The organism is Pseudomonas sp. LAIL14HWK12:I1 (genome assembly GCF_003202095.1).
In the GTDB taxonomy this organism is placed as follows: domain Bacteria; phylum Pseudomonadota; class Gammaproteobacteria; order Pseudomonadales; family Pseudomonadaceae; genus Aquipseudomonas; species Aquipseudomonas monteilii.
On record NZ_QJKG01000006.1, the window covers coordinates 114,172 to 169,092 of the forward strand.

Here is a 54,921-nt window from a genome sequence, read left to right on the forward strand (position 1 = left end):
CCGGTCCAGCTGATCTGTGCGCTGGAACCTTTACCCAAACCGTCTCCGATGGCCGATCAAGGACTCACTGTCAGCGACGACCCGTGTCCTGGAAGTAATCGTCCCGGGTAACCAGGCCCACGTCATCACTCTCAGCAGAAGGCTCACCACTGAACAGGCGCTGAACACGTCGCTCTTGCTTCACGTACGCCAGGGTTTGAAAAAAGCAGTGCTCACAGAGGTGTACCTCAAAGCGCTGACCATCGTGGTCGCTGCCATACCCCCAGTGGGCTTGCAGGGTTCCGTACTGGTAACTGCCCGCAGCCATGCGCGTAGAACTACCGCAGACGTCACACGTGACATCAGTAATGGCCTCAATCTCGACCCGCCCGGTAATTTTCACTCTTGGCTCCTAGAAAAAGGCTTCGATCCCTGTGGACGCCAGGCTGGGAATCGGCAGGCGATCCGAGCTCAACCGCGGTCGCGCATGCCGATGCGTTTAACCGAATGCGCGCGCTCCTGATCATGCGCGTGATAATAGGTGTTCTGGGTCGTACTGAGGTTGCTGTGCCGCAGGTCTTCCTGCAGGTCTTTAGGATTGCGCAGCGGCGCGTCAAAGGTGGCAGAGGTGTGTCGCAGCCAGTGCGCAGACGCACAGCGCAGACTTTCCATCTCATGGTTCGCGCGGCCTTCGCTGCGCATCTTCTCTACGGCTTTATCAAAAACAGCCTGGAGGAGGGCGCGGATCTGTCGGTCAGACAAACCTGCGCGACCCTTGAGCGTTTTGATCAGCGGCGTACTTTCCCCGGGATGAGGTAATTCGGAAAGCCCCAGGAATCGGCGATAACGTTTCAAATAGCGCTCTACGTAAATATCCCGCACGGCAATCTTGGCCGCCTTGTTGCCTTTACCCACCGTGAAGTACCACCAGTTGCCTTCATCATCTAAGCGAAAGTCTCCCATGGTGGGCTTCCAATTCTTTCGACCGGCGAGATCTGAAACCCGCAGGTACATGGCGAACAGCGTGGCAACAATAAACAAGGTTCGCTCATGCCGCTCCGGCTCGGCGTTCGCCATCTCCTCAACGGTATCCAGGACGAAGTCCCACTGCAGCGGCGTGAGCGCCCGCGAAGAAGCAACTTCGAGTTCTTGCGTGGAGAATCGGTTGCCTTTTTTAAGGAGTCGAAAAGGATTCGCTTGGGTGAAGCCATCTTCAATGAGGAACTCATAGAACCGGCTGCAGACCGTGTACACCTGATTTAATGTGCCGTTCGCCGCTTGATAGTGCTGGGTGCCAGGAGATTCTGCAGCCATCGCCTTGCTGGACTTCATGTTGAAGGGATGCCATTTGGGATTAGGCATCCAGGCTTCGCGTGCATCCACCGCGACCGGGTTGTCCAGAAAACGACTGCGGGTCACCGGACCGACCCAGTCAGCTGGCGGGTTTCGGCAGAAATCCAGATAGTCTTGCGCATCCTGGCGCTTCAGGTGATTCAGCGGCTTGCCCTGGACCAGTAGTGCCCACAGCAACAAGCGCTCGGTATGACTGCGGTACGAATTGAACGTCTGCGCGTTGTCGGAAAACGCGCGCAAGAACGCACGCACCGCAGCGTAGCCCCGGTCAGGTTCCAACGTAGCTTCACACTCATTCAAGAAGGACGCGACGCAGGCCAACGGTGAGCCGTACATACTGAAGTCTTGCTCGATGAAGTTGTCGTAGGTTTCGAACAAGGGTTGGGGTGCGCGCGCCATGGAATACCAGCCAGATTTTGAAGACAATAGACTTCCAGTTATGACAGTAATCGGAAGTTCGATGACATTAGAGACGTAAGCGTCAGGCGATCGATAGTAGCGGTGCGTCACTTGGCACGCAATGGTGGCCGATGAAACCTTCTCCTAGGTCAATGTAAGTGGCTTCGCATGGGTGACATCCACTTTCCGGCTTACCACTAAGGCGGAAAAATCATGAAAATATGCCAGTGCAAGGACATGAATGCAGTCGATCAATCCTGATGGTTTTCACAAAAGCTCACATATCAAAATTCGTGGTCGAGTCAGCGGAGAATCGGTTGTGAAGGGCATTAAGCGTCTCGTAAGCCAATCTACCACGCGTCTGGCCAAACCCATAGGTATCAATAGATCTCATAATGCTAGCCGTACGAATACTATCCATGCGCGCCTCCGTAACTTGTTTGATTAATGTTTCATCACAGCCGTCTCTCGCCATCAGATCTGCCGCCACACACGAAACATCCCTCATAATATTACCAATCTGTCTGACGCTTAACCCTGGCCTTCCGTGCACCGTGGTGAAAAGCGCAACATCTGGCAATCGGCCTTGGATAAATGAGACGTCTCGCGCATTCAGATAGCGTTCTAAGTAGGGGGTAAATTCAGCAGGAGCGCTAATTTTAAAAGATCTAGCGGAGTCAAAAACTAAATAGTTCCAGGACGAATCCTTATGGAAGCTAGAACAAGTTGGCTGCCAAAACCTATTTCCTGACATGAACCTGACAGGAACAAGCAGATAAATTGTCATGGCCAAAATAAATAGGGATCGTTCATGCGCAGAGTCATGCTCGCACATGTACCTTGCCGCCCTTAAAAGGTATTCCAGATGTTCCGTTTCCAGTCTTCCTACTAGCGATACACCCTTGCCACCGATACTATTGACGAAAGAAGTTTCCACCTGCGAAGCTGGATTGACCTCTAGAATTGCTTTGGCCGCTAAGTAGTCGAAAATTTGGATGCATATCGATTTAATACCTGCGAGCGCTCTTGGTCCGGCCCCCTCGCTGGTTGATGCACTTGAAAAAGGGCGCCACCAATTATTCATTAACCGTTTTCCATCATCCCCGGAAATAAATCGGCGAAAAGGACTAGCTGCTATCCAGTTATCAGGCGGTGAAGCACAAAATCTGAGGAACTCCTTAAAATCATGCACGCGCAAACTTGAAAGCGGCTGTTGACGCTCGACCCAGGACCAGAGCAGTAACCGCTCAGTCACTCCACGGTAGTATGCATAGGTAGAGCTAATTTCGGCCGGTTGGTCATGTCGAATATAACCAGCAAGAAACAACCTGAGCGCATCAAAAAGAGCTACAGGGTTATCTTCATGGTTGAATTTCTCAATGTACCCACGGATTTCCGGATGCAGCTCAAAGTACTTTTCCAAGGGGAGCGTGATTGTGTCTTGATCAGAATAAATTGGGCGAGGTTCAATCATCACGGTCGTTCACATTGCAAGCCTGAACTGAAGTGTAGCTTAGACATCACCTGAGGATATTCGGAGCGGTGTTCGCATCTATGAGGTGCCGGAGCATTAAGGATTTATCATTTATGAATTTCACAATTGATCTCTAAGTTATTGAGTTTTCTAGATTAAGAGGTTTGGCTTCAGGCTGAATTATCATCTATGAGTAACGTGATTTTTGGGTCGTTCCTCGTCGATTTCGCGCATTTGAGGAGTACGTCAAGGCTGCCGCAGGCAAGCCAATACAGCTAAGTCACTGATTTTTCGAGCGCATCTATGGATTACAAAATTCGCATCTATGGATGCCGGTCACAAGTAAAGATTACCGACGACTACGCGTACGAACATCTCTGACAGAGCACATAATTTAACATAATATGCATTATGAGACACCATGGATGGAGCTACCAGGGCGAGAAGTGGACAGATTTGAAGCCAGGCTCACGAAGGTTCAGGCTCATTTCCCGCTTTGGACTGGAAATCGGCCGGCGTCATCCCATGGCACACGATGAACACATCGCGGCAGCCTTGCTCGCGGTACCACATCACAACGCGCTCAATCATCTGACCCAAAATGTAGATCAGCATGTCGTCATAACCGCCTGGCGAGCTTGCTTCGTACGGATAGCGAGCGTTTGTGAAGACGTTACGATAACGCTCGATCCATTCTTCCTCCTGGTCGAATAGAAGTCGCGACCGGACATCTGCAGGCACTGCGTAAAAAAGCGTGAGTAGATCGTGCTTATCTAGCTTCGGCGCAGCACGACCAGAACGCTTAAGTTCAAGGTGAGCTGCCTTGATCATGCTTGCGTCCAGATCGTAAGTCTCATGAATCTTGCCGTGGTTCCCGTTTGGACGGGCAACGAAGCTTTTAAGCAGGATTTCCATGCCAATTGCCGCATTTAGTTGGGCAATTGCCATCATGTCGTGACCAGTAAGTAGGTGCTTTGCAGCCTCGCAATAGCGGTACGCGCTCTCAACCATCCAGGGTGTCAGATGCGGTTGCATCGAGATTCTCCAAAGAGCAGCGGTCCAGGAATTGAGCTTTCCCTGGTTCAGCGGATGAGCTACCCTGCCCTTATAATATTCGACCAAGGAATAACTAAACTAAATATTCATTTAGTTTAGTTATATGCGTGGCTTGTCAAGAAAGTAACCTTCCCGGATATTGCAAGCCCCCTACGCCGGTAATGAAGCTACCTTCAACTCCTACCGCACGCATGTCGAGCGTTTGCTGCTTGGGTCGCTGCTGGTGGCTGAAAAACCACTGCTGGCCCTGCGGCGCAGCGATGCCGAAGCCGAAGCCTTTGGTGAAGTCACGATTCCTGCGAATCGACGGCCGGCTGAAAAGCCGCGACGACATTTACGAGGTCCATCCCGCCTGGCGCCCATTCAGCCAGACCGCGCCTAAGCGTGAGGCGAATCCATTCCGCGCAATCAAACAAAAAGGCGCCTATAAGCAGCCCAACACCCAAGAAGTGGCCGGCCGCGCCCTCGCCCACCTGCAATGGGACTATCTGATCGAGGCGACGGAAGCGTTGGCCGAGGAAGATCTGGTGCCCGGTCGTCGGATTGTCGACAGTGGCGAGGTTCAGACATGACGGTAAAGGGGCAAGCCCTTCGGTCAAACGTCAAGAGCACCGCTGTGCAAGGCATTCAGCATGCGCGGGGCGTCAGCGCCTCCCTCGTCCAGCAGGCATAGCGGAATTCCGTTCAAGGTGGGTTGCGAATCGGCCAGCCCCTCGCCTATCAAGGCCAGCGGGCACGCAATTTCCATCTGCAACGACCGCAAGCGCTTCGCCAAGGTTGGGCTCACCGGTGCGTTGACTTTTATCACCAGTGCCGCAGGCTGCATGGCCGCACACACGATGGGGAGCTCTTCAAGTGGCTGTCCGCAACCGAGCACGTCGATTCGCTGTTGCTCGCTGCTCAAGAGTAGCCCGGCGCACAACACACTGAGTTCGGCTTGCCCCTCGCTACCGGCTAGCAAAACCTGCGGCGCATCGACCTGGTTCACCTGCAGACGCAACAGCAAGCGGGCGCGCAGGAACGTGTCGAGAAACAACCACTGGCTACGCTGGCCTGGCGCTTTGCCTGAAGCCAGGTCATGCCAAACCGGCATCAGCACTTCACGCAGCACGGTGGCCTTCTGCAAGAGAGTGAACAACTGACCATGGATCCCCTCCAGTGCCGGCCCATCGAATGCCTTGGTTGCGCGCACCACGGCCGCGCGCCAGTCGTCAAAGGCCGAATGCTGCTGCGCAGACGCCTCAGGGTGCGCCGCGAGCAGATCGCCGACCTTGCTGACGGACAGGCCGTTTGCCGTCCAGCGCAAGATGTCGCGTATGCGCTGGACATCCCCCACCGTGTACAGGCGATGGCCGCCCTCGGTGCGCTGTGGACGTAGCAACCCATGGCGCCGCTCCCAGGCACGTAGGGTCACCGGGTTGATGCCGGTCATGCTGACGACATCGCGCATAGGTAGCAAATTGGGTGGGGTGGCGTCAGTCATAACGAGGGAATATCCGAGTGGTGAACCATTCTAAACCCATATGCACCTTCTGCGGCGAGCCTCCTTGGTTCATCATGCAACAAACGGCGCCGAAACCTTCTGCACAGAAGCTACGCTGCGCATATCGCATACGAACCGCTGTAGGTGGGCCCCTATGATCAACGCGAAACTCCTGCAACTGATGGTCGAGCATTCGAACGATGGTATCGTCGTCGCCGAGCAGGAAGGTAATGACAGTATCCTTATCTACGTCAACCCCGCCTTCGAGCGCCTGACCGGCTATTGCGCCGACGATATCCTCTATCAGGACTGCCGTTTTCTTCAGGGCGAGGCTCATGACCAGGAGGGCCTGGCAACCATCCGCGATGCGATCCGCAAAGGCCGCCCCTGCCGCCAGGTGCTGCGTAACTACCGCAAGGACGGGAGCCTGTTCTGGAATGAGTTGTCCATCACGCCTGTTAACAACGAAGCGGACCAGCTGACGTACTACATTGGTATTCAGCGGGACGTCACAGCGCAGATATGCGCCGAGGAGAAAGTACGCGAGCTTGAGGCTGAAGTGGCTGAATTGCGCTGGCAACTGGGACAGATCGAGCAATGACAAAAATCTATACAAAGTCGTCTTCCTGTATAGATTAATGCTTGGTTTTCAGCTATACCTGTACAACAAACAGATTTTGTACAGGATTGCCTGGAGCCCAGTATGTCAACGTACCTACAGCAATTCGTCGAGCGCTTCACCAGCCTCGATGGGGCTAACCTCGACACGCTGGAAAAACTGTACTGCGAAGATGTCACCTTTCGCGACCCTCTGCATCACATACAAGGGCTGCCTGCCCTGCGCGCCTATTTCGAGCAGTTGTACGCCAACGCCAGGGATATCCGCTATTCCATCACCAGCGCCGACGAGGTAAGGCCAGGTCAAGGCTACCTGCGCTGGACGCTGCAGTTTTGCCACCCACGCTTGGCCCGCGGTCAGCCGATCACGTTGCAAGGGTGTAGTTGCTTGCATTGGCGCGACCGCGTGCATTTTCATCAGGACTATTTCGACGCCGGTGCCCTGCTTTATGAACACCTCCCCCTCATGGGCGGTGCAATCCGCTGGCTCAAAGGCAGGCTGGCATGAGCCGCTGCTGGTTGACCGGCGCAAGCAGCGGTATCGGTGCCGCACTCGCACACATCCTCCTGGAGCAAGGCCACCAGGTTGCCTTGGGCGGGCGCCACGCCGATCGACTTGCTCCTCTGGCCCAAAAGTTTCCCGGGCAGGTAATACTGGTCATTGGCGATCTTGACAAGCCTGAGCAGGTCGCCGGGATCGCCGCACAGATCGAGAAGGCCTGGGGAGGACTGGACATGGCCATTCTCAATGCCGGCACCTGCGAATACCTGGAGCCTGGGCATTTCGATCCAGCGTTGGTCGAGCGTGTAATGCGCACAAACCTGCTGGGTGTCAGCTACTGCCTGGCGGCCGCACTGCCCTTGCTTCGCGCCGGCCAGCGCCCTCACCTGGTGGTGATGGGCAGCTCTGTGACCTGGCTGGCCCTGCCCCGCGCCGGCGCCTACGGCGCGTCCAAAGCCGCAGTGCGCTATCTGGTGGAGTCACAGCGAATAGACCTTGCTCACGAGGGCATCGCAGTCACCCTTGTCAGCCCTGGCTTCGTCGACACGCCACTGACCCGTCGCAACGATTTCCCCATGCCGCAGCTGTGGACGGCGCAGCGCGCAGCGCGGTATATCGCCACGCGCCTGCCCCGGCGCCCCCTGGAAATCAACTTTCCCGGCCTTTTCACCTTGGTGTTGCGCTTGTTAGGGGTGCTACCCGCGCGCCTACGTTTGGCACTTGGCCAACGACTCGCCCGTCATGAACAGGAATGATGATCCATGCGTATCGCAATCATCGGCAGTGGCATCGCGGGGCTGACCTGCGCCCATCTGCTGTCACGCAAGCATGAAGTAACGGTTTTCGAAGCCGAGCAATGGATCGGAGGGCACACGCACACCCTCGATGTGGTCTGGCAGGGCCAGCGCTATGCAATAGATACCGGCTTCATCGTTTTCAACGACTGGACCTACCCCAACTTCATACGCTTGCTCGACCAGCTCAAGGTCACCTCGCAGCCGACTGAAATGAGTTTTTCCGTGCATGATCCGGTCATTGGCTTGGAATACAACGGTCACGATCTGAACACACTGTTTGCCCAACGCCGTAACCTGGTGTCGCCAGGTTTCTGGGGCATGATCCGTGATATTCTGCGCTTCAACCGCCAGGCGCTGGCCGACCTGGACAATCGGCGAATCGATAAAGACACCACCCTGGGCGCCTACCTTCAGACACAGCGCTACGGGCAGCGTTTCATCGACCACTACATCGTGCCGATGGGGTCTGCGATCTGGTCGATGTCCCGCGCCGATATGCTCCATTTCCCCCTTGAGTTCTTCGTCCGTTTCTGTCGCAACCACGGCTTGCTGTCGGTCAACCAGCGTCCACAGTGGCGGGTGGTTCAAGGCGGTTCACGCAGCTATATCGCGCCGCTGTGCAGACCGTTTGCTGAACGCATACGCCTCAAATGCAAGGTATCCCGGGTCAGCCGCGATGACGGAGGCGTGAATCTGGTGAGCGCGGCCGGCCCCGAACGCTTCGACAATGTGGTGTTCGCTTGCCACAGCGACCAGGCTCTGGCGCTATTGGAAACCCCAACCATGCAGGAGCGCGCTGTACTCGGCGCCATCGGCTACGCCAGCAACGATGTGGTGCTGCACACCGATACCCGCCTGCTGCCACGCCGAAAGAGCGCCTGGGCCAGCTGGAACTACCGCCTGGGCGGCCCCTCGCAGGCTCCCGCCGCGCTGACCTACAACATGAACATCCTGCAAGGAATCCAGGCACCGACAACCTTCTGCGTGAGCCTCAACCAGACCGCACTGATAGACCCGGCGCAGGTGATCGCGCGCTTTCAGTATGCCCATCCGCAGTACAGCATCGCCGCGTCCGCCGCACAGGCGTGCCAGGCACAACTGCAGGGCCAGCTTCACAGCTACTTCTGTGGCGCCTACTGGGGCAACGGCTTTCACGAGGACGGGGTGGTCAGCGCCCTGAAGGTGGCTGCACATTTCGGAGAGCAATTGTGAACAGCAGCCTTTGCCTGGGCTGGATCAGCCACCGCAGGCTGAAACCGCACCTGCATGCTTTCCGCTACCGGATCGGCATGTTCTACATGGACTTGGACGAACAAGCCTGGTTAATGGGCCTGTCACGCTGGCTTGGGCGCTGGCGTATGGCGCCGCTGTGCTGGCGCGAGACCGACTACCTGCCAGCTCAGACCCGCCACGGCGTAACCCTGGCGCAGGCCGCACGCTTGCTGGTGTGTCAGGCCACTGGTCACATGCCCAATGGCCCGGTACGGCTGCTGACGCAACTGCGTTGCTGGGGGCTGTCGTTCAACCCGGTGAGCTTCTATTTCTGCCACGACCGCGACGACTATCTGACGGCAATCCTGATGGAGGTGCGCAACACCCCGTGGCGCGAGCGTTTTCATTACGTACTACCGGTGCAGGAAAACCTTGCCAAACCGTTCACCGTGGCCAAGGCCTTCCATGTTTCGCCGTTCATGCCACGGGACATGGACTATCACCTGCGCTTTTCCCTGAGCGCAGACCATGTACGCATACATATGCAGAACTGGCAGGACGGCCACAAGGTGTTCGAGGCCGACCTCGCCCTGCACCGTCAGCCACTGGATGCAACCGCGCTGCGCGGGTATGTCATGACCTTCCCATGGATGAGCCTGCGCACTGTCTCGGCCATCTACTGGCAAGCGCTACGCCTGTTACTCAAACTCACCCCCGTGCATGACCACACCACCAGCCAGAATGACCTGGCGCTGGGCCAACCTTGCGAGGACCCTGATGATGTCGAATCCCACACTGAGCGTTAGCAAGTTCGCAGGCCTTGCACCCTTGCTTGGCGGGCTGGCACGAGGCGCGGTGCTCGCCCAGCTGCGCAAGCTGCGCCACGGCCATCTGCGTCTGCTCAGCCACGGGCAGCAGTGGAGTTTCGGTGATGTCGACAGCCCGTTGCAGGCTGAGGTGGAGATCCTCGATGACGCCTCCTGGAGCCTGATCGTCGGCAATGGCTCGATCGGTGCTGGCGAGGCCTACATCCACGGATATTGGCGAAGCCCCGACCTGGCGCTGGTGACCCGCCTGTTCGTCGCCAACCTTGAAGTGCTCGACGCGCTGGAGGGGGGGCTGGCCCGTTTCGGTCGCCCTGCCCTGCGGCTTCTGCACCGGTTCAACCGCAATAACAAACGCGGTGCACGGCGCAATATTCTGGCGCATTACGATCTGGGGAATGCTCTGTTCGAGCGGCTGCTGGACCCCACCATGATGTATTCGGCGGCCCAATTCGAACATCCCGGGCAAACACTGGAGCAAGCCCAGTTGTACAAGCTGGAGCGCATCTGCCAGAAGCTTGAACTGCACCCTGACGATCACCTGCTGGAAATTGGCAGCGGCTGGGGCAGCCTGGCGATCCACGCAGCCACCCGATACGGCTGCAGGGTCACCACCACGACGATCTCCGAGGCGCAGTACAGCCATACCCTGGCGCGCGTTCAGGCCCTCGGGCTGGAGCAGCGCGTCCAGGTACTTCGCGAAGACTACCGGGACCTTCAAGGCACCTTCGACAAACTGGTTTCGATCGAAATGATCGAAGCAGTCGGCCATCGTTACCTGCCCGTGTATTTCCGCCAGTGTGCCTCGCTACTCAAGCCCGACGGCCTGATGCTGCTGCAGGCGATCACCATCCGCGACCAGCGCTACGCCCAGGCGCGGAGCTCGGTGGACTTCATCCAGCGCTACATTTTCCCCGGTGGCGCCCTGCCTTCGCTGAGCGTATTGCTCGACACCGCCAGCCGGCATACCGCACTCAACCTCGTGCACATGGAAGACTTCGGCCGGGACTATGCCCGCACCCTGCAGCACTGGCGGGAAAACCTGCGCCAGGCGCGCACAGCACTGACGGACCTGGGCTACGACGACATGTTCCAGCGCCTGTGGGAGTTTTACCTGTGTTACTGCCAGGGCGGTTTCGAGGAGCGCACCATCGGCGTTGCGCACCTGCTGTGGGCAGCGCCACTGGCACGGCGCGCCCCATTACCTTACGGTGCCTGATGCCCGGGCGGTGGCTGGTCGCCAATGCCGTCTGGTTACAGGCTGGCTGGTGGATCTGCGTGCTGGGCGCAGAGCGCCCTTGGCTACTGCTGCTGGTGATTGTAGGTGTGGTGGTGCACCTGCGCCTGTGTCCGGATGTTAACGCCGAGGTCAAGGCGCTGTTGCGCGTCACCTTGGCCGGGTGTGTGCTCGATAGTTCGCTGGGGGCACTGGGCATGTTCGGTTTCGACGCCTGGCCGCTGCCCCTGTGGCTGGCGCTGCTGTGGGTGGTGCTGGCCAGCGGCATGCGCCACAGCCTGGCATGGGCCGGCAGGCACTGGCAGCTCGGTGCGCTGCTTGGCGCAGTGGGTGGCCCCTTAGCCTATGTAGGCGGCGCAAGGTTTGCGGATGTCGCCCTGCCGCTTGGCGCGCTGCAAACCGGCCTGCTACTGATGCCGATTTGGGCCTTGGCCCTGCCACTGCTCGCGCGCCTCGCGGCGCGGCGCTGACCGGCGGCATCGCTCGGAGCAATAGCGCACCTGCTCCCAACAGCGGGCCCAGCGCTTCCGCCAGTTGAACGGCCGACCACACACCACGCAGACCTTGCTGGGCAAAAGGCTCTTTTTCATAACGCCTGCTGCGCATCAAGCTGCGCCAACAGTGCCTGGCCACGCTGCCACACGGCGTCGCGGCGGCTAGCCGTCATGCCATCAAGGCTGCGATAGACCAGAGCTAAACGCGGGTTCGTCGATAGCAGGGGGCGATGGCGGATGAGAAAATGCCAGTACAGGGCATTGAACGGGCAGCCATCGTCCTCGATCACATGATCGACCTTGTAACTGCAAGCCTTGCAATGATCGGACATGCGCTGGATGTAACGACCACTAGCGCAGTATGGCTTGGACCCCAGGTAGCCGCCGTCGGCGTGCATCACCATGCCAAGCGTGTTCGGCAGCTCGACCCAGTCGAAGGCATCCATATAGACCGCCAGGTACCATTCGCAAATCGCGGTGGGCACGATTCCGGCCAGCAGGGCGAAGTTGCCGGTCACCATCAGCCGCTGGATATGGTGCGCGTAGCCCAACCGCAGGGTCTGCCCGATGGCTTGCTCCATGCAGCGCATGCGGGTGCGCCCGGTCCAATAGAATTCAGGTAACGCTCGGTCGTTGCCTAGGTGATTGAGCCCGGCATACTCCGGCATGCGCAGCCAGTAGATGCCGCGCACATACTCTCGCCAGCCGATCAACTGGCGAATGAAGCCTTCAGCTGCATTAAGCGGTACCCGCCCCTCTCGCCAGGCCTTGTCGACCTCCTCACACAAACCTCTGACATCCAGAAGCCCGATATTGAGCGCCGCACTGATGCGCGCATGGAACAGGTACGGCTCGCCTTCGGCCATCGCGTCCTGGTAGTCGCCAAAAGCCGCCAGGCCAAAATCCAGAAAATGCTGCCACAGCTGCTGTGCCTCGGCATGGGTCACAGGGTAGTCGAAGCCGTCGATGTCCCCGTAGTGGTCGCTGAAGCGCCGACGTACCAGGGCGACCACCGCTGCCGTGATCCCGTCCTGCGCGAAATGCGCAGCGAACGGCCCACGCAAGTGGCGAGGTAATGACTTACGGTTATCACCATCAAAATTCCAGGCCCCGCCTGCCGGACTGCCGTCGGGCTCCAAAAGCAGGCCGGTTCGTTTGCGCATGCCACGGTAGAAGTGCTCCATACGCAGCTGGCTACGCTCATGGGCCCAGCGCGCGAAGGCTTCGCGAGAGCACAGAAAACGCGTGTCGCGATGCCACACGAGGGGCAATGCGGTATCCCGCAAAGCCTGCTCCAGGCGCCACTCTCCGCACTCGGTCAGGTGAATGTGCGTGGCGCCCAGGGCGTGTTGCCAGCGATGCACTTCGCCAACGATGCTGCCGCTGTTGCCGTCAGCATCGAGCTCGACATAATGCACCTGCCAACCCCGCTCACGCAGGGCCTGGGCAAAGTGCCGCATGGCGCTGAAGATGAGAACGATCTTGAGCGGATGATGCGGCACGTAGCGGGCCTCACCCTCCACTTCCGCCATCAGAACAGCATCGCGGGCGGGGTCAAGGGCAGCCAGGCTCGCCAGGTCGAACGACAGTTGGTCACCCAGTACAAGGCCAAGGCGCATCGTTCAGGCTACCACTGACTAGTGAGCGTTACAGGCACGCGCAGCGGCGCAACGGGGGCGTCACGTTGCCCGCACATCTCATCATGTACCACCTGCTGTACCAGCATGCAGGGCACGGGTGGCAGGTCGGCCAACAGCTGCCGCAGCTCGGTAGTGGAGCGCACGCGAACGGGCTGCCCATGGGCATCGCTCAATGTCACGGGGCCGGCGTCGGTCAAGGCGCGCAGGAGGTAGAAGCCGCCCTCCAGCGACAGCAGTTCAAGTTCCTTTGCTTCGCCGGTCGAGACCAGCTGGGTAAGCGCGATCAGGTTCATGGTGTGCCCTCTGGCAGGCGGCGGAAGAACAGGGTGATCTGGCCAATCTCAACGCCCAGCTTACTCATGCTCGAACGGTTGATCAGGGTGTCGTCATCCATGAGGTACATCCAGTCGTCCAGGTCTACCTGCCAGTGCCGCCCGTCAACCGGCAGGTCCAGCTGGTAACGCCATCGCAGCGCGTTACCCGCGACTTCGCCGCGCGCTTCGCCGATCACGTCCCCCGCGGTACCGCGCCAGCGGCCAGGGCCGTCCGGCACCAGTGTCCAGGTACGCTGCTGGCGAGTGCCATCGCTGTACAGAAAATGTTCGTCGAGGATCAACCGCTCACCTTCGCGGCGGCTGTCGATACGCACGTGGAAGCGCTTGACCACTTCCCCTGAACGCTTCTGGAACATCCCCCAAGCCTGCACCGGTCGCGAAAAAAATGCAGCCAGGTCCAATTTCGGCTGCTCCTGGGCATAGTGCTCGACACCGACATTGCCACAGCTGCCCAGAAGCAGGCAGGAAACCAGCAACAGTACTTTGTACATGTTCATGTTCCTCGATCGTTGCCAGCCAGCCCAAGCAGGCGCTGACGCAGCTGTGTATCCCTGGCTCGGGGGTCGAGCCAGATGGCAAAGAACGCCCTGGCAAAGGTTGGGTCGGCGATTTCGCGGCTGAGTTTACCGTCGACGTAAAAGCGGCAGCCCTGCCCCGGCAGGTACAAGCCAGTAATGCGCATGCCGGGGCGTACGTCCACGAATGCCTGTTCAATCGCATGGGCCCACGCCGTGTGTTGGTGCGGCGTTATACTGCGGGCGTTGAGACGGTGCATTTCCTTGAGGCTGGCCTGTACCAAGGTTTCCCTGGACAGCGATCGGTGGTAGAGGAGCTCAAGGGCGAAAGGCTGGTTCCAGTCATGAACTGGCCCTGTTGTCCATAATTGGGCTGTGTAAAGACGCAGGCCAAACCAAGTGAACTCACCGCCCCCCAGCCGTTGCGCCCCCGGCAGCTCCGCTCGCCAGCCCGCCACCGCCGAAAAGGCAGCCAGTAGCAGACAAAGCAAGGTCCAACGAGCACGGTGTGCCATACTGACCTCCAGCACGCCCAAATACTGTACAATAATAGCACTGTGTACAGATATTTAATTGCCTTGCATAGATTTTAATACGACAGGAACAGCAGGGCGTAGCGGCCATCCTGCTCGAAATGCGCGCGAAGCCCTTCGAGCTCGTCGCCTTGATGGCCCTGATGTTCTGGAAGTGGCCTGAAGGGTTGGCTGTCCTGAGCTGCGGCGTGCTCGGTTGGCTGCTGAGCAGCACCTTCTAGAGGGCTTTGAGGCAGTATCGGGCAGTTCACTGCAAGGGAAGCGACACGATGGCAGCAAGTCCACCATTGGCCCTGTTTTCCAAGCGCACCTGGCCCCCCAGCCGATCGACAATAGTGGCCACGATGGATAACCCCAGCCCTGCGCCATTGGGGCTATTGCGGCTATAGAAACGCTCGAATACCCGCACAAGATTCGCATCGTCTATACCTGGGCCTTCATCTTCGACAACCAGTTCGAAGCGATTGGCCAGGCGCCTCAGTGATACAGTGATGCGCCCGCCAGGCGGTGAATGCTCCACCGCATTGGAAACCAGGTTCTGCAAGGCGATGCCCAACGCTCCGGCATCGATCATCAGGCCATGGTCACCTTCGCTGAGATCCAGCGAGGGCTCAAGGCCGCGATCCAGTATCCAGGGGGTGAGATCCACCAGCACATCGGTGACCACTTCGCCCAGGTCGACACGGGTGGTGGCGCGCTGGCCAAGGCGCGGCTCGACCCGGGCGAGGGTCAGCAACTGGTTGACCACCCGGGTCAGCCGGTCCACGCCGCCAATCAGAAAACCCAGGGCTTTCTGGCGCTCGGCATCGGTACTGGCGGCCTGTGCGTTCTGCGCATGCAGACGCAGGATCGCCAGCGGTGTGCGCATCTCATGGGCGGCGTCGGCAATGAAGCGATGCTCACGCCGCAGCAGATCATCGATCTGCGCCAGCAGGCGGTTGATGGCGGCTTGCATAGGCTCAAGCTCGGTCGGCAACGGCACCAGTTGCAGGGGTTCGAGGGAGTCGGCATGGCGCCCACGAATCACATCGGCCATGTTCTGCAACGGGCGCAACCCCCAGCCGATGGCCGCCCAGACCAACAGCGCCAGGCCCAGGCTGCCGAGCAGGAACGGGAAAAGGGTATGGCGTACGATGCGGTCGATCAGGTCGTAACGCACATCGTCGCGCTCACCCACCCAGATTACCCACTGTTTTTCGGGCACCGGTAATACAAAGCCGCGCCACTGTTCGCCACCACTGTCAAAATCGTAGAAGCCCGCCGCCGCAGGCGGTGCGTCGAGCGTCGGTGCACTGGGGGTGTGCACCAGCAACCGTGCTCCCTCACCCCACACCTGGAATGCCAGCTTGCTCTCATAGGGGTGGCCCACACGGTGGCGCCCGGCCTTGCCCAGCGCCTCGTTAAATGCCTGATACAGCTTTTCGCGGTTGCCATCCTGCACCGGCAGGTTCATCACCCCCTGCAACAGCCGGGCATTCTGAGCCATGTGAGCATCGTAGACTTCATTGATCTCGCGTCGGCTGTCGTGATAGTTGTACAACGCCAACAAGCCGGTGCCGAGCAGCATCAGCGCCATCACCCGCCACAATGTGCGCTGGCGCAACGAACTCACAGCTTGGCCTCGACCAGATAACCGATACCGCGCACCGTGCGGATCAGGCCGTTGAACAGTTTCTTGCGCAAGTGATAGATGTTCACCTCCAGCGTGTTGCTCTCAGGCTCCTCGTCCCAGCCATACAGCAGCTGGGTCAACCGCTCACGGGTGAACACCTTGCCCGGTTGCGCCAGCAATTCGTGCAGCAGGCGATACTCCTTGGGCGTCAGTATCACAGGCACGCCGTTGTAGCACACCTGCTGGGTAGCAGGGTCCAGGCTTACACCGGCGTGCTCGATCACCACCTTGGCCCGCCCGGCGCTGCGCCTGAGCAAGGCGCGCAGGCGGGCCTTGAGCTCATTGAGGTCGAAAGGTTTGACCAGGTAGTCGTCGGCACCGGCATCCAGGCCAGAGATACGGTCCTCGGTCGCATCACGCGCGGTGAGGATCAGTACCGGCAAGCTGTTGCCCCCTGCCCTCACCCGTCGCAGCAGCTCGATGCCGTCCAACCGCGGCAGCCCGAGGTCGAGGATCACCAGGTCGAATACTTCGTGTTGCAGGGCATGCAGCCCGCTCAGGCCATCGCGCAGCCAGTCGAGGGTGTAGCCCTCTTGGCGCAACCCGTCGCAGATCCCCTCGCCCAAGGCGGTATCATCCTCAACCAGCAGCAGCCGCATGTTCAGTCCTGTTTGTCCTTGATGGCCTTGAGTAAAGCATCGATATCGCCACGCCGGCCCTGATCGGCCAGTTCGCGGCCTGGCCGTGGCGGCGCCTGGCGTGCTTTTTCCAGGGCAGCGGTGGCTTCAGCGTAGCGTTTCTGCCGGAAGAGATGATCGGCCCAGAAGTAATTGCTGTCGATACCATTGGGGTTTATTTGCAACGCCTTGCGCAACAAGGCGTCAGCTTTGTCGCTGTCCCCAAAACCGATGGGCCAGCCGGGTACCTGGTCGTACAAGGTCCCCAGGCTGGTGTAAGCGGACCCTTGCAAGGCGGTGGGGTCCATTTCCATCGCCTGTTCCAGGCTCGCCTTGGCCGACTTGACCTTACCCAGCGCCCCCAGGCCGCCTGTGGCACCCGCCCAACTGCTGTTGATGATGCCCTCCCAGATCAGGGGTTCGGCCGAGCCCGGGTGCTGATGGACCAGCGTAGAAGCATCAGCTGCGAGTTTCTCGAACGCATCGGCGCGTTTGTCTTTAGGCGTCTGGTACTGGATCTGCGCCCAGCGCTGCTGCAAGTTAGCCAATTGTTGGCTGCCGGCCTGGTCCAGCGCCCAGGTGAGCGGTGCGAACGCAAGCAGGCTAGCGATGAACAGACGTTTCATTTGATCGACTCCTTGGAATGGCTAGCGAGGTAACGACGGATCAACGGCAATTGCTTGCGCAGTGCACGGTCGACCACGCCGGGCAACATGCCGTTGATGCGCACGAAGAGCTTTTCTGGCCAGCCCAGGTAAAGCTCGCTGCGTTCTGACTGCACGGCCTTGAGCACAGCACGGGCCACGTCTGCCGGGTCGTCCATGCCAACCTTCAGCGCCTCGTTGAGCGCCGTGGCAGCGCTGCTGTTCATTGCGGTGCGGGTCGCCCGGGGTGCAGCGTACATGACATTAATCGAGGTATCGGCCAGCTCGCGGCGCAGCGCCTCCGAGAAGCCGCGCAGGGCAAACTTGCTGGCGCAGTAGGTGGCATAGCCGGGGTAGCCGATCGAGCCGTAGGTGGAGCCGACGTTGACCACCAGTGCTCTGGGTTGTGCGCGCAGCAGCGGCAGACACACACGCGTCAGTTGCAGGGCGGCTTTGAGGTTAATGTCCAGCAACTCGTTCAGCGCCAGCTCGTCGACCTGGTCGAACAGGGCAAAACGGTTCACGCCCGCGGCATTGATCAGGACGTTGACCCCGCCCATCTCCCGGGCACGGGCAAGCACCTGCTCACGCCCCTCATGGCTGCGCAGATCGGCCGACTGCCAGAGCAGCCTGTCGTGATAACGGTTCATCAAACCGGCGAGCTTGCCCATCTGCCGGCTCACCGCCAGTACCCGGGCACCGGCTGCACACAACTGTTCGGCCAGCTCCAGGCCGATGCCTCCGCTGGCGCCGGTGAGTATGACTACACACTCAGACAAGCGCATGACGCACCTCTTGCAGGCCCGCACGCGGCAGCCCCTGGAACATGTCGGTATACAGCCGGTAAACCACTTTGGCCGCATGGATCACAGCCCGCTGGTCGTCAGCATCATCAAGGCGGTCCATCAACTGCCGGTAGGTGACCATGTGGTCTTGGTCCAGCGCGCCATGGGAGCTGAGGTAGCTGAAGGCCCTGTCGGGCAACGCCAGCGTGCGCTGGATTGTGCCGGCGGCCTGGGTGGCCAGGGCAATGCTGGTGCCTTCGAGCACATTGACCATGCCAAACAGCCCGACCGGGTTGCCACGGGCAATCAAGTCGTAAAGGTAAGCGACCATCAGCTCGATCGGCAGCGCCGGGCGACCGTCACGCACCGCCTCCCAATCGGCACCACAGGCATTGATGTCATTGAGGATCCACTGCTCGTGGCCGTACTCCTCCTCGATGTATTCACACACGGCGCCGCGCAGCCATTCCAGGCGCGAAGGCAGGCGCGCCCCGCACGCCATCATCAGCGGCACGGTATGGCGTACATGGTGGTATGCCTGAGTCAGGAAGGCCACATAGCTGTCGATGCTGACGTGCCCCGCCAGCGCATCGCGTATAACCGGCACGGCAAATAGGGCCTGACGCTCCTGGGTGGTTTGCATTTGCAGGGTATCGAAAAAGGACATGGCAGACCTCACAAAGGGATGTCGGATAACAGGGAGTGGTAACGCCGCAGGATGGCCTCGCGGCGCGGGCGGCCATTGGCGGTCAGTGTGTCGTCGGTACTGGACAGGGGGCACGGCAGGCGACGCCAGGAATGGACCCTGGCGTAGTCCGGCAGCAAGGCATTGCACTGCTGCACAGCCTGGTCGATGAGGGTGTCGGGGGTAGCGGGGTCCAGCGGCCAGAGCAATGCCAGGTTCTTTGGCAGGGCCTCGCCATGTACGAACGCCTGGGCGATCACGCCGCTCTGGGTCAGTTCGGCCTCCACCCATTCCGGGTTGACGTTGCGCCCGAAGCTGGTGATGAACTGGTGTTTCTTGCGACCATCGAGGTACAGGTAGCCCTCCTCGTCGAAATGGCCTAGGTCGCCGGTGGCCCACCAGCTATCGCAGACGGGTGGTTCCTCCAGATAGCCGAGCAGCACCGAGCCCGCCACCAATACCTCCCCGTCCTCGGCGATCCGCACCTGCACATGGGGCAGCGGCTTGCCGACACTGCCTCGGCGGGTTGCGCCCGGCCGGTTCAAGGCCACCACCGAAGCACACTCTGACAAGCCATAGCCCTCGAACACCGGCAGGCCGATCGCTTCGGCGCGGGCCAGCAAGCTGGGTGCCACACGGGCACCGCCGACCGCAACGAACCGTAGCGCCCCCACCCGCATCAGCCCACGCTCGATAGCAGTGATCAGCCCCATCAACAGCTGCGGCACCAGAATCAGGCTCTGCGCGCCGCTCAGGGCGATGGCCCCCAGCAAGCGCTTGAAATCGACCTGGCTTGCACCGCCCATGCCCAGTTGCGCCTGGGGGTAAAGCAGCACACTCGCCCCGGCCATCAATGCGGCGTAGACACCAAGGTTTTCCAGCAGCACGCCCAGCGGCAGCACCGCCAAGTAACGCTGAGGTTCACTGGGCCGGCTGGCCACCTCCAGTTCCCGGGCGACACGCAACAGGGCCGCTGCAGAAAGGCACACGCCTTTGGGCTTGCCCGTGCTGCCGGAGGTGTAGGTGATCTTGGCGGTACCTTCAGGCAGCGCTGCAGCGGGCTCTGCCTCGCGAACCCAGAACACGTCCTGCTGAACGAACCCCAGTTCGGCGAGCGTACCGTGCCATTGCGGGTCGCACAGCACATGGCTGGCGCCACTCTGCTGGATGCAATGGCTGAACTGGGCAACACTGAAGAACGACGGCACGATTACACAAGGACGCTCGGCAAACAGCGCCGCCAAATCCCAGAACACCAACTGCGGGCTGCTATCCAGCGCCAGTACCAGAGGGCCTGGCGAACACGTACGCAAGCCGTGGGTGCGCAACCCCACCTCTGCCAGTAGCTGCCTGTAGGTGAAGCGCTCAGTCGCCCCTTGCACGGCAATGGCGTCACCGTGATCGCGGGAAAACGTGACCAGCAGTTGATGGAAGCGCGCCAGTTCATGCGGCATGACCAGTCTCCTGGAAGGCGGTTGGCAACCCTAGGCGCTGGAACACCCCAGCCTTGCTCAAGGCATCGAAGCCATGACCAATGCTGCCGGCAAAGACTTGCGGATGCTGAGCGTAGTAGGTACCCCATTGGTCCACCTGCCCATTCAGCCGAGCCGGGTCGGCCGCCGCCAGTACCGATGGCACCAACCCCAGGCGCTGGAAGCTGTTGATCAGTGTCGTCGCGCCGGTGAATGCCACCCACTTCAGGCCCCGTGTAGCCAATAGCCAGGTCACCGCTATGATCATGATTCGCGCGCTACCGGCACTGAGCGAGGCCAGGTTGCCGACTTCGACCATGCACTCACGCTCAATGGGGTAGCCCGCTACGCGTGAAACTGCAGCTTCCAGCGGCTCATCCAGGTAGTGTTCGAGAAACAGCGGCCCGCTGCTGGCCGGGCGCAAGCCTGCGGCAGCAATCAGCCGACCATGGCTGTCATGCAGCGCCAGCAGTTCTGGCAGGTAATGCTGCACATCAGCGTGGTGCACGCTGGCAAAACACTGATGAATGAAGTGCTCCAGCTCATCGCGGCCAGGGTCCTTGTGCAGATGCAGCGACAAGTGGGCCTGATGGTCGACGTGGCTGCCGATAGGCAATGGGAGCAGGCCGCTCCACTGAGACTGGGTCATGAAACTCCCCCCGTTGGCTTGATGGGGGGAGTATCAGTGGTCAATCTGAAGGGAATCTGAAGTCACCGATTCGACCTTGGTCGCAGGGCGCGTGCTGATCGTTGGAGACAGCAGTCAGCGCGATAAGAGCGGCCTTTCCTTGGTCACAATGGTGTCAGCATTGCTGCTTTATAATCAGTCGGAACGCTCCGAATTTTGAGGTCCAGACGTCGATAGCGCATAAACAGGCTTATACGCGAATGCGCCTGGGCAAGAATGCGTATTCGACGGGGAGCAAAATTCCCCTGCTTGGGAGCTATCGCCAAAGGCTGCTATCGACCCATAGCGGTCAGTGGTTGCAGACCTTTGGTCAGATCACTTTTACCGCGCGGCCAATGAACTTCACTGGGCCCGTAGGCAGCCCGGTAGGCGAACCGCCAGATTTCTCCAGTGTCAGTTCGAACAATTGGTTGGCCTCTAGCGGTGGCAGGCTCTGTAGCGGAACACGATAGGACTCCCCGGGTTTGACTAGGCCCAGTGAAACCGGTGCTTGCCATTGGTCGCCCTTGGTCCAGAACTGAAGGGCCATGCCTTCGGGGACAGCATCCTGGCCAAGCGGGATCAGCTCTATCATGCGGCTATCGCTGGTCTGCACCACCCAGCCGGCAGTTTGGCTGTTCGGCGCCACCAATACCACCACGAATTGGGTGGTCGGCGGGGGCGCAGTAAGCAATGTAAACGCCAGGACCGCGCTTGCAGCCAGCCCCGCAGCACTCAGCCCATGCCACAGGCCGAGGCGTCGCCACCATTTAACTTGCTGTTGTGTGGCAGGTGCGGCCATTTCATTCAGGCTGCGCTGGATGCGGCCCCACAGGCGTGCGCTTGGAGGTTGCGGCGCCGCCAGCGCGGTCAGCTCCAGCAAACGTGCTTCCCAGGCATTCACTGCGGCGCGCAAAGCCGTGTCGTTGACCAGACGCTCGGCCACTGTGGCGTGTTGCTGTGGCGACAGGGTTCCCAGCACGAACTCGCCGGCGAGGCTGTCCAGTTCCTCGGCAGTATCCGGCTTCATTCCAGGCATTCCCGCAATGCCTTGAGGCTGCGCTTGATCCAGGCTTTGACGGTGCCCAATGGCGCTCCCAGCAGCCCGGCGATTTCGGCGTGGCTGCAGCCGTCCACATAAGCGTGCAGGATGCAACGCTGTGGTGCAGGCTGCAGTTTTTCAAGGCAACGGTAGATCTTCGCCGACCCTGACCAGAGGTCAACGTCATCGAATCCCCCGTGCAATGTGGGCGTCGTATCCATATCGGCTTCGTCCAGCACGGTTTCACGGCGTGAATCGCGGATCGAATTCAGTGCCAGGTGTCGGGTGATGCTGTAGATCCAGCCGCGCGCAGAGCCGCGTGCGGGGTCGAAGCTGGCGGAGCGGGTCCAGATACGGATAAAGGCATCGTGGACGATGTCTTCTGCGCTGGCGTCGTCACGCGCGATGCGCCGGGCAACGCCCAGCAGGCGCGCGCCTTCGTGGTCGTAAAGCGCCTGCAGGGCACGCCGGTCACCCTGTGCGCAGGCCTCTAGGCAGCGGTGGAAGTCGAAGGGGGCGACAGGCGAGTTCAATGTGTGCAGCTTCCTTGTGTCATGCAAGGTACCCCGGCCATCCAGCCGGGGGCTTGCCAACGAGCATAGATGAACGATTGCAAGGCGTCTGCTCAAGTGCGTCTTAATTGGCTGTCCAGAACACATAGTCGGCCTGGTACATGACGACCTGCCTAGCACCTTTGTTCTGCGCCGTACAGTCACTTGCCGGCGCCACGCCGCCGCGGGTGGCCAGGCGCTGGATGTAGCTGACGCCCTGCATGGCGCCTTTGCCTTCGGCCAGGTTGGCCTTGACCAGTTGATAAGGTATAGCGCCCTTGTCTGCAGGTGCCACCGCCACCTGGGTGCCGGTGACTTTTGATCCGTCCTTGGCCTGCCAGGTGGCGGGTGGGCCGAAGTAGTCGCCCACCTGTCTGCCGGCACGGTCATTGAGCGCGGCCTTGGGGCCTACGAAGGTCCATTCGGTCTGGCCAGGGGTGTTGGCCTTGTCGCGGCACTCGTAGGTGATCTCGCCGACGCCGACGGTCTCGAGCAAGACGCGATGACCATCGGGGACCTTGACCGCATCTGGCAGCGCGGTTTGGGCGTGAGCGGGTTGCAGCGCCAGGGCGAGGCAGCAGGCGAGCAGGCAGACGGAGGGTTTGAGGCTCATGGGTAGTGCTCCTGACAGGTCATTTGGCTGGGCAGTCACAGGCCGCCCATAAGCAATACCCGCCAACGGCCGGACTGGATGCACTGAATGGGTAAAAAACGGGTTTCGCCCATCAGCACCGACAGCTAACGACCCCTCTGGATACAGATGAGTGATCTCATCTGTATTCATTTAGCGTAGTTATAGGACGGATAACTGCCCACTCTTTGCCCTTACGCCAATCCACCAAACCGCTTGTAGAAGCTCTCGTTAACATCGGGCAATGGACCGTCAGCCGTCTCCAGTGCTGCGTTCAGCCATTCCTCTGCCCTGGCAAACACCAACCGATAGAGGTTACGGCACAGCTGTCGTGCGGCCCTTCCCTCCCAGTCCCCTGGCAGTAACTCCTCTGGCAGTTGCGGGTCGCGTAACAGCAAGCGGCGGTACTCGTGAATCAGCAGCGTGCGTGCCAGGAAGCAATCTTGCGCATCAAGCACCGTCTGCTCTTTCAGCCCCTGCCACAGCGGTCTGAACAGCTGGATGAACTCGCTGTACTGCTGTCCCAGCTCGTCGATACGCCAGCTCTCCCGCACCTGGGCGCGCATGGCTTTTGACGCAAGTACTTCCTGTGTGTGGGTTTCAAAGACGATGCTGTCGTCGCTGGCTTCAAGTTCGCGCAACGTGGCAGCCAGGTCTGCACGGTCTGCCCGCGGGCAACCCAACAGGTTCGGCGCCATTACACCAAACCCCTGCCACTCCAGCTCTTCACGCAAGGCCTTGCGTTTCCCTGCCTCCAGTTGCGACAGCAGCACCAGCGTCCACGCCCCGTCCCAAGCGGGTTGGCTTGGGCTGTAGACGCGTTTGAAGGCTTTCTCGAAGCGCCTTCGACCCGTGCCCGTCAGGCTGTAGTAACTGCGCCTGCCAACCTTTTCAGCCGTGAGCCAGCCTTCTTTGGTCAGGCGAAAGATCGATGTGCGAATCAGCCGTTCATTGATGCCGATTGGCTCCAGCAGGTTGATCAGGCTACCTAGCCAAACGGTACCGCCGTGGGGCTCGATGGCATCGCCGTACAAGGTGATGATCAGGGAGCTGGCGCGGATCGGCGTCTGCTCCTGGAAGCGAGTGATCAAGTTGTTCAGTGGGGCAAGATTGCTCATGGGCGAACTGTGCGCGGATAAAGCACCGACTATACCTGTGCGGCGGGCCGCCTGGCCATTGCGTGACGCAAGCAGGCTCATGCTGTCGCCTGGCCTTTGGGCCTGATGCCTGTGTCTTCCATACGCAGCCGCCCCGCTTCAACCTCGGCCAGTGGCGAGCATTCGACCATGGTGTTCATGCAGCGCTGCGCCAACTGCTGGTATTGCGCAGTGCCGCGCTGCTTCCAGGCCAGCTCCTGCTCGCTCAGGCGCCGTTTCATCTGGGCTGGCGAGCCCATTACAAGGCTTTGAGCTTCGCACTCGAAGCCGGCTTTGACGAAGCTGGCAGCCGCTACGATGCAGCGTGGTGCGATATGGGCACCATCCATCACCACCGCATTCATCCCGATCAAGGCGTCCTCGCCCACTCGGCACCCGTGCAACACGGCGCCATGTCCGATATGCCCGTTGCGTTCTACCACGGTATCTCCGCCCGGAAAACCGTGCATTACGCAGGTGTCCTGCAGGTTGGCACCCTCCTCCAGCACGATACGGCCGAAATCACCCCGCAGCGATGCCAATGGGCCTATGTAGCAACCAGGGCCGACGATGACATCGCCGATCAGCACTGCACTGGGGTGTACGTAGGCTGATGGATGCACCACGGGCGTCACGCCGTCCAGTCGATAACAAGGCATGGCAAAACTCCTGAAATGATTTGAAATGCGGTTAGAGCTTGTATCATAAGTAGCTTGGCCGTCAATCGTGTATCGCTTCTGAGGTGAGTGGAAAATCGGGAAGGATCCAGGCAATACCACTGAATAATGGCTTGGTGAACCGTTTTATCGAAATGTCATCGATGCCTGTTTTTGAGGTTTATGAGCGAGTGAAGAGATACACGAAACATTTTATACGTTGCATATCAGTATCGCATGGTGCATATACTGGCTGCACTTGGTCGTGATCCTGCATCACGCCTTACAAAAAACAATTCCAAGAAATGCCGGCGCCACGATGTGCCGCGCGTGTAGCCAGAGGAACCCGAGATGCCGCGATATCTCGATGTGCAGGCGCCCGAACTTGGCGTTCAGCTCATCACCTTGCAACGGCCTGAGGCCCTGAATGCCTTGTGTACCGAGCTACTGGCAGAGCTGGCTGCGGCCTTGAAGCTTGCCGAGGGCGACGAGCAGATACGCGCCGTAGTGATTACCGGCAGCCCCAAGGCATTTGCCGCAGGTGCCGACATCCGTGAGATGGCCGAGCGCGATCTGGTCGGGATTCTCAGCGACCCTCGTGTAGCCCATTGGCAAGCGATCGCTGCATTCGCCAAGCCGCTGATTGCCGCCGTGAACGGCTACGCACTGGGTGGTGGTTGCGAGCTGGTGATGTGTGCCGACATCGTCATTGCCGGTACCGACGCCCGTTTCGGTCAGCCGGAAATCAACCTCGGCATCATCCCCGGCGCCGGCGGCACCCAGCGCCTGTTGCGCGCCGTCGGCAAGCCGTTGGCCATGCAGATGGTGTTGACAGGTGAAGCGATCACCGCCCGCCACGCCCTGCAGGCCGGCCTGGTCAGCGAAACCACTCAACCCGAACTCACCGTGGAACGCGCCCTGCAGGTTGCCCGCAGCATTGCCGCCAAGGCGCCCCTGGCTGTGCGCCTGGGCAAGGAAGCGTTACTGAAAGCCGGCGACACCGACCTGGCCAGCGGCCTGCGTTTCGAACGGCATGCGTTCACCCTGCTTGCCGGTACCGCCGACCGCGATGAAGGCATCCGGGCATTCCAGGAAAAGCGCCAGGCCCGCTTCCAGGGCCGCTGACCATTTTCCCTCGACTGATGGAGCGAGTCTGTCATGACTTTCCAGCACATCCTGTTTTCCATCGAGGACGGCGTCGCCCTCCTCTCGCTTAACCGCCCCGAGCAACTGAACAGCTTCAATACCGCCATGCACCTGGAAGTGCGCGAGGCACTCAAGCAAGTACGCCAGAGCAGTGACGCGCGGGTGCTTCTGCTGACCGGCGAAGGTCGTGGCTTCTGCGCCGGCCAGGACCTGTCCGACCGCAACGTTGCCCCAGGTGCCGAAATGCCAGACCTTGGCGAGTCCATCGACAGGTTTTACAACCCGCTGGTGCGCACACTGCGCGACCTGCCGCTGCCGGTGATCTGTGCGGTCAACGGCGTGGCTGCTGGCGCCGGTGCCAACATACCGCTGGCCTGCGACCTGGTACTGGCTGCCCGCTCTGCAAGCTTCATTCAGGCGTTCTGCAAGATCGGCCTGGTGCCGGACTCGGGTGGTACCTGGCTACTGCCGCGCCTGGTCGGCATGGCAAGGGCCAAGGCCCTGGCGATGCTGGGCGAGCGCCTTGGCGCGGAGCAGGCCCAGCAGTGGGGGCTGATCCATCGCGTAGTGGACGATGCCGCGCTGCGTGACGAGGCCCTCACCCTCGCCCGCCAGCTTGCCACCCAGCCCACTTACGGTCTGGCCCTGATCAAGCGCGGCCTCAATGCCAGCTTCGACAATGGGTTCGATGAGCAGCTGGAGCTGGAACGTGATCTGCAGCGCCTGGCAGGGCGCAGCGAAGACTACCGCGAAGGCGTGAGCGCCTTCATGAACAAGCGCACGCCAGATTTCAAGGGGTGCTGAACATGAGTGCACTCGCAAGCGAAGTGCAGGTGGCGGTGATCGGTGCGGGTGCCATGGGGGCCGGCATCGCCCAGGTCGCGGCCCAGGCCGGTCACCCGGTGACACTGTACGACAATCGCCCAGGGGCTGCTGCCCAGGCTGTGGCCGGTATTGATCGGCAACTCACCCGGCTGGTGGAAAAAGGCAAGTTGCAGGCAGCCGAACACGAAATGATCCGCCTGCGGCTATGCCCGGTCGACACCCTTGAAGCATTGGCTGATGCCGGCTTGGTGATCGAAGCCATTGTCGAGAACCTGCAGGTCAAGCAGGCGCTATTGCGTCAGCTCGAAGCCCTGTGCGCCGAGGATTGCATACTGGCCAGCAACACCTCGTCGTTGTCCATCACCAGCTTGGCCGCCGGCCTTGCACGCCCGCAACAGGTCGTTGGCATGCACTTCTTCAACCCGGCGCCGCTGATGGCATTAGTCGAAGTGGTGTCGGGTCTGGCAACCGAACCGGCAGTGGCCTCTTGCATCTACGCTACCGCCCAGGCCTGGGGTAAACAGCCAGTGCACACGCGCTCGACACCGGGCTTTATCGTCAACCGTGTGGCGCGGCCTTTCTATGCCGAAAGCCTGCGCCTGTTGCAGGAAGGTGCAGCCGACTGCGCCAGCCTCGATGCACTGTTACGCGATGCGGGTGGTTTCCGGATGGGGGCGTTCGAACTCACCGACCTGATAGGCCACGACGTCAACTACGCCGTCACCTGCTCGGTGTTCGATGCGTTCTATGGAGATTTCCGCTTCCAGCCTTCACTGGTGCAAAAAGAGCTGGTGGATGCCGGACGCCTTGGCCGCAAGACTGGCCAAGGCTTTTATAGCTACGCCGAAGGCGCCGAACGGCCAACACCTGCTGAACTGTGCAGCCTCACCAGCGCCGAAGCCTGCGTCATCGAGGGGCACCTGGGTGTAATGCAGCCACTGGTAGAGCGCCTGAGCCTCAACGGCATCGCTGTCACCCGGCGTGCAGGTAGCGGTGTGATCCTGGTCGGCGATGCCACCCTGGCACTGTCCGATGGCCGCCTCGCCAGCCAGCGCGCTCGTGAAGATGGCCTGCGCAACCTGGTGCTGCTCGACCTCGCACTGGACTACAGCACGGCCACGCGAATAGCCATCAGTTGGTCGGCGGACATTACCGAAAACGCACGCGACCACGCCGTGGCCCTGCTGCAGCGCGCCGGGCTCAAGGTCACGGCGGTCGCCGACCTGCCTGGCCTGGTGGTACTGCGCACCGTGGCAATGCTTGCAAACGAAGCCGCCGATGCCGTGCTGCAAGGTGTCGGCAGCGCCGCCGACATCGACTTGGCCATGCGCGCCGGCGTCAATTACCCCTGCGGCCCGCTGGCTTGGGCCGGGAATATAGGTATTGCCCACACCCTGCGCGTGCTCGACAACCTGCAGCGCAGCTACGGCGAGAGCCGTTACCGCCCTTCCCTGTTGTTACGCCGCTGCGAAGCCAAAGGAGGCACCCTGCATGACTGAAGTGGAACTGGCACACGCCTGTGCCGACGCCATGTACGCCCGCGACCAAGCCACCCAGAGCCTGGGTATCACCCTGCTGGATGCCGGCCCAGGCAGGGCCAGCCTGCGCATGCCGGTTCGTGCCGACATGATCCAGGGTCATGGCACCTGCCATGGCGGCTTCCTGTTCGCGCTGGCCGACTCGGCATTTGCCTTCGCCTGTAACAGCTACGATGAGGCCACCGTGGCGCTGGGCTGCACCATCGACTACCTGGCCCCGGCGTTGCGCGATGACGTGCTCACCGCCCGCGCCAGCGAGGTCAGCCGCAAGGGCCGTACCGGCCTGTACGACGTGCGCATCGATAACCAGCGCGGTGAGCTGGTGGCGATGTTCCATGGCAAATCCTACAAAGTGCGCGGCACCGTGCTGGCGCAGGAGACGCAAGATGAATGACCACACGCTGCCCGATGCCTTGATCATCGACGCCGTGCGCACCCCTATTGGCCGCTACGCCGGCGCCTTGAGCGGCGTGCGGGCCGATGACCTCGCCGCAATCCCGCTCAAAGCGCTGATCGAGCGTCACCCCGAACTGGACTGGAAAGCCGTCGATGACGTCATGCTCGGCTGTGCCAACCAGGCCGGTGAAGACAACCGCAACGTGGCGCACATGGCCAGCCTGTTGGCCGGGCTGCCACTCGAAGTGCCTGGGACCACCATCAACCGCCTGTGCGGCTCCGGCCTGGATGCCATCGGCAATGCAGCCCGCGCCCTGCGCTGTGGGGAAGCTGGGCTGATGCTGGCGGGCGGCGTGGAATCAATGTCCCGTGCGCCATTTGTAATGGGCAAGTCAGAGCAGGCATTCGGTCGTGCCGCCGAGCTGTTCGACACCACCATCGGCTGGCGTTTCGTCAACCCGCTCATGAAAGCTGCCTACGGTACCGATTCGATGCCGGAAACGGCCGAGAATGTGGCGCAACAGTTCGGTATTTCGCGCACCGACCAGGATGCATTCGCCCTGCGTAGCCAGCACAAGGCAGCGCTGGCTCAGGCCCGCGGCCGCCTGGCCCGGGAAATCGTGCCGGTCGAAATCCCGCAGCGCAAAGGCCCGCCCAAAGTCATCGAGCACGACGAGCACCCACGCGCCGATACCACGCTCGAGCAACTGGCCCGGCTTGGGACGCCTTTCCGTGAAGGCGGCAGCGTAACAGCGGGCAACGCCTCCGGGGTCAATGACGGTGCCTGCGCCCTGCTGCTGGCCAGTAGCGCGGCTGCCCGCCAACACGGCCTCAAGGCGCGCGGCCGTATCGTCGGCATGGCCGTGGCCGGGGTCGAGCCCCGGCTGATGGGCATCGGCCCGGTACCGGCAACCCGCAAGGTGCTGGAATTGACAGGTTTGTCGCTGGCCGACCTCGACGTCATCGAGCTTAACGAGGCCTTTGCGGCCCAGGGCCTGGCGGTGTTGCGCGAACTGGGCCTGGCCGATGACGACCCGAGGGTGAACCGCAACGGCGGTGCCATTGCCCTGGGTCACCCACTGGGCATGAGCGGTGCACGCCTGGTAACCACTGCCTTGCATGAGCTGGAAGAAACCGCCGGCCGCTACGCCCTGTGCACCATGTGCATCGGCGTTGGCCAAGGCATTGCGATGATCATCGAGCGCCTCTGAGCGGATCAGACCATCTGCCTGTTACCCAACCGAACGCAGCCATATATGCTGCGCTCATGACACTCACCGCGCGGCCTGCAACCGGTCCCGCGCGGCGTACAAGAACAATTCGAGTGAAGCCATGAACATGTACCATGATGCCGATCGTGCCCTGCTGGACCCGATGGAAACCGCCAGCGTCGATGCCCTGCGTCAGCACCAGCTGGAGCGGCTGCGCTGGAGCCTGAAGCACGCTTACGACAATGTGCCGCTGTACCGCAAGCGCTTTGCCGAGACCGGCGCCCACCCCGACGACCTCAATAGCCTTGAAGACCTGGCAAAGTTCCCCTTCACCGGCAAGAACGACCTGCGTGACAACTACCCCTACGGAATGTTTGCCGTGCCTCAGGAAGAGGTGGTGCGCCTGCACGCCTCAAGCGGCACTACAGGCAAGCCGACGGTGGTTGGCTATACGCAGAATGACATCGACACCTGGGCCAATGTCGTCGCCCGCTCGATCCGCGCGGCCGGAGGGCGTAAAGGTGACAAGGTGCACGTTTCTTACGGCTATGGGCTTTTCACGGGCGGCCTTGGCGCGCATTACGGCGCCGAGCGCCTGGGCTGTACGGTAATCCCGATGTCCGGCGGCCAGACCGAGAAGCAGGTGCAGCTGATTCGCGACTTCCAGCCTGACATCATCATGGTCACCCCCTCCTACATGCTCAACCTGGCTGACGAGATCGAGCGCCAGGGCATCGACCCGCACGACCTCAAGCTGCGGCTGGGCATTTTCGGTGCTGAACCCTGGACCGACGAGCTGCGCCGCTCGATCGAAGGGCGACTGGGCATAAATGCCCTCGACATCTATGGCCTGTCGGAAATCATGGGCCCTGGGGTGGCGATGGAGTGCATCGAAACCAAGGACGGCCCGACCATCTGGGAAGACCACTTCTACCCCGAGATCATCGACCCGGTCACCGGCGCGGTGCTGCCAGACGGTCAGCTCGGCGAGCTGGTGTTCACCTCGCTGAGCAAAGAGGCGTTGCCGATGGTGCGCTACCGCACCCGCGACCTCACCCGGCTGCTACCGGGCACCGCTCGCCCTATGCGGCGGATCGGCAAGATTACCGGCCGTAGCGACGACATGCTGATCATTCGCGGGGTCAACGTGTTCCCGACCCAAATCGAGGAACAGGTACTTAAAATAAAACAACTCTCAGAACTTTATGAGATTCATCTGTATCGCAACGGAAACCTGGACAGTGTCGAGGTGCACGTGGAGTTGCGTGGGGAGTGCCAGCACCTCGATGAAGGCCAGCGCAAACAGGTGGTCGGTGAGCTGAGCAGGCAGATCAAGACCTACATTGGCATCAGCACCCAGGTGCACCTGCAGCCTTGCGGCACGCTGAAGCGCTCCGAGGGCAAGGCCTGCCACGTGTTTGACAAACGGTTGGCCAGCTGATTCATTCGGCTGCCTTTTCGGCCCCGGCTCAGTCCGGGGCTTTTTTTTGCGTTTTACACGCACTGACAGGGCTGCGCGATCCCTGCGGGGGCGGGTTTGCCCGCGAAGAGGCCTGAAAGCGATACATAAATCTTATTTGATACACACAAAACAGTTTGACGTTATGTTTTGTATCGCTTACAAATGACTCATGCCTTAGCAGGAGTCGCAGCACATGTACGCACAGCTAGTGGAAACCGGAGTCAAGCGCGTCAAGTCGCTGGAAGAGATGTCGCCCGAGGAGCGCAACTTCCAGGAAAAGATCGACGCTGAAATCAAGATCGAAGCCAAGAACTGGATGCCCGAGGCCTACCGCCAGACCTTGATCCGGCAGATCTCCCAGCACGCCCATTCGGAAATCGTCGGCATGTTGCCCGAAGGCAACTGGGTCACCCGCGCCCCCAGCCTCAAGCGCAAGCTGCAACTGATGGCCAAGATCCAGGACGAAGCCGGCCACGGCCTCTACCTGTACAGCGCCATGGAAACCCTGGGCGCCGATCGCGACGAAGAAATCGCCAAGCTGCACAGCGGCAAGGCCAAGTATTCGAGCATCTTCAACTACCCCACGCTCAGCTGGGCCGACATGGGTGCCGTGGGCTGGCTGGTGGATGGCGCCGCCATCGTCAACCAGGTGGTCTTGCAGCGCACCTCCTACGGCCCCTACTCCCGCGCGATGATCCGTATCTGCAAGGAAGAAAGCTTCCATCAGCGCCAGGGCTACGAAATCCTCCTGACCATGATGCGCCACGGCACCCAGGCCCAGCGCGACATGGTGCAGGACGCCATCAACCGCCTGTGGTGGCCCTCGCTGATGATGTTCGGCCCCAGCGACGAACATTCCCCCAACAGCGCCCAGTCCATGGCCTGGAAAATCAAGCGTCAGACCAACGATGAGCTGCGCCAGCGCTTCATCGACCAGACCGTGCCGCAGCTCGAACTGCTCGGCTGCACTGCCCCCGACCCCGAGCTGAAGTGGAACGCCGAACGCGGTCACTACGACTTTGGCGAAATCCAATGGGACGAGTTCTACGAAGTGATCAAGGGCAATGGCCCGTGCAACCAGGAACGTGTCGCCACCCGGCGCAAGGCCATCGAGGACGGTGCCTGGGTACGCGAGGCCGCCGTGGCCTACGCGCGCAAGCAACAGAACAAGAACGCCGCCTGAGCGGCGATTGATGCGGAGATCGAAAATGTCTGTCTGGACCCTCTACGAAGTGTTCGTGCGCAGCAAGCACGGCCTTAACCACAAGCACGTCGGCAGCGTCCACGCCGCCGATGCCGCCATGGCCATCGAGAACGCCCGCGAGCTGTACACCCGCCGCAGCGAAGGCGTCAGCCTGTGGGTGGTGCCCTCGGCGCTGATCACCGCGTCGTCCCCTGACGAGAAAGACCCGCTGTTCGCCCCTTCGGACGACAAGGTCTACCGCCATGCCAGCTTCTACGAACTGCCCGACGAAGTCGGACACATGTGAGGTTGGCCATGCACAACGAAGCCCTTATCCCCTACCTGCTGTTGCTCGGCGACAGTGCCCTGGTACAAGGCCAGCGCCTTTGCGAGTGGTGTGGCCATGCCCCGGCCATCGAAGAAGAACTGGCCTTGATGAACGTCGGCCTCGATCTGGTAGGCCAGGCGCGCAATTGGCTGGAGTACGCCGCCGAGCTGCTGGATGACGGCCGCGACGCCGATGCCCTGGCCTTCCGCCGTGACGAGCGAGCCTACCGCAACCTGCTGCTGGTCGAGCAACCTAACGGCGATTACGCCGTGACCATCACCAAGCAGTTCCTCTACGACGCCTGGCACCTCGCCGTGCTGCAGGGGTTAGCTGGCTCCAGCGATGAACGTATCGCCGGTATCGCCGCCAAGGCATTGAAAGAAGTCACCTACCACCTGCGCCGTTCCAGTGAGTGGGTACAGCGCTTGGGTGGCGGCACCGCAGAGAGCCGCCAGCGCATACTTGCCGCCATTGCGTCACTGTGGCGTTTCACGGTCGAGCTGACGGCTGGCAGCGACAATGAAGTACAGCTCGCCAAAGCGGGTATCGCTGCCGACCCCGGTGCCGTGGGTGCTACCTGGCTCAAGCAGGTAAGCGAAACCTTCGCCTCGGTCGAACTGCCGCTGCCAAAGGCTGCCAGCCACTTCTACCTGGACGGTCGCAAAGGCTTGCACACCGAACACCTGGGCCTGCTGCTGGCCGAAATGCAGTTCCTGCCAAGGGCCTACCCCGATGCAACCTGGTGAGCTGATTGCCGGCGACCGGGGTGCGCGGGCGCTGCAAGGTGACGACCTGGCCCGGGCATGGGCGGTGCTTGGCCAGGTCATGGACCCGGAAGTGCCCGTGGTCAGCGTGGTCGACCTGGGAATCGTTCGCGACCTCGACTGGCGCGCCGGCCACCTGCACCTGGTGGTTACCCCGACCTACTCCGGTTGCCCCGCCACCGAGGTGATCGAAGGTGATATCCGCCAGGCGCTGGAACAGGCCGGTTTTGCCGCGCCAGACCTTGAACGCCGGCTGACCCCGGCATGGAGCACTGACTGGATCAGCGAACTGGGCCGCGAGCGCCTGCGGGCTTACGGCATCGCGCCGCCTCAAGGCAGCGCCAGCAAGCGCAGCCTGCTCGGCGAAGTGCCCCAAGTGTGCTGCCCACAATGCGGCAGCGCCCATACCGAATTGCTCAGCCAGTTCGGCTCCACCGCGTGCAAGGCGCTGTACCGCTGCCGCGAGTGCCTGGAGCCGTTCGACTATTTCAAATGCATTTGAGCCGTGGAGAACGCCATGAGCCAGTTTTACAGCCTGACCATCAAGCAAGTGCGCAACGAGACCCGTGACGCGGTGTCTATTGCCTTCGACGTGCCCGAGCACCTGCAAGCGCAGTTCCGTTTCACCCAGGGGCAGTACCTGGTCATGCGTACCCAGCTGGACAACGAAGAAGTCCGCCGCTCCTACTCCATCTGCAGCGCCGTACAGGACGGTGAGCTGCGCGTGGCCGTAAAGCGCGTGCCCGGCGGGCGTTTCTCGGCGTTTGCCAATGATAGGCTCAAAGCTGGCCAGCAACTGGACGTGATGCCGCCATCGGGCAGCTTCTTCGTACCGCTGGACCCTGCCCGCCAGGGTAATTACCTGGGCGTGGCCGCCGGCAGCGGCATAACCCCGATCCTGTCGATCATTGGCACCACCCTGGCCAGCGAGCCACACAGCCGCTTCACCTTGCTGTACGGCAACCGCTCCAGCTCTGGCGCGCTGTTCCGCGACAAGCTCGAAGACCTGAAAAACCGGTACCTCGACCGCCTGAACCTGATTTTTGTATTTAGCCGCGAGCAGCAGGATGTCGACCTGTACAACGGTCGCATCGACGCTGACAAGTGCGGCCAGCTGTTTTCGCGCTGGCTGGACGTTCCAGGCCTGGACGCGGCCTTCATCTGCGGCCCCCAGGCGATGACTGAGACCGTACGCGACAGCTTGCAGGCCAACGGCCTGGGCAAGGAGCGCATCCATTTCGAGCTGTTCGCCGCTGCCGGTAACGAAGCACGACGTGAGGCCCGCGAAGCCGCGCGCCAGGTGGACGCGGCGCTCAGCCACATCACCGTGATCAGCGACGGACGCGCGCTCACCTTCGACTTGCCACGCAACACCCAGAACGTGCTGGACGCCGGCAACGCCATCGGCGCCGAGCTGCCCTACTCCTGCAAGGCCGGCGTGTGCTCTACCTGCAAGTGCCGGGTGATCGAAGGCGAAGTGGAAATGGACAGCAACCACGCACTGGAAGACTACGAAGTGGCGGCCGGGTATGTGCTGTCGTGTCAGACCTACCCGGTGAGCGACAAAGTGGTCCTCGATTTCGACCAACTCTGAGACCGAGTCGCCTGCTTCGCGGGCGCACCCGCGAAGAGGCCATCAGCGACACCGCAACACCCGCGTGACCTCAACAAAACAATTACAACACCAAGAGATCGCTTGCCATGACACCCGAACGCATAGAAAGCATCGCCAAACACCCCGACTTCCAGCACCTTGTACGGCGCAAACGCCGCCTCAACGGCAGCCTGACCCTGGCCATGCTGGTGATCTACTACGGCTTCGTCCTGCTGGTCGCGTTTTCGCCCAGCACCCTCGGCCAGTCCCTCAGCGGCGGCGTGACCACCGTGGGCATGCTGGTGGGTGTGCTGATGGTGCTGCTGTCCTTCGCCCTGACCGGCATCTACGTGCACCGCGCCAACAACGTGCTCGACCCGCTCAACGACAAGGTCAAGCAGGAGTGCGCACAATGAACTGGACTGCCATCTCGATGTTCATGGTGTTCGTCTGCTTCACCCTGCTGGTTACCCGCTGGGCTGCCCTGCGCACCCGCTCGGCCAGCGACTTCTATACCGCCGGCGGGGGGCTGACCGGCATGCAGAACGGCCTGGCGATCGCCGGCGACATGATCAGTGCCGCTTCCTTCCTGGGCATCTCGGCCATGATGTTCATGAACGGCTACGACGGCCTGCTGTATGCCCTTGGCGTGCTGGCCGGCTGGCCGATCATCCTGTTCCTCATCGCCGAGCGCCTGCGTAACCTGGGCAAGTACACGTTCGCCGACGTGGTCAGCTACCGCCTGGCACAAACGCCGGTGCGCCTCACATCGGCATTCGGCACATTGGTCGTCGCATTGATGTATCTGGTCGCGCAGATGGTCGGCGCCGGCAAGCTGATCGAGCTGCTGTTCGGCATCAGCTACCTGTACGCGGTCATGCTGGTCGGTGTGTTGATGGTTGCCTACGTCACCTTCGGCGGTATGCTTGCCACCACCTGGGTGCAGATCATCAAGGCAGTCATGCTGCTGTCGGGCACCAGCTTCATGGCCTTCATGGTGCTCAAGCATTTTGGCTTCAGCACCGAAGCCATGTTCGCCAGCGCCGTGGCCGTGCATGCCAAGGGGCAGGCAATCATGGCCCCGGGTGGCTTGCTGTCCAACCCGATTGATGCCATTTCCCTTGGCTTGGGCATGATGTTCGGCACCGCTGGCCTGCCGCATATCCTGATGCGCTTCTTCACCGTCAGCGACGCCAAGGAAGCACGCAAGAGCGTGTTCTATGCCACCGGCTTCATCGGCTACTTCTACCTGCTGCTGATCGTCATTGGCTTTGGCGCCATCGTCATGGTTGGCACCGAGCCGTCCTACCGCGATGCCACCGGCGCCATCATCGGCGGCGGCAACATGGTCGCCGTGCACCTGGCCCAGGCCGTGGGCGGCAACCTGTTCCTTGGTTTCATCTCCGCCGTGGCCTTCGCCACCATCCTGGCCGTGGTGGCTGGCCTGGCGCTGTCTGGCGCGTCGGCCGTGTCCCACGATCTGTACGCTTGCGTGTTCCGTCAAGGCAAGGCCACCGAGCAGGAAGAAATGCGTGTGTCGCGTATCGCCACCCTGCTGATAGGCCTGCTGGCGGTGATCCTTGGCCTGCTGTTCGAGTCGCAGAACATCGCCTTCCTCTCCGGCCTGGTACTGGCAGTGGCTGCCTCGGTGAATTTCCCGGTGCTGCTGCTCTCGATGTTCTGGAAGGGGCTGACCACCCGTGGCGCGGTATGCGGCAGCATGGCTGGCCTGGTTACGGCAGTGCTGCTGGTGGTGCTTGGCCCGGCGGTGTGGGTCAACGTGCTGCACAACGAAAAAGCTTTGTTCCCTTACAGCAACCCGGCGTTGTTCTCCATGAGCCTGGCGTTCCTCAGTGCCTGGGTGTTCTCGGTCACCGACAGCTCTGAGCGTGCCACTGAAGAGCGCGGCCGCTACCTCGCCCAGTTCATCCGCTCCATGACCGGTATCGGCGCCGCCGGCGCCAGCAAGCACTGACTTCAAGGACGAACAATCATGTCGGGTAAAACAACAACAATGAACCGCACGCACTTCATGTCAGCTGCCTGGCTGGCCACCCTCGCATTGCCATTGCCAGCGATGGCAGACTTCATCAGCGACAGCCACGCACGGCTGGAGCTGCGTAACCACTACATCAACCGCGACTTCCGCCAAAGCAATGCCCCGCAGGCCAAGTCCGAGGAATGGGGCCAGGGCTTTACCGCCAAGCTGGAGTCGGGCTTTACCGAAGGCCCGGTCGGTTTTGGCGTCGATGCCATGGGCCAGCTGGGTATCAAGCTCGACTCCAGTCGCGACCGCCGCAACACCGGCTTGCTGCCCTTTGGACCAAACAGCCATGAACCGGTCGATGACTACAGCGAACTGGGCCTGACCGGCAAGCTGCGCGTGTCCAAAAGCACATTGCGCCTGGGCACGCTGCAACCCATCTTGCCGGTGGTGGTCTACAACGACACCCGCCTGCTGGCGTCCACCTTCCAGGGTGGCCTGTTGACCAGCCAGGACCTTGATGGCTTCACCTTCAACGCCGGCCGCCTGACCAAGGCCAACCTGCGCGATTCCTCGGGCCGGGACGACATCGGCTATGGCGCTGCGACCAGCGACCACCTGGACTTCGGCGGTGGCAGCTATGCCATCACCCCGCAAACCAGCGTCAGCTACTACTACGCCAAACTCGAAGACATCTACCGCCAGCAGTTCGTGGGCCTGATCGATACCCGTCCGTTGAGCGAAGGTGTGAGCCTGCGCAGCGACCTGCGCTACTTCGACAGCCGCAACGACGGCGCCGAGCGTGCCGGCAACATCGACAACCGCAACTTCAACGCCATGTTCACGCTCGGCGTGCGGGCGCACAAGTTCACCGCCACCTGGCAGCAGATGTCCGGCGACAGCGCCTTCCCGTTCGTCAACGGCGGCGACCCGTTCACGGTCAACCTGGTCACCTACAACACCTTCACCCGTGCCGGGCTGGACTCATGGCAAGTGCGCTATGACTACGACTTTGTGGCGATGGGCATCCCCGGCCTGAGTTTGATGACCCGCTACACCGACGGCCGCCACGCCGAAACCGCCACCGTCAGCAATGGCCGCGAGCGCGAACGCGACACCGACATCACCTACGTCATCCAGAGCGGCCCGTTCAAAGACGTGAGCCTGCGCTGGCGCAATGTCACTTTCCGTTCCGGCAATGGCCTGACCAATGCCGTGGACGAAAACCGACTGATCATCGGCTACACCCTGGCGCTGTGGTAACAGCGCGCCCCTACATTTGAACAGCATGGAGAACAGCATGTCTGCCGCCCCTACCCTGCAAAGCTTCATTGCCGGCCGTTGGCTGGGCCAGCATGGCGCTCAGGCCCTGCGCAGTGCCCTCGACGGCCACGTGCTTGCCTACAGCCATGAAGAGCGCCCGGACTTCGCCGAAGCCGTGGACTACGCCCGAGCCCGTGGCCTTGCCAGCTTGATGGCCATGGACTTCCAGCAGCGCGCCCAGCGCCTCAAAGCCCTGGCCTTGTACCTGGCCGAACGCAAGGAACAGCTTTACGCCTTGTCGCACCACAGCGGCGCTACCCGTGCCGACAGCTGGATCGACATCGAGGGTGGTAACGCCACGTTGTTCTCGTACGCGGGCATTGGCAGCCGTGAGTTGCCGTCGGGCAACCTGGTTCACGAAGGCCCTGCCATTGCGCTGGGCAAACAAGGCCATTTCGCCGGCAGCCACATCCTGGTGCCGCGTGCAGGCGTTGCGGTGCACATCAACGCGTTCAACTTCCCCATCTGGGGCATGCTGGAAAAATTCGCGCCGACTTTCCTGGCCGGCATGCCTTGTATCGTCAAGCCTGCGACCTCCACCAGCTACCTGACCGAAGCCGTCGTGCGCCTGATGAACGCCTCCGGCTTGCTGCCGGAAGGTAGCCTGCAATTGGTGATCGGCAGCACAGGCGACTTGCTCGACCGCCTGCAGGGTCAGGATGTCGTGACCTTCACCGGCTCCGCCGATACCGCTGCCAAATTGCGCGTCACGCCGAACCTGATACGTAATTCGGTACCTTTCACCGCAGAGGCGGATTCGCTGAACTGTGCCATCCTCGGGCCGGACGTGAGCCCGGACAGCGAAGAGTTCGATCTGTATATCAAGGAGGTGGTGCGTGAAATGACCACCAAGGCCGGGCAGAAATGCACCGCCATCCGCCGGGCCATTGTGCCGGCCAGGCACATCGATGCCGTTGCCACACGCTTGCGCGAGCGCCTGAGCAAAGTCGTGGTTGGCGACCCCTCGCTGGAAGGCGTGCGCATGGGTGCACTGGCCTCCCACGACCAGCAGCACGACGTGGCCGAGCGGGTACGCAGCCTGCTGCAAAGTTGTGACCAGCTGTTCGGCGCCAGCGATGGCTTTGCGCCGCGCGGCGAGGGTGTGGCCGAAGGGGCGTTCTTCGCCCCGACCCTGCTGCAAGCCCGCGACCCGCACGCCGAAGGCGGCGCCCACGACATCGAGGCGTTCGGCCCGGTCAGCACGCTGATGGCCTACGATGATCTTGACGAAGCCTTGGCGCTGGCCGCGCGGGGCAAAGGCAGCCTGGTGGCAACCCTGGTCACCGCCGACCGTAGCGTGGCGGCCAAGGCCATTCCGGTGGCGGCTGCCTGGCATGGCCGCCTGCTGGTGCTCGACAGCGAGGCCGCGAAGGAGTCCACCGGTCATGGCTCGCCATTGCCGCAACTCAAGCACGGCGGCCCTGGCCGGGCCGGTGGTGGTGAAGAGCTGGGTGGCCTGCGTGCGGTCAAGCACTACCTGCAGCGTGCCGCTGTCCAGGGTTCGCCGAGCATGCTCACGGCAGTCACCGGCGAATACGTGCGCGGTGGCGAAGTGATCGAAACCGAAGTGCACCCGTTCCGCCGCTACTTCCAGCAGCTGCGCATTGGCGAGTCGCTGCTGACCCACCGCCGCACGGTGACCGAAGCCGACCTGGTCAACTTCGGCTGCCTGTCGGGTGACCACTTCTACATGCATTTCGACGAAATCGCAGCCAAGGAATCGCAGTTTGGCAAGCGCATTGCCCATGGCTACTTCGTGCTGTCGGCGGCAGCCGGCCTGTTCGTGTCGCCGGGTGCCGGGCCGGTGTTGGCCAACTATGGCCTGGATACTCTGCGTTTCATCAACCCGGTGGGCATTGGCGACACCATCCAAGCGCGTTTGACCTGCAAGCGCAAAATCGACCAAGGCAAGACCAGCCCGTTGGGCCAGCCGCAGGGTGTGGTGGCGTGGGATGTCGAAGTCACTAACCAACTGGGGGAGCTGGTGGCCAGCTATGACATCCTGACCTTGGTGTTGAAGCAGCCGGAGTGATGGTTTGACCTCGCCGGCCACTTCACGGGTTCAACCGCGAAGTGGCCGGCAGCTTCAGGTGTGGCATCAACGCATTGCCGCCGGATCCACCGCCGACTGGTTCGGCTTGCTCCCCGAAATTCGCCAGGTCACTTCGGTAATCCCGTAGCGCTCGGCCATGGGCCGGCTGATCTTCCGAATTTTTTCGCGCCCGAACTTGGGAATGATGCCGATGCCCGCATCGCAACTTGCCCAATGCCAGGCCTCGGCATTGTCCAACCGCTCCAGACGAATGATGAAACTGCGCGGCTGGCCATGCAGTTGGTAATCGATGATGTACAGTTGTGGGCTAGGCATCGCAAGGGGCCTCCTCTTCTCCATGGATGACAACCTGATTGATCCGGGCATGGCCAGATAATTCAAAAAAATGTCGAACAATTAGAACCCGTTACCCTAAGGTGGGGATGTTCAGTCACTGGCTGCGGCTGCGCCCGTGGCTATTCTGCCCCCCTTTGCGGCCCGCTTCCGATGCCCGCTGGCGGTCATTGGCAAAATTGCCGCCAGAAGCCTGCCCTCCCTTTTGCCCGGCGCGGGAGGCGCGCTCTCTGTCGTTGGCGAAGTTGCCTGGGTTGGTTTCCTTGGTGCCACCACGTTGGCCGGTTTGCGCTTGATCCTGTGCCATGTCGTTACTCCTTGCGAGGATTTGGCGGGTTGCATGGCCAGTACCATGCCCTAATTCCGAGCCGCCAATTGCAAGGTCTGCTCAATCGTTTTGCCCGCAGGTGACGAGCGGCACGAAACTGTTACGGGCAAAATGTTTGCGCGGCAAAGCTGCCGGCCTTGGACCGTCAAGCGTGAACACTCCACTGAACCGCATCCACGTCGATCGGCATTTCATCAATGGCATGGATCATCCCGTTCTCCAGCGCCTCCCGTGGCCCCAATATGCGCGGATAGGCCATCAGATACCGCGGCACATCCAGTACCTCAGCGGCGCCTTTGGTGCGTTCGGCGACGATCTGCGCATACAAGCGCAAATCGTAATCCAGGCTCATGGCGTACTCGGCCATCCTTGAATGGTCCACCGAGCCATGCAAGGTCCAATGAAACGGGTGGAACAGGAACTTGCTGTAACTGCATGCCGTACGCCGCTCCCCGGCCAGAAACAGAATATTACCCATGGACTCCACCGTGCCCAGGTTGTGCGTCTGCACCTGAATCGGTAACGCACGCAGGAAGTTGTACAGGGTAAACCCGTAGCTGCACTCGCCCCCCATGGTGGCGATGTTCAGTTGCAGTACCTCGGCCCCCTGCTGCAACGCCCGTGAACAGGTATTGACCAGGTTGCCGCAGGTTGACGAGTTGATAGGCCCGGTGAAATGGATGATATGTCGTGCCATGTTTGCCTCCAGGGTTGGCAGGTCACTCCTTGGACTTGGCGTGTATGCGGTGGAAACGTCAACCGCCGCAAAGTTCAACCCGGCCTCACCCTGTTGGCGCAACGCCATGCAGAGGCCGTCTGGCCTGGCATTACGACACAGGTTACACGTGGCTGAACAACACCCGTTTGAACGCTTCGGCCGCCAAGTGAACCTGCACCGCCCAGTCATCCGCTGCATCGCTGCCGGCATCGTCGGAAATGTACTTGAGGCAAACAAAAGGTATGTTTTCGTCGCGTGCGATCAAAGCCAGCACATAGGCTTCCATGTCGACCACGTCATAAGGCGCGTCGCCATGGTTGATCTCGAAGTTGTCGCCACTGCCACAGGTTTCCTGCGCCAGCCCGGGGATAGCGGTGCCGTGCTCCAGTACCACCGGTATGTCCGACAGCGGCGTTTCATACCGGGCAAAGCCCAATGGCGTCACATCCATGTCGCGTTGCACGAAGCGGCTACAACACACCACCTCGCCCTTGCCATGGCGCTGGCTGCCCGCCGAGCCCAGGTTCACGATCAGCTTCGGGCGGTGCGCCGCAATGGCTTTGGTCAGGGCGATGGCAGCATTCACCTTGCCAATACCCGTGAACACGGTGCGCACCTCGGTGAATACATCGCCCGCCTCGGCCTCGAGGGCGAAGACGAATAGCGTGTCATCCAGGGAAATGTCAGGGAATTGCTTGATCAGCATCATGGAGCAGATGATTCCGGGTGGCTGCAAAGGGCGCCGCCATTGTCGGCCAACCCTGGCTAATTGCAAACCCCCGGTTCATTGCAGTGCCAGGTCGCCCCGGCACTGCCATCAGGTCACTTACGAGCGGCCGCCCTTACGGCCCGACTCGCTATCGTGGGGCATGTTGCCGCCCGAAGACTGGCCGCCCTTGCGTCCGGCTTCGGAGGCCTTTTCACGATCGTTGGCGAAGTTGCCCGGGTTCTTGCTACCACCCTGGCTGCCTTGTTGATTGCCGGTGCGGCTGTTTTCTTTGTTGGCCATGGTCTTGAAACCTCGTATGACTTGGGTGTGCACGGCACGTTGCCGTACACAGGTTGTGAGTACGGCTCCCTCGGGGGATTCGGTTTATTGCGAAGGGTTCGGACCGGTGGCGTTAAATAAGCGACAACGCCATATTTGGGGCGCCTGTCAGTCGTGCGGCGGGCTATCCAGGCGAGCTTGTCGGCGGCCCAGCCAGCCACCGGTCACTGCCCAGCCCAAGGCAATCAATGCGCCGATGAGCATCGCCAGTTGCGGGTGCTCGCCCATCACGTCCAGTGCCCGCTTGACCCAGCCGCTCAAGGCATCGCCACCCCGGTAGACCACCGTGTCGATGAAGTTCTTGGCCTTGTACTTGTCCTCGGCCGGCAGTACCGTGAACAGCATTTCCCGCCCAGGCCGCACCAGTGCGTATTCGCCAGCTCGGCGCACCACCATGACCCCCACGAACACGGCGAACACCGGGGCCAGCGCCAGCCACACAAAGCCCACAGCCATCACCAGCGGCACCGCTACCAGCAACACCCCCACGCCCAACCGACGCGCCAGGCGGCCCGTGAGGAATACCTGGGTAAGGATGGCCAATGCCTGCACGACGGTGTCGATCAGGCCGAACACCTGGGTTTGCCGGGTGCGATCGGCAAAGGTTTCGCTGACGATGCGTGCCTGCTCGAAATACAAGAAGGTGCTGACGCTGGCCAGCAACACGACGAACAGCGCGATCCCCAGCAGATACGGCGAGCACAGTACGGCGGTGGCACCGGCAAACGGGTTGCCGCCCAAAGGTCGCGATCCCGAGCGTTGGGCTTGTGCCGGTAGAGGTTCGCGTGCTCGCCAGCGTTGCAGGAACAGGGCCGCGCTACTGCTGCCCAGCAACAATACCGCCGCCAGCACCAGCAGCCCGGCATGGCCCAGCGGCGCCACCAGCAAGGTGCCTAGCAGGGGGCCACTTAGCCCGCCCAGGCTAGCCCCAGCTGCCAGCAGGCCGAACAAACGCTTGCCCTGGGCGGTGGAAAACAGATCAGCAAGCACGCTCCAGGCCAGGGAGATGGTCAGCAGGTTGAATACCGACAGCCAGATGTAGAAGGCCCGGGCCGCCCACACGTCGTCAGGGGCAACTGCGAACAGGGCGGCGAACAGCAGCAGGTTGCTGGCAAAGAAGCCATAGGTCCACGGCAGGATGAGCCTGCGTTGCACCCTGGACGCCAGCCAGCCGAACAGCGGCAGGCACGCCAGGGTGGCAATGAAGGTGCCGGTGAACAGCCATTGCAGGTTGTCCACCCCACCGGCAATACCCATGGTTTCGCGCACCGGGCGCAGCATGAAGTAACCGGTGAACAGCAGGAAGAACAGCAGCAAGCCGGCGATGACCGCCGGCCCCTCGCCGGGCTTGATGTTCAGCCCTTGATCGAGACGCTGCCGCCACGCTTGCATGGTGTCAGGCAAACTGCTTGATCAGCGCCTGTTGCTGCGCCTGACTAAGCAGGGGTTCATGCCCGGCCTTCAGCTGGTCGAGCTGGCGTTCGGGCCGGCCGGTGGCGGGGATGACCGTGGTCACCGCCGGATGGCTGATGGCGAACTTCAGAAACAGCTGCGCCCAGCTGCCGATGCCTGCTTCTGCGGCCCAGCCGGGCAACGCCTGGTCCTTGACCCGCGCAAACAGGCGGCCATCGTCGAAAGCACGGTTGATCAGCACCGCAACACCTTTGTCCTGGCAAAGCGGCAGCAGTGCGCGGGCGGCGTCGGGGGCGTTGACCGAGTAGTTGATCTGGATGAAGTCCAGCGGCTCGCTGCGCACGATTCGGGCGACTTCGTCCTGGCCACTGTTCAGGTAATGGGTGATGCCGACGTAACGGGCCTTGCCCTGATGCTTCAGCTCACGGGCATAGGGCAGCTGGGTCTGCCACTCACGCAGATTGTGAATTTGCAGCAAGTCGACTTTGTCGGTACGCAGGCTCTTCAGGCTGCCGGCCCACTGTGCTTCGGCCTCGGCCCGGCTGTTGGCAGCGATCTTGGTGGCTATGAAGCACTGCCGATGCCAGCCACCCTCCTCGAGCAACTGGCCGAGTATGCTGTCGGCGCCACCATAATTGGGCGACGTATCGATCACCCGGCCACCGCCTTCGAAAAAGGCCTTGAGCACGATTTTCAGCTGCTCGTACTGAGCCGAACCAGCGTCCACTTCGAAGCTGCCCGAGGTACCGGCACCGATAACCGGCAACGCTTCACCGGTGGACGGCACTTTACGGGTCAGCAGGCCGGCCGGGCTGGCGGCATGCAGCCAAGGGGCCGCCGCCAGCAAGCTCAAAGCGGCACTGGCGCGTAGGACATCACGACGTGCGTACATGGAAAGCTCCCGTCATGAATCGGAAACTTTCAAGGCTAGTCGCTCTGCTCCGCGCCAGCAGGTGTTTCTGTTTCTGGATGTTTAGTGATCAGGCCTGCAGCAGCTGGCGCAGGTCGACCCCCGCGTCACCCATCGGCGGGCACCAGTAATAGCCACCGGTGAGTGGCCGGCTGAAGCGGTACAGGCCATCGATGATGCCGTCCTCCAGTCCGCTCATACGCCGCAGTTGCACCTCGAATGCATCGAAGCTGTGGCCCAGGGCGACAAAGGCCAGGCCGGCACCGCGCTGGTCGGCCCAGGCCACCGAGCGACGCACCATGAACGCCTCGGGTTCGAAGCTTTCCTGGGCGGTGCGCTTGACGTGTGCGGACTCGGGCGCGTCGTCGAGCTCTTCGTTGTCGCTCAGGCGACGGCCGATAATGTTGTCCTGATCGGCCTGGGGCAGCGACTTGAAGTATTCCAGGTCGTGCTTCCACAGCTGGAACGCGGCAAAGCTGGAACCGTCGCTGGCAATGGCCGCTTGCACCGCATCTTCGTCCACCGGGTTTTCGGTGCCGTCTTCGTAGCCTGTCAGGTCATGGCCGCCACGGTGCAGGAAGCCATCAACGCTGTCCGCCAGGCGCAAGGCCGGTGCCAGCACCTGTTCCAGGGCGTGGGCGCGCAGCAGCAGGTCGCCGCGCTCGTTCCCGCGCAACCACAGCCACAGGGCGTGCTGAGTGCTCGGGTTTTCTACGGCGGCATCTAGCAGCGGGAAGGCGCGCAGGCCGGGCACTTCGCGGCCCAGGGCCTTGGCCAGCGGGGCGCCGACACCGAGCAGCAGCTGTTCTCCATCGACCTGCGGCAGCAAGGCATCGAGCACAGCAGGCAACGCCTCGGGTGACTGCAGGGTGAAGAACAGGTGACGGGCGTGGGCCGGCACAGGGTTGGCAAGCAGACCTTGCTGGAACGGCATGACAGGCTAATCCTTGGTAAAAGCGGGAATGCTACTGCGCCTGCAGGCCTACTGCAACGCGGCATGCAGCCTGGCCAGCCGCTGCGCTTGGTAACAAATGGTTACCAATAGCTGGCCCTTTGCAATGAGCTATCAATCCGCGCCTGCCTACACTCCTCGAGATCCTTCGCCCAAGAGACCCCCCATGACAGCCTCGCCCTTGCTCACCGCCGTTCTGCCGCTAGCCTTGGGCATCATCATGCTCGGCCTTGGGCTGTCGTTGACCCTGGCGGACTTCGCTCGCGTTGTGAAATACCCCAAACCGGTGATGGTCGGCCTGGCCTGCCAGATCCTGCTGCTGCCGTTGGTGTGTTTCCTGATCGCCAACGGTTTTGGCCTGGAGTCGGCCCTTGCGGTAGGGCTGATGCTGTTGGCGGCCTCGCCAGGCGGCACCACGGCCAACCTGTTCAGCCACCTGGCCCATGGCGATGTGGCGCTGAACATCACACTCACGGCGGTCAATTCGCTGATCGCAATCCTGACCATGCCATTGCTCGTGAACCTGTCGTTGAGCTGGTTCATGGCTTCGGATCAAGCCATTGCGCTGCAGTTTGCCAAAGTGATGCAGGTGTTTGCCATTGTGCTGCTGCCGGTGGCACTGGGCATGCTGATACGCCATTTCGCCCCGGCTTTCGCCGCGCGCATGGAAAAACCGATGAAGCTGGTGGCCGCGCTTTTCCTCGCCTTCACCATCGTCCTGGCCTTGGCCAAGGACTGGCAGACCGTGGTCGAGTATGCGCCGGTGGTGGGCCTGGCGGCGCTGCTGTTCAACCTGTTGAGCCTGGCAGTGGGTTACTGGGTGCCGCGCCTGCTGAATATTCCCAAGCGCCAGGCAATTGCCATTGGCATGGAAATCGGCATCCATAACGGGACCTTGGCCATTGCCTTGGCGCTGAGCCCTTCGCTGCTGAACAACGCGACCATGGCAGTACCGGCGGCACTGTATAGCCTGATCATGTTCTTTACGGCAGCGGGGTTTGGCTGGTGGGTGAGCCGTGGGCATGTGGCGGCGCAGCCCGAAGGCGAAGCGGCGAATTGAGGCCCGTTCAGGTTGTCACTGCTGGCTGCGCTTGCTGCGCAGCTGCTGCTTCAACACCTTCAATGGGGGCGCATAGAAGAAACCGAACGAAACACTTCCCTTGCGCCCCTTCACCGCATGGTGCAACCGATGCGCCCGGTGCAAGCGTTTGAGGTAGCGGTTGACTGGCCGAGGCTTGCGCGGCCAGTGCCGGTGAAAAAATCCGTCATGGGCCACCACATACAGCACCCCGTACCCAGCCACCCCACCGCCCACCCACTGCAAGGGCGCATAACCGCTTTTGCCAAGCGCTACCAGTGCCGTGGCGATCAGGCCAAGGGCCACGAGGTACAGGTCATTGGTTTCGAGCATGCCCAGGTGAGGCTCATGGTGCGAACGGTGCAGCCACCAGCCCCAGCCATGCATGATGTACTTGTGAGCCAGCGTGCCAACGCCCTCCATGGCCACCAGGGTGCCGAACAGTACGGCGAGATTGAACAGCATGGAACGGTCCGGGTGATGGCAAAGAGAGGCGCAAGGTTAACGGCTGCCCAGGTTTTTTTCCATGTGGGCGTGAGCGGCTGCACGCCATTCAAGGATGAAGCCATTGTCATGTTTCGCCCTTGACCTGCTCTGCCACCGGGCGTATGGTCCGCGACGCAATTTTGCCTTCCTAAACAGGAGACCTGCCTTGGACAGTAGCCCCAGTCGCTTGCGACAGGCCCGCGTGGCGCACTAGCCCGGCAGTGTCCTGCACTGTCCGGCCGCCCTGGCAAGACGGTGGTTTCTTGTAACCCCCGCTTTTCCTCCCTTCCTCGTGATCCTGCGCATTGATCTGGTTTTTCAACCACGCCAACTGATGGCGTTCATGCGGGCGTATGCCTGCGCAAGAGGTTTGCTATGGATTGGAAAGTATTTCTGCTGCGCGCCAGCATTGCCTTGCTGTTGGGGGCGTTGATCGGTGCCGAACGGCAATTGCGCCAACGCCTGACCGGGCTGCGCACCAATGCGCTGGTCAGCACCGGTGCCTGCCTGTTCGTGCTGATGACCCAGGCGGTGCCAGGCATGGCACCTGCCGATGCGTCGCGCGTCGCCGCCTATGTGGTGTCGGGCATCGGCTTTCTCGGGGGTGGTGTGATCATGCGTGACGGCTTCAACGTACGAGGCCTGAACACTGCAGCCACCTTGTGGTGTACGGCGGCAGTGGGTGTGCTGTGCAGCCTTGGGCTGCTGTTGGAGGCGGCATTGGGTAGCCTGGTGGTGCTATGTGCCAATATCCTGCTGCGTGACATCGCCCAGCGCCTGGACCGTCAGGACGTGGTGCCGGCCAGCGAGGTGGAGCAGCACTTCGAAGTGCGAATCGTCTGCCGCGCCGAGGACGAAATCCAGGTGCGCAGCCTGATGCTGCATAGCCTGGGCGATCCGCAGCTGCGGCTGCAGTCACTGCAAAGCCAGGATCTGGACAGCCCGGCGCGCCTGGAAGTACGCGCCGAGCTGTTGGGCACCGCGCAGGCACCCGCGCAACTGGAGCGGCTGGTCAGCCGGGTGAGCCTGGAGAAAGGTGTAAGCTCGGTGCGCTGGCAATTACAGCCGCAAGTACTGGCGGCGGATTACTGAAACAGGAGTGATTCATGCGTATCCGCCCTACCCTCGAGCGCGATATTCAACACCTGCCAGACCTAGAGCGTTCGGCGGCCCAGGCGTTTGCCGGCTGGCCGACGCTGGCCTGGCTGGCGCAAGGTGATGTGATGGATTGCGTTGCGCACAGGGCTTTCGTCGACGCGGGCGGTAGCTGGGTGGCCGAGGACGATAATGGGTGCCTTGCCGGTTTTGCTTGTGCCCGCCGTGAAGGGCAGGCGCTGCACCTTTATGAAATATCGGTGCGCCAGGAGGTTCAAGGGCAAGGCGTGGGGCGGCGTTTGCTGCAGCAAGTGGCTGATGCCGCGCGTGACGCGGGCCTGCGCGAGCTCACGTTGACCACCTTTGCCAATGTGCCCTGGAATGCGCCCTTCTATGCACGGTTCGGGTTCGAGGTGCTCGATGAGAGGCTGCTGAGCCCGCGGTTACGGGAAACCCTGGCCAATGAACGTGCACACGGCCTCACTGAGCGTTGTGCAATGCGCCGTTACGTCGATCATTAGACGGGCCCGTCACTCGGCATGTGCAGGCAGGTGTGCCCTGCATTGCGCCAACGCCACATCGCGTTCTTTTAGCTCTTCTTCATACCGCAGCAACTGCCGCGTCTGTTCCGCGCACACGTCGCGCCTGGTTTCCAGATGCTGCGCTTGCACATCCAGCTGCCGGCGCATTTCTTCGCTGGCACCTTGTGCCTGGGCCAGGATCGTCCGCAAGCCCTGGATCTGCGCATCGCGTTGCTCCAGCAACTCGTCCTGCGCCCGGCACGCGCTGGCGGCCTGGCGGTGCTCACCCAACAAACGCTCATTATCGCGGTGCAAGCGGGTCAGCTCGTCCTGCTTCACGATCATGCCTTGTTGCAGTTGACGTACTTCCACCTGCATCTGCTGCAGTTGTGCTTCGTGGCGGCGTTGCTCCTGCTCGCGCTGTTCACGGCTGGCATTGCGGTAATGCTCCAGGGCATCGCGGGCATGTCGGTGTTTGTCCTCCAGTGACTTCACCTGTTCGTCCTTGTCGGCCAGACGCACCTGCAATTCACCTAGCGACTGGTTGAGGCTGGCGCTGCGCAGCTGTTCGGCTTGCAGCGTGCTCTGTGTGGTCAGCCGTTTTTCCGTCTCGTCGGCCAAAGCCGCTGCATCGATCTTATGTTGCTGAAGCGCCGCCGCCAGGGCCTGCTGGGCGATGTCGAGCTGAGCCTCAAGCGCTTCTCGCTGTTGAGTGAAGGTGCTTTCGGCCTGCTCGATCTTCAGGTCGGCCTCATCTTGTAGCTGAGTGGCCAATTGCCCGACCAAGCGGCTTAGCACATCGCTCAGCGCCGCGCCCCCTTCGGAGGCCACGGGTTGCTGGCCGTTCAATTCCTTGAGGTAGCGGTGAATCGTGGTTTTCGATCCGGTATTGCCCAGCTCGATACGTATGGCATCGATGCTGGGGTTCTCGCCGCGGGCAATCAACGCCTGACGTGCCTGCTGAACCACCACCTTGTTGATACCGCCCCGGGCCATGCCTGCTCCTACGATTTTGTACTGTGTTATGTAACATGTAATTACGTACTGATTATGGCGATAACAACGCTCACCTGCAAACGTTTCCTCAGGAAGAATAATCACGGCTTATCGCATGTTACCGGCAAAAATCCGCTCCAAGCGTGCGTTTAGCCGTACGGCAAACAGCAAAACGCCCCGTCCGGCTCAAGGCCGGCGGGGCGTTACGGGCTTCAAAGTGGCGGGTGTATCAGTGCGTGCGCTCAACCTGCGCGGGCGTGCGGCGCATCAACACCTTGCCGTTTCGCACCGACACCAGCGCGTGCCCTTGGCTACGCACCATTTCGTAATCGTCCGGTGCCGACAGCAGCAACAGGTTGGCCGGCCGCCCCACCTCGATGCCGTAGCGCTCCCCCAGGTTCAGGGTGCGGGCGCTGTTATCGGTGATCAGGTCCAGGCAGCGCTGCAGGTCTTCGTAGCCGAGCATGTGGCAGATGTGCAGCCCGGCTTCGAGAATGCGCAGGATGTTGCCATTACCCAGCGGGTACCAAGGGTCGACGATGGAGTCCTGGCCAAAGCACACGTTCATGCCGGCGCGGTCGATCTCGGCCACGCGGGTGACGCCGCGGCGTTTCGGGTAGTTGTCGAAGCGCCCTTGGAGGTGAATGCTCTCGGTCGGGCACGACACGAAGTTGATGCCCGACAGTTTCAGCAGGCGGAACAGCTTGTAGCAGTAGGCATTGTCATACGAACCCATGGCCACGGTATGGCTGGCGGTTACCCGGGCGCCCATACCGCGCACCCTGGCTTCTTCGGCCAGCACTTCAAGGAAGCGCGATTGCGGGTCGTCGGTCTCGTCGCAGTGCACGTCCACCAGGCAGCCGGTACGTTCGGCCAGGTCCATCAGGAACTTCACCGACGAAACGCCCTGCTCACGGGTGTTCTCGAAATGCGGAATACCGCCCACCACATCGGCACCGATGGCCACCGCTTCGGTCATCAGCGCCCGCCCGTTGGCGTACGACTCGATACCCTCCTGCGGGAAGGCGACGATCTGCAGGTCGACCCGTGCGCGCACTTCGTCTCGCACCTCGACCATGGCCTTGAGCGCAGTGAGTTTCGGGTCGGTCACATCGACATGCGTGCGTACATGCTGGATACCGTGGTCCACCAGCATGCCGATGGTCTTTTTCGCGCGGGTCTTGATGTCATCGTGTGTGGTGATTTCCTTACGCTCGGCCCAACGCTCAATGCCTTCGAACAGGGTGCCGCTCATGTTCCACTTCGGCTCGCCCGCGGTCAGCGTGGCGTCCAGGTGAATGTGCGGCTCGACAAAAGGCGCCACCACCAGGTTTTGCCCGGCGTCCAGATCATCACCCGCGCACGGTGCCACTCCATCGGCCTGAGGCACAATGGCGCCGATGTACTCGCCGCTGAGTTCGATCCGGAACAGGCCAGGTTTGCCGCGCAGCCGTGCGTTGACAATGTTCATGGTGTTTCTCCTTGTCGAGGGCTTCGCTCAAAGGTGCAGATTAGCCTCCGTTTAACCCCATCTGCCAGAAGTCTGCCTCCAGGCTGGAAGCTTGCCCGAAAATCCCCACCAACTCTGCAAAGCGCTGCTCGGTCATGCTCCGCGCCGCCAGCTCATCCAGATGCTTGCGCGCTGCCGCCGCCACGCCTTGATAGCCTTCCCCGGCATATTCACCAATCCACTCGCGGTACGGGTGTTTGCTCAAATCGCCGATCCGTTCCGCCAGGGTCCGGCCGATTTCGGCATAGCCGATCACGCAAGGCGCCAGTGCCACATGCAGTTCCAGCAGATCGCCGGCGGCACCGCAATCCAGTACATAGCGGGTATAGGCCACCGTGGCCTGGTGCTCGGGCGCAGCTTCGATATCGGCCTGGGTCAGCCCCCAGCGCGCGCACAGGCGCAGGTGCAGTTCAGTTTCATCCAGGATCGCCGCCAGCCCGGCCTGCGCAGCGCGGATGTCGGCCGGGCGGCGGCTCTTGTAAGCCGCCAGCGCCCAGGCACGGGCAAACTGGATAAGGAACAGGTAATCCTGCACCAGGTAAGTCCGGAATGCTTCTTCGCTCAACGTGCCCTCGCCCATCTGCCGCACGAAGTCATGGTCGACATAGCTGTTCCACTGTAGCGAGGCAGCAGCCTTGAGGCGCTCGAAGACGTCCATGCTCATTTGCCCTCCGGGTAAACGGCATCGAAGAAGGCCAGTTCTAGCGCTACGGTGCGCTGGTAGAAGTCAGTGGCCAGTGCAGCTTCCTGCGGGCCGACGCGGTCCAGTTCGGATTGCAGGAAGGCAACGAAGGCCTGGAAGGCCGGGTTATCGTGCAAGGTGATCCACTCGGCATGGACGAAATTGTTCGGCATGGGTTTGGGCGCCTTCAGCGCCCAGTCAAGGTACAGGCCTTCGGCAACGTTGAGCACTGCCAGCGCCGCCGCATAAGAACGGGTTGCCGCCGCTTCACGCATGATCGCCTTGAAACCTGCGGTTGGCACAGTGTCGGTCGGTTCAGTGCGTTGCGCCGGGCTTACATCCAGAGCGTCGAAAGCGCGCAGGAAGTAGGTGTTCTCGTCGCTGGAAATCATCCCGGCGAAGCGGCCGAAGCGCAGGCGCGCCTCGAACGTGTCAGCGGTGGCGATGGCCGCGCCCAGCAAGGTGAGGAAGCTGTCGAGGAAACGGTGGTCCTGCACCAGGTAGTCGACCATGATCGGGTCTGGCAGGCTGCCGTCGCACAATTGGGTCACGAAACGGTGGCCCACGGCCGCCGACCAGGTCGGCTCGCTTTGGCGGCGCAGGGACTGGCTGAAACGTTCGGTCATGTTGCTGTCCTTGATGGGGGTGACAGCGAGACCTTGGCAGTGAGCATGGACGGGCCTCGCAGTGAGGCCGGCAAAAAGGCAGGTTACGAATCCCATCCCTTCGCCGGCATGATCCGGATCAGGTTCGAAGGGTCACCGCGCTGCAACGCTCAGCGGTTTCTCAGCCCGTTGCCGGGCTCCCCTTGGTGGCGCTCAGGTATACCCCAGTGAGCCAGTGCTGTCACTACCCATCCCCCCAAAGACTGGGCACTGGGTGACCCGCTAGTGGGGACATATCCCCATTTTTGACGCTCTGTTATCTAGCGCACATCAGGCGCTACAACGATTTGTTTAATAGAGCATTACCGAAATATCGGTTGGCACAGCCGTTGCTCAGGGCTTTTTACCGGGCAAAACGCCATTGATGGCTTTAAGCCATAAAGCCGCGAGCGAGGCATAAGGCAATGAAAACATCTGCCGTGATCCACCCTGCTAGGCATGCATTCCAGCTGTCCACCGTCACCGCGCTGATGCTCAGCCTCGGGCTGATCACGGTTACAGCGGCCCCCCTCGACGATAACGGCCTGCCGCCGCCAACCGATCCTTCCGCCTACACCGACCAACCGGCTGATCCGACCCCGGCCCTGCTGAACCTCAATACATTGCCCGAAGCCAACCAAGGTTCGCTGGAGCTGACCAATGGGATGTATGGCGACCGCAACACGGTGCGCACCGACAACGTACTACCGCCTGCCCTGCAAACCTCTGACAGGTACCCTACCAACGGCAAGCCCAGCCCGCTGTTCGGTGCGCAGCCGTTCACCCAACAATTGCTGCTGTTCGAAGAGTTCGGCACAGAAAAACTCGACCCCACCCTGCCACCGCCCAGCCTGACCTTCCCGGTTCCCACCCTGGGGGCCGCCCCGGCGCAGGACCCCAACGTCGTTGCCCGCAGCGGCCCCAGTGGCACCGCGCTGGAAGCTTTCCTCAAGCAACCCGGGCTTTACCCGTTCCCGACCCAGTACGCCAACGTGCTGGACCGCAACCCATGGAAGGCGCAGATCGAGATGTTCCTGAACCGCAAGCCGGTCGGCTCCCCGGCTGAAGGCCGTCCACCAGGCAAAGGCTGGTCACACCAGCGCTGGAACGAGTTTTACCCGCAGACTGCGTTCAAGACCGCGCAAGCCGGTGCACGCATCAACCAGGGCCTGCGCGACCGCAAGCAGTTGCACAACTATGCGGTCGGTGAATTCGGCCCGGGCGGGCTGTACTACCAGACCTCCGACATCCCGAATACGCTGGGCACGACCAAGGGCATCGACACCCGCTTCCACCCGAACATGCCGCTGCAGAACCACAAGTCGCTGTGGACGTTCGATGGCACGTTCCCGGTCAAGCTGCTGATGGTGCGCTATGGCCAGCCGGTGCTG

General features: G+C 61.4%; 60 protein-coding genes, 2 pseudogenes and 1 riboswitch (1 of these 63 only partly in view). Of the genes and pseudogenes, 27 read left to right on the forward strand and 35 right to left on the reverse strand.

The features are described 5' to 3' along the window. Window positions 1-70 precede the first annotated feature (70 nt). From D906_RS16570 to D906_RS16580, 4 genes are all read right to left on the reverse strand, one after another. Complete coding sequence (locus D906_RS16570) at window positions 71-307, reverse strand: hypothetical protein (RefSeq protein WP_371262246.1); 237 nt, start codon at window positions 305-307, stop codon at window positions 71-73. Between the two features lie 143 nt (window positions 308-450). Continuing rightward, entirely contained in the window at window positions 451-1,731 is a 1,281-nt protein-coding gene (locus D906_RS16575) for a site-specific integrase (protein WP_027615571.1), read from the reverse strand. A 277-nt stretch (window positions 1,732-2,008) separates the two neighbouring features. Beyond that, on the reverse strand, window positions 2,009-3,208 hold the full coding sequence (locus D906_RS26480; protein ID WP_143503497.1) for a hypothetical protein: 1,200 nt from the start codon (window positions 3,206-3,208) through the stop codon (window positions 2,009-2,011). Between the two features lie 465 nt (window positions 3,209-3,673). Further along, a complete protein-coding gene (locus D906_RS16580; RefSeq protein WP_019097369.1) occupies window positions 3,674-4,240 on the reverse strand; it encodes a hypothetical protein in 567 nt (188 codons plus the stop codon). Between the two features lie 157 nt (window positions 4,241-4,397). Between D906_RS16580 and D906_RS16585 the strand changes: the two are divergent. Next, window positions 4,398-4,785: pseudogene (locus D906_RS16585) on the forward strand (site-specific integrase); the annotation flags it as partial. Window positions 4,786-4,856: 71 nt separating this feature from the next. Here the strand turns inward: D906_RS16585 and D906_RS16590 are convergent. Beyond that, entirely contained in the window at window positions 4,857-5,744 is an 888-nt protein-coding gene (locus D906_RS16590; protein ID WP_027615570.1) for a MerR family transcriptional regulator, read from the reverse strand. 154 nt (window positions 5,745-5,898) lie between these two features. Between D906_RS16590 and D906_RS16595 the strand changes: the two genes are divergently transcribed. The 7 genes from D906_RS16595 (at window position 5,899) to D906_RS16625 (ending at window position 11,404) form a co-directional block, all read left to right on the forward strand. After that, a complete protein-coding gene (locus tag D906_RS16595) occupies window positions 5,899-6,345 on the forward strand; it encodes a PAS domain S-box protein (protein ID WP_019097373.1) in 447 nt (148 codons plus the stop codon). Between the two features lie 102 nt (window positions 6,346-6,447). Continuing rightward, entirely contained in the window at window positions 6,448-6,870 is a 423-nt protein-coding gene (locus tag D906_RS16600) for a nuclear transport factor 2 family protein (protein ID WP_019097374.1), read from the forward strand. Beyond that, a complete protein-coding gene (locus D906_RS16605) occupies window positions 6,867-7,619 on the forward strand; it encodes an SDR family oxidoreductase (RefSeq protein ID WP_019097375.1) in 753 nt (250 codons plus the stop codon). The genes D906_RS16600 and D906_RS16605 overlap by 4 nt, the downstream gene beginning before the upstream one ends. Window positions 7,620-7,625: 6 nt before the next feature. Then, on the forward strand, window positions 7,626-8,873 hold the full coding sequence (locus tag D906_RS16610; protein WP_027615569.1) for an NAD(P)/FAD-dependent oxidoreductase: 1,248 nt from the start codon (window positions 7,626-7,628) through the stop codon (window positions 8,871-8,873). After that, window positions 8,870-9,679, forward strand: a complete 810-nt coding sequence (locus tag D906_RS16615) for a DUF1365 domain-containing protein (protein WP_027615568.1) — start codon at window positions 8,870-8,872, stop codon at window positions 9,677-9,679. The genes D906_RS16610 and D906_RS16615 overlap by 4 nt, the downstream gene beginning before the upstream one ends. Continuing rightward, complete coding sequence (locus tag D906_RS16620; protein WP_016715192.1) at window positions 9,654-10,916, forward strand: cyclopropane-fatty-acyl-phospholipid synthase family protein; 1,263 nt, start codon at window positions 9,654-9,656, stop codon at window positions 10,914-10,916. Before D906_RS16615 ends, D906_RS16620 begins: the two co-directional genes overlap by 26 nt. Then, entirely contained in the window at window positions 10,916-11,404 is a 489-nt protein-coding gene (locus tag D906_RS16625) for a DUF2878 domain-containing protein (protein WP_027615567.1), read from the forward strand. Before D906_RS16620 ends, D906_RS16625 begins: the two co-directional genes overlap by 1 nt. Here D906_RS16625 and D906_RS16630 read toward each other — a convergent pair. The 17 genes from D906_RS16630 to paaY form a co-directional block, all read right to left on the reverse strand. Beyond that, window positions 11,342-11,524, reverse strand: coding sequence for a DUF2256 domain-containing protein (locus D906_RS16630; RefSeq protein WP_080587356.1), 183 nt, complete (start codon window positions 11,522-11,524; stop codon window positions 11,342-11,344). The two genes, D906_RS16625 and D906_RS16630, sit on opposite strands and share 63 nt — an antisense overlap. After that, complete coding sequence (locus D906_RS16635; RefSeq protein WP_019097379.1) at window positions 11,521-13,047, reverse strand: cryptochrome/photolyase family protein; 1,527 nt, start codon at window positions 13,045-13,047, stop codon at window positions 11,521-11,523. Before D906_RS16635 ends, D906_RS16630 begins: the two co-directional genes overlap by 4 nt. 8 nt (window positions 13,048-13,055) lie before the next feature. After that, window positions 13,056-13,361: a DUF6482 family protein gene (locus D906_RS16640; protein WP_027615566.1), complete on the reverse strand. Its 306-nt coding sequence runs from the start codon at window positions 13,359-13,361 to the stop codon at window positions 13,056-13,058. After that, entirely contained in the window at window positions 13,358-13,894 is a 537-nt protein-coding gene (locus D906_RS16645; protein WP_024717789.1) for a DUF3833 domain-containing protein, read from the reverse strand. Before D906_RS16645 ends, D906_RS16640 begins: the two co-directional genes overlap by 4 nt. 2 nt (window positions 13,895-13,896) lie before the next feature. Next, window positions 13,897-14,433: a chalcone isomerase family protein gene (locus D906_RS16650; protein ID WP_027615565.1), complete on the reverse strand. Its 537-nt coding sequence runs from the start codon at window positions 14,431-14,433 to the stop codon at window positions 13,897-13,899. Between the two features lie 265 nt (window positions 14,434-14,698). Then, a complete protein-coding gene (locus D906_RS16655; protein WP_026020364.1) occupies window positions 14,699-16,063 on the reverse strand; it encodes a sensor histidine kinase in 1,365 nt (454 codons plus the stop codon). After that, window positions 16,060-16,722: a response regulator gene (locus tag D906_RS16660; protein WP_019097384.1), complete on the reverse strand. Its 663-nt coding sequence runs from the start codon at window positions 16,720-16,722 to the stop codon at window positions 16,060-16,062. The genes D906_RS16655 and D906_RS16660 overlap by 4 nt, the downstream gene beginning before the upstream one ends. A gap of 2 nt (window positions 16,723-16,724) precedes the next feature. Continuing rightward, complete coding sequence (locus D906_RS16665; protein ID WP_019097385.1) at window positions 16,725-17,366, reverse strand: tetratricopeptide repeat protein; 642 nt, start codon at window positions 17,364-17,366, stop codon at window positions 16,725-16,727. Further along, the gene (locus D906_RS16670; RefSeq protein ID WP_019097386.1) at window positions 17,363-18,169 is read right to left on the reverse strand and encodes an SDR family oxidoreductase; all 807 of its coding nucleotides are present in this window, start codon (window positions 18,167-18,169) and stop codon (window positions 17,363-17,365) included. The genes D906_RS16665 and D906_RS16670 overlap by 4 nt, the downstream gene beginning before the upstream one ends. Then, window positions 18,156-18,836, reverse strand: a complete 681-nt coding sequence (locus D906_RS16675; RefSeq protein WP_019097387.1) for a TenA family transcriptional regulator — start codon at window positions 18,834-18,836, stop codon at window positions 18,156-18,158. Before D906_RS16675 ends, D906_RS16670 begins: the two co-directional genes overlap by 14 nt. An 8-nt stretch (window positions 18,837-18,844) precedes the next feature. Further along, window positions 18,845-20,308, reverse strand: a complete 1,464-nt coding sequence (locus D906_RS16680) for an AMP-binding protein (RefSeq protein WP_027615564.1) — start codon at window positions 20,306-20,308, stop codon at window positions 18,845-18,847. Beyond that, a complete protein-coding gene (locus tag D906_RS16685; RefSeq protein ID WP_019097390.1) occupies window positions 20,298-20,975 on the reverse strand; it encodes a thermostable hemolysin in 678 nt (225 codons plus the stop codon). The genes D906_RS16680 and D906_RS16685 overlap by 11 nt, the downstream gene beginning before the upstream one ends. Window positions 20,976-21,324: 349 nt before the next feature. Beyond that, on the reverse strand, window positions 21,325-22,023 hold the full coding sequence (locus tag D906_RS16690; protein ID WP_027615563.1) for an anti-sigma factor domain-containing protein: 699 nt from the start codon (window positions 22,021-22,023) through the stop codon (window positions 21,325-21,327). Continuing rightward, a complete protein-coding gene (locus D906_RS16695; RefSeq protein WP_019097391.1) occupies window positions 22,020-22,568 on the reverse strand; it encodes a sigma-70 family RNA polymerase sigma factor in 549 nt (182 codons plus the stop codon). The genes D906_RS16690 and D906_RS16695 overlap by 4 nt, the downstream gene beginning before the upstream one ends. 103 nt (window positions 22,569-22,671) lie before the next feature. Continuing rightward, complete coding sequence (locus D906_RS16700; RefSeq protein ID WP_019097392.1) at window positions 22,672-23,199, reverse strand: DUF3455 domain-containing protein; 528 nt, start codon at window positions 23,197-23,199, stop codon at window positions 22,672-22,674. 212 nt (window positions 23,200-23,411) lie between these two features. Further along, a complete protein-coding gene (gene paaX / locus D906_RS16705; RefSeq protein WP_176431016.1) occupies window positions 23,412-24,335 on the reverse strand; it encodes a phenylacetic acid degradation operon negative regulatory protein PaaX in 924 nt (307 codons plus the stop codon). 77 nt (window positions 24,336-24,412) lie between these two features. After that, entirely contained in the window at window positions 24,413-25,012 is a 600-nt protein-coding gene (paaY, locus tag D906_RS16710) for a phenylacetic acid degradation protein PaaY (RefSeq protein ID WP_025754112.1), read from the reverse strand. 348 nt (window positions 25,013-25,360) lie between these two features. On the opposite strand from paaY, the gene paaF reads away from it, so the two are divergent. The 15 genes and pseudogenes from paaF to paaZ all read left to right on the forward strand — a co-directional run bounded on the left by paaF (window position 25,361) and on the right by paaZ (window position 40,795). Continuing rightward, complete coding sequence (paaF, locus tag D906_RS16715) at window positions 25,361-26,134, forward strand: 2,3-dehydroadipyl-CoA hydratase PaaF (protein ID WP_025754113.1); 774 nt, start codon at window positions 25,361-25,363, stop codon at window positions 26,132-26,134. 33 nt (window positions 26,135-26,167) lie between these two features. After that, window positions 26,168-26,959 (forward strand): 2-(1,2-epoxy-1,2-dihydrophenyl)acetyl-CoA isomerase PaaG, encoded by a 792-nt coding sequence (paaG, locus tag D906_RS16720; RefSeq protein WP_025754114.1) that lies wholly within the window; start codon window positions 26,168-26,170, stop codon window positions 26,957-26,959. A gap of 2 nt (window positions 26,960-26,961) precedes the next feature. After that, on the forward strand, window positions 26,962-28,479 hold the full coding sequence (gene paaH / locus D906_RS16725; protein WP_026020365.1) for a 3-hydroxyacyl-CoA dehydrogenase PaaH: 1,518 nt from the start codon (window positions 26,962-26,964) through the stop codon (window positions 28,477-28,479). Beyond that, window positions 28,472-28,912 carry a hydroxyphenylacetyl-CoA thioesterase PaaI gene (gene paaI, locus D906_RS16730; RefSeq protein WP_019097398.1) on the forward strand — a complete coding sequence of 147 codons (441 nt, stop codon included), beginning with the start codon at window positions 28,472-28,474 and terminating at the stop codon, window positions 28,910-28,912. Before paaH ends, paaI begins: the two co-directional genes overlap by 8 nt. Beyond that, complete coding sequence (pcaF, locus tag D906_RS16735; RefSeq protein ID WP_019097399.1) at window positions 28,905-30,125, forward strand: 3-oxoadipyl-CoA thiolase; 1,221 nt, start codon at window positions 28,905-28,907, stop codon at window positions 30,123-30,125. The genes paaI and pcaF overlap by 8 nt, the downstream gene beginning before the upstream one ends. 121 nt (window positions 30,126-30,246) lie before the next feature. After that, on the forward strand, window positions 30,247-31,566 hold the full coding sequence (gene paaK / locus D906_RS16740; RefSeq protein WP_019097400.1) for a phenylacetate--CoA ligase PaaK: 1,320 nt from the start codon (window positions 30,247-30,249) through the stop codon (window positions 31,564-31,566). A 214-nt stretch (window positions 31,567-31,780) separates the two neighbouring features. Next, entirely contained in the window at window positions 31,781-32,770 is a 990-nt protein-coding gene (gene paaA / locus D906_RS16745; protein WP_025754119.1) for a 1,2-phenylacetyl-CoA epoxidase subunit PaaA, read from the forward strand. 25 nt (window positions 32,771-32,795) lie between these two features. Then, window positions 32,796-33,077, forward strand: coding sequence for a 1,2-phenylacetyl-CoA epoxidase subunit PaaB (gene paaB / locus D906_RS16750; RefSeq protein ID WP_004374528.1), 282 nt, complete (start codon window positions 32,796-32,798; stop codon window positions 33,075-33,077). 8 nt (window positions 33,078-33,085) lie between these two features. Further along, window positions 33,086-33,844 carry a 1,2-phenylacetyl-CoA epoxidase subunit PaaC gene (gene paaC / locus D906_RS16755; RefSeq protein ID WP_027615562.1) on the forward strand — a complete coding sequence of 253 codons (759 nt, stop codon included), beginning with the start codon at window positions 33,086-33,088 and terminating at the stop codon, window positions 33,842-33,844. Next, a complete protein-coding gene (gene paaD / locus D906_RS16760; RefSeq protein WP_016715219.1) occupies window positions 33,831-34,364 on the forward strand; it encodes a 1,2-phenylacetyl-CoA epoxidase subunit PaaD in 534 nt (177 codons plus the stop codon). The genes paaC and paaD overlap by 14 nt, the downstream gene beginning before the upstream one ends. Before the next feature lie 15 nt (window positions 34,365-34,379). Next, on the forward strand, window positions 34,380-35,456 hold the full coding sequence (gene paaE, locus D906_RS16765; protein WP_019097403.1) for a 1,2-phenylacetyl-CoA epoxidase subunit PaaE: 1,077 nt from the start codon (window positions 34,380-34,382) through the stop codon (window positions 35,454-35,456). A 107-nt stretch (window positions 35,457-35,563) separates the two neighbouring features. Further along, complete coding sequence (locus D906_RS16770) at window positions 35,564-35,872, forward strand: DUF485 domain-containing protein (protein WP_016715221.1); 309 nt, start codon at window positions 35,564-35,566, stop codon at window positions 35,870-35,872. Continuing rightward, window positions 35,863-37,431: pseudogene (locus tag D906_RS16775) on the forward strand (cation acetate symporter); the annotation flags it as partial. The gene D906_RS16770 and the pseudogene D906_RS16775, both read left to right, overlap by 10 nt. A gap of 39 nt (window positions 37,432-37,470) precedes the next feature. Beyond that, on the forward strand, window positions 37,471-38,703 hold the full coding sequence (locus D906_RS16780) for an OprD family porin (RefSeq protein ID WP_027615561.1): 1,233 nt from the start codon (window positions 37,471-37,473) through the stop codon (window positions 38,701-38,703). Window positions 38,704-38,740: 37 nt separating this feature from the next. Further along, window positions 38,741-40,795: a phenylacetic acid degradation bifunctional protein PaaZ gene (gene paaZ / locus D906_RS16785; protein WP_016715224.1), complete on the forward strand. Its 2,055-nt coding sequence runs from the start codon at window positions 38,741-38,743 to the stop codon at window positions 40,793-40,795. Between the two features lie 66 nt (window positions 40,796-40,861). Here paaZ and D906_RS16790 read toward each other — a convergent pair whose 3' ends face one another. From D906_RS16790 to D906_RS16825, 8 genes are all read right to left on the reverse strand, one after another. Next, on the reverse strand, window positions 40,862-41,131 hold the full coding sequence (locus D906_RS16790; RefSeq protein WP_016715225.1) for a DUF6555 family protein: 270 nt from the start codon (window positions 41,129-41,131) through the stop codon (window positions 40,862-40,864). 115 nt (window positions 41,132-41,246) lie between these two features. After that, window positions 41,247-41,456 carry a general stress protein gene (locus D906_RS16795; protein ID WP_016715226.1) on the reverse strand — a complete coding sequence of 70 codons (210 nt, stop codon included), beginning with the start codon at window positions 41,454-41,456 and terminating at the stop codon, window positions 41,247-41,249. Between the two features lie 166 nt (window positions 41,457-41,622). Beyond that, the gene (locus D906_RS16800) at window positions 41,623-42,174 is read right to left on the reverse strand and encodes an ATP-dependent Clp protease proteolytic subunit (RefSeq protein ID WP_016715227.1); all 552 of its coding nucleotides are present in this window, start codon (window positions 42,172-42,174) and stop codon (window positions 41,623-41,625) included. 142 nt (window positions 42,175-42,316) lie between these two features. Continuing rightward, window positions 42,317-42,904 carry a nucleosidase gene (locus D906_RS16805; RefSeq protein WP_016715228.1) on the reverse strand — a complete coding sequence of 196 codons (588 nt, stop codon included), beginning with the start codon at window positions 42,902-42,904 and terminating at the stop codon, window positions 42,317-42,319. Window positions 42,905-43,021: 117 nt separating this feature from the next. Then, complete coding sequence (locus tag D906_RS16810) at window positions 43,022-43,204, reverse strand: general stress protein (RefSeq protein WP_016715229.1); 183 nt, start codon at window positions 43,202-43,204, stop codon at window positions 43,022-43,024. A gap of 147 nt (window positions 43,205-43,351) precedes the next feature. Continuing rightward, on the reverse strand, window positions 43,352-44,635 hold the full coding sequence (locus D906_RS16815; protein WP_025754121.1) for an NTP/NDP exchange transporter: 1,284 nt from the start codon (window positions 44,633-44,635) through the stop codon (window positions 43,352-43,354). Window positions 44,636-44,639: 4 nt separating this feature from the next. After that, window positions 44,640-45,548, reverse strand: a complete 909-nt coding sequence (locus tag D906_RS16820) for an aldo/keto reductase (protein ID WP_027615560.1) — start codon at window positions 45,546-45,548, stop codon at window positions 44,640-44,642. Between the two features lie 88 nt (window positions 45,549-45,636). Beyond that, on the reverse strand, window positions 45,637-46,500 hold the full coding sequence (locus tag D906_RS16825; RefSeq protein ID WP_025754122.1) for a Dyp-type peroxidase: 864 nt from the start codon (window positions 46,498-46,500) through the stop codon (window positions 45,637-45,639). A 184-nt stretch (window positions 46,501-46,684) separates the two neighbouring features. Here D906_RS16825 and D906_RS16830 point away from each other — a divergent pair, with 184 nt between their 5' ends. Further along, complete coding sequence (locus D906_RS16830; RefSeq protein ID WP_019099101.1) at window positions 46,685-47,578, forward strand: bile acid:sodium symporter family protein; 894 nt, start codon at window positions 46,685-46,687, stop codon at window positions 47,576-47,578. Window positions 47,579-47,593: 15 nt separating this feature from the next. On the opposite strand, the gene D906_RS16835 is transcribed toward D906_RS16830, so the two are convergent. Beyond that, window positions 47,594-48,061 (reverse strand): sterol desaturase family protein, encoded by a 468-nt coding sequence (locus tag D906_RS16835; protein WP_019099100.1) that lies wholly within the window; start codon window positions 48,059-48,061, stop codon window positions 47,594-47,596. A 396-nt stretch (window positions 48,062-48,457) separates the two neighbouring features. On the opposite strand from D906_RS16835, the gene D906_RS16840 reads away from it, so the two are divergent. Further along, a complete protein-coding gene (locus D906_RS16840; protein WP_025754124.1) occupies window positions 48,458-49,174 on the forward strand; it encodes an MgtC/SapB family protein in 717 nt (238 codons plus the stop codon). Window positions 49,175-49,188: 14 nt separating this feature from the next. Next, window positions 49,189-49,698, forward strand: coding sequence for a GNAT family N-acetyltransferase (locus tag D906_RS16845; protein WP_025754125.1), 510 nt, complete (start codon window positions 49,189-49,191; stop codon window positions 49,696-49,698). A 9-nt stretch (window positions 49,699-49,707) separates the two neighbouring features. On the opposite strand, the gene D906_RS16850 is transcribed toward D906_RS16845, so the two are convergent. The 4 genes from D906_RS16850 to D906_RS16865 form a co-directional block, all read right to left on the reverse strand. Beyond that, the gene (locus D906_RS16850; protein WP_027615559.1) at window positions 49,708-50,694 is read right to left on the reverse strand and encodes a DNA-binding protein; all 987 of its coding nucleotides are present in this window, start codon (window positions 50,692-50,694) and stop codon (window positions 49,708-49,710) included. Between the two features lie 229 nt (window positions 50,695-50,923). Further along, window positions 50,924-52,165 carry a cytosine deaminase gene (gene codA, locus D906_RS16855; RefSeq protein WP_019098393.1) on the reverse strand — a complete coding sequence of 414 codons (1,242 nt, stop codon included), beginning with the start codon at window positions 52,163-52,165 and terminating at the stop codon, window positions 50,924-50,926. 40 nt (window positions 52,166-52,205) lie between these two features. Next, window positions 52,206-52,868: a thiaminase II gene (gene tenA / locus D906_RS16860; RefSeq protein WP_019098392.1), complete on the reverse strand. Its 663-nt coding sequence runs from the start codon at window positions 52,866-52,868 to the stop codon at window positions 52,206-52,208. Then, window positions 52,865-53,512, reverse strand: a complete 648-nt coding sequence (locus tag D906_RS16865) for a TenA family protein (RefSeq protein ID WP_019098391.1) — start codon at window positions 53,510-53,512, stop codon at window positions 52,865-52,867. Before D906_RS16865 ends, tenA begins: the two co-directional genes overlap by 4 nt. Window positions 53,513-53,590: 78 nt before the next feature. Then, window positions 53,591-53,705: riboswitch (TPP riboswitch) on the reverse strand. A gap of 250 nt (window positions 53,706-53,955) precedes the next feature. On the opposite strand from D906_RS16865, the gene D906_RS16870 reads away from it, so the two are divergent. Further along, window positions 53,956-54,921 carry the beginning of an Ig-like domain-containing protein gene (locus tag D906_RS16870; RefSeq protein WP_027615558.1) on the forward strand. Its footprint extends 2,430 nt past the window's final position, so the window shows 966 of its 3,396 coding nt (coding positions 1-966); its start codon is at window positions 53,956-53,958; its stop codon lies off the right edge, out of view.

Bases quoted from the DNA above. Each gene is read 5' to 3' on its own strand.
- D906_RS16575 (WP_027615571.1), bottom strand. From the start codon at position 1,731: ATGGCGCGCGCACCCCAACCCTTGTTCGAAACCTACGACAACTTCATC.
- D906_RS16640 (WP_027615566.1), bottom strand. From the start codon at position 13,361: ATGAACCTGATCGCGCTTACCCAGCTGGTCTCGACCGGCGAAGCAAAG.
- paaD (WP_016715219.1), top strand. From the start codon at position 33,831: ATGCAACCTGGTGAGCTGATTGCCGGCGACCGGGGTGCGCGGGCGCTG.
- D906_RS16700 (WP_019097392.1), bottom strand. From the start codon at position 23,199: ATGAGCCTCAAACCCTCCGTCTGCCTGCTCGCCTGCTGCCTCGCCCTG.
- paaY (WP_025754112.1), bottom strand. From the start codon at position 25,012: ATGCCTTGTTATCGACTGGACGGCGTGACGCCCGTGGTGCATCCATCA.
- pcaF (WP_019097399.1), top strand. From the start codon at position 28,905: ATGAATGACCACACGCTGCCCGATGCCTTGATCATCGACGCCGTGCGC.
- D906_RS16580 (WP_019097369.1), bottom strand. From the start codon at position 4,240: ATGCAACCGCATCTGACACCCTGGATGGTTGAGAGCGCGTACCGCTAT.
- paaF (WP_025754113.1), top strand. From the start codon at position 25,361: ATGCCGCGATATCTCGATGTGCAGGCGCCCGAACTTGGCGTTCAGCTC.
- D906_RS16800 (WP_016715227.1), bottom strand. From the start codon at position 42,174: ATGGCACGACATATCATCCATTTCACCGGGCCTATCAACTCGTCAACC.
- D906_RS16590 (WP_027615570.1), bottom strand. From the start codon at position 5,744: ATGACTGACGCCACCCCACCCAATTTGCTACCTATGCGCGATGTCGTC.
- D906_RS16820 (WP_027615560.1), bottom strand. From the start codon at position 45,548: ATGTACGCACGTCGTGATGTCCTACGCGCCAGTGCCGCTTTGAGCTTG.
- D906_RS16845 (WP_025754125.1), top strand. From the start codon at position 49,189: ATGCGTATCCGCCCTACCCTCGAGCGCGATATTCAACACCTGCCAGAC.
- D906_RS16690 (WP_027615563.1), bottom strand. From the start codon at position 22,023: ATGAAGCCGGATACTGCCGAGGAACTGGACAGCCTCGCCGGCGAGTTC.
- D906_RS16815 (WP_025754121.1), bottom strand. From the start codon at position 44,635: ATGCAAGCGTGGCGGCAGCGTCTCGATCAAGGGCTGAACATCAAGCCC.
- paaE (WP_019097403.1), top strand. From the start codon at position 34,380: ATGAGCCAGTTTTACAGCCTGACCATCAAGCAAGTGCGCAACGAGACC.
- D906_RS16770 (WP_016715221.1), top strand. From the start codon at position 35,564: ATGACACCCGAACGCATAGAAAGCATCGCCAAACACCCCGACTTCCAG.
- paaC (WP_027615562.1), top strand. From the start codon at position 33,086: ATGCACAACGAAGCCCTTATCCCCTACCTGCTGTTGCTCGGCGACAGT.
- codA (WP_019098393.1), bottom strand. From the start codon at position 52,165: ATGAACATTGTCAACGCACGGCTGCGCGGCAAACCTGGCCTGTTCCGG.
- D906_RS16620 (WP_016715192.1), top strand. From the start codon at position 9,654: ATGTCGAATCCCACACTGAGCGTTAGCAAGTTCGCAGGCCTTGCACCC.
- D906_RS16665 (WP_019097385.1), bottom strand. From the start codon at position 17,366: ATGAAACGTCTGTTCATCGCTAGCCTGCTTGCGTTCGCACCGCTCACC.
- paaZ (WP_016715224.1), top strand. From the start codon at position 38,741: ATGTCTGCCGCCCCTACCCTGCAAAGCTTCATTGCCGGCCGTTGGCTG.
- D906_RS16625 (WP_027615567.1), top strand. From the start codon at position 10,916: ATGCCCGGGCGGTGGCTGGTCGCCAATGCCGTCTGGTTACAGGCTGGC.
- D906_RS16840 (WP_025754124.1), top strand. From the start codon at position 48,458: ATGGATTGGAAAGTATTTCTGCTGCGCGCCAGCATTGCCTTGCTGTTG.
- D906_RS16685 (WP_019097390.1), bottom strand. From the start codon at position 20,975: ATGACCCAGTCTCAGTGGAGCGGCCTGCTCCCATTGCCTATCGGCAGC.
- paaG (WP_025754114.1), top strand. From the start codon at position 26,168: ATGACTTTCCAGCACATCCTGTTTTCCATCGAGGACGGCGTCGCCCTC.
- D906_RS16570 (WP_371262246.1), bottom strand. From the start codon at position 307: ATGGCTGCGGGCAGTTACCAGTACGGAACCCTGCAAGCCCACTGGGGG.
- paaX (WP_176431016.1), bottom strand. From the start codon at position 24,335: ATGAGCAATCTTGCCCCACTGAACAACTTGATCACTCGCTTCCAGGAG.
- D906_RS16825 (WP_025754122.1), bottom strand. From the start codon at position 46,500: ATGCCGTTCCAGCAAGGTCTGCTTGCCAACCCTGTGCCGGCCCACGCC.
- D906_RS16600 (WP_019097374.1), top strand. From the start codon at position 6,448: ATGTCAACGTACCTACAGCAATTCGTCGAGCGCTTCACCAGCCTCGAT.
- D906_RS16830 (WP_019099101.1), top strand. From the start codon at position 46,685: ATGACAGCCTCGCCCTTGCTCACCGCCGTTCTGCCGCTAGCCTTGGGC.
- D906_RS16610 (WP_027615569.1), top strand. From the start codon at position 7,626: ATGCGTATCGCAATCATCGGCAGTGGCATCGCGGGGCTGACCTGCGCC.
- D906_RS16675 (WP_019097387.1), bottom strand. From the start codon at position 18,836: ATGTCCTTTTTCGATACCCTGCAAATGCAAACCACCCAGGAGCGTCAG.
- D906_RS16605 (WP_019097375.1), top strand. From the start codon at position 6,867: ATGAGCCGCTGCTGGTTGACCGGCGCAAGCAGCGGTATCGGTGCCGCA.
- D906_RS16635 (WP_019097379.1), bottom strand. From the start codon at position 13,047: ATGCGCCTTGGCCTTGTACTGGGTGACCAACTGTCGTTCGACCTGGCG.
- D906_RS16805 (WP_016715228.1), bottom strand. From the start codon at position 42,904: ATGATGCTGATCAAGCAATTCCCTGACATTTCCCTGGATGACACGCTA.
- D906_RS16595 (WP_019097373.1), top strand. From the start codon at position 5,899: ATGATCAACGCGAAACTCCTGCAACTGATGGTCGAGCATTCGAACGAT.
- D906_RS16810 (WP_016715229.1), bottom strand. From the start codon at position 43,204: ATGGCCAACAAAGAAAACAGCCGCACCGGCAATCAACAAGGCAGCCAG.
- D906_RS16630 (WP_080587356.1), bottom strand. From the start codon at position 11,524: ATGAAAAAGAGCCTTTTGCCCAGCAAGGTCTGCGTGGTGTGTGGTCGG.
- D906_RS16645 (WP_024717789.1), bottom strand. From the start codon at position 13,894: ATGTACAAAGTACTGTTGCTGGTTTCCTGCCTGCTTCTGGGCAGCTGT.
- D906_RS16865 (WP_019098391.1), bottom strand. From the start codon at position 53,512: ATGACCGAACGTTTCAGCCAGTCCCTGCGCCGCCAAAGCGAGCCGACC.
- D906_RS16835 (WP_019099100.1), bottom strand. From the start codon at position 48,061: ATGCTGTTCAATCTCGCCGTACTGTTCGGCACCCTGGTGGCCATGGAG.
- paaK (WP_019097400.1), top strand. From the start codon at position 30,247: ATGAACATGTACCATGATGCCGATCGTGCCCTGCTGGACCCGATGGAA.
- paaI (WP_019097398.1), top strand. From the start codon at position 28,472: ATGACTGAAGTGGAACTGGCACACGCCTGTGCCGACGCCATGTACGCC.
- D906_RS16790 (WP_016715225.1), bottom strand. From the start codon at position 41,131: ATGCCTAGCCCACAACTGTACATCATCGATTACCAACTGCATGGCCAG.
- D906_RS16650 (WP_027615565.1), bottom strand. From the start codon at position 14,433: ATGGCACACCGTGCTCGTTGGACCTTGCTTTGTCTGCTACTGGCTGCC.
- paaB (WP_004374528.1), top strand. From the start codon at position 32,796: ATGTCTGTCTGGACCCTCTACGAAGTGTTCGTGCGCAGCAAGCACGGC.
- D906_RS16680 (WP_027615564.1), bottom strand. From the start codon at position 20,308: ATGCCGCATGAACTGGCGCGCTTCCATCAACTGCTGGTCACGTTTTCC.
- D906_RS16850 (WP_027615559.1), bottom strand. From the start codon at position 50,694: ATGGCCCGGGGCGGTATCAACAAGGTGGTGGTTCAGCAGGCACGTCAG.
- D906_RS16795 (WP_016715226.1), bottom strand. From the start codon at position 41,456: ATGGCACAGGATCAAGCGCAAACCGGCCAACGTGGTGGCACCAAGGAA.
- tenA (WP_019098392.1), bottom strand. From the start codon at position 52,868: ATGAGCATGGACGTCTTCGAGCGCCTCAAGGCTGCTGCCTCGCTACAG.
- paaA (WP_025754119.1), top strand. From the start codon at position 31,781: ATGTACGCACAGCTAGTGGAAACCGGAGTCAAGCGCGTCAAGTCGCTG.
- D906_RS16670 (WP_019097386.1), bottom strand. From the start codon at position 18,169: ATGCGCTTGTCTGAGTGTGTAGTCATACTCACCGGCGCCAGCGGAGGC.
- paaH (WP_026020365.1), top strand. From the start codon at position 26,962: ATGAGTGCACTCGCAAGCGAAGTGCAGGTGGCGGTGATCGGTGCGGGT.
- D906_RS16780 (WP_027615561.1), top strand. From the start codon at position 37,471: ATGAACCGCACGCACTTCATGTCAGCTGCCTGGCTGGCCACCCTCGCA.
- D906_RS16660 (WP_019097384.1), bottom strand. From the start codon at position 16,722: ATGCGGCTGCTGCTGGTTGAGGATGATACCGCCTTGGGCGAGGGGATC.